Below are 57,671 nucleotides of genomic sequence, written 5' to 3' on the forward strand. Positions count from 1 at the left end.
TCTAGTCTTCCTCAATTATTTAAACCTCCTCAAACAATATAAATTAGTATTCCACTAATAATATTCGTTGAGTACATATACATATTTATAACATTTTAATGCGAAGAATTTTTAATCTTTAGAGCTGTATAAGCATAAAAACCAATTTTACTGATTATACTTTCTATACAGAGGACGGTAATTATCTTCACTTTGAATTTCAAACTACATATAAAGAAAAAGACATAAATAGATTTTTATTCTATGACGCATCACTACTTTATAAATACAATAAAAAGGTTAATACTATAGTAATATACTCAGCAGATATAAAAAACACAAAAACAAAATTAGATGGTGGAAGCTTAAAATATGAGATTCAAGCTTTTTATATGAGTAGTTTAGATGGCGATAAAAAATATACTCAATTAAAAGAAAAAATAGAAGCCGGTAAAGAATTGACAAATGAAGAAATACTGAACTTAACATTCATTCCTCTTATGAATAGTAAAGAAGACAAATCTACAAGAGCTATAAAAAGCATTGAACTTGCAAGCAAAATCAAAGAAAATGATAATAAACTTCATTGTTTAAGTTTACTATATGCTCTTTTAGAAAAATTTGGTGATGATAATAGTAAGAAAAAATTTAAGGAGGTATTTTCTATGACTGAAATAGGTAAAATGATACGTGAAGAAGGATTGCAAGAAGGAAAACTTGAAGGATTACAGGAAGGAAAAATTGAGGGTAAATATGAAATGTTGACAGCATTGTTAATAAAGAAATTTAAAAAGATTCCAAATGAATATCTTAAAAAAATTAAGACTTTACCTCCAAACATAATTGATATAATCGCTTTAGAGATTTTCGATATGCAAGATATTAAGGATTTAGAGAAATATCTGTAATGGTTAAGTTTTCTCATAGAATAATAAAACTAATATAGTGAACTTTAATTAAAGAATAGTGAATAAGGAATAGAGAATAGTAAAGGTTGAAATTGCTGCGCAATTTCTTTAATAAAGAGTGCTAGTTGGACAGTTTGCTAGTGATTAGTTATAAGTGTATAGTAATCAAATTACAAATTTGTATTGGAGCTGGAGACTAAACAAAAGTTACTAATCACCAATCGCCAATCACCAAAGCAGACTGTGACTTTGATGAAAACTAATATAAGAGTGCTAGTTTTCCAGGTGGCTAGTTACCAGTTAATGTTGAAATCGTTACACGATTTCCTAAATGTATATAAAAACATTTGGTGATTATAAGTATATAGTAATCAAGTTACGAATCTGTACTAGTCCTCTAGCCCTCTAGTACCCTAGCAAACTTGCTTTAAGTCCTAGCACCTAGTACCTTCTTTAACCTCCTGGTACCTAGTACCTAAATGCAGATACTGGTATGCAGATTGCAAATCTGTACTATGGAGGTTGGAGACTAGAGACTAAAACAAAGTCACTAATCACCGGTCACCGGTCACCAAAACAAATTGTGACTTTAATGGATATTAATATTTAAATTTTGTTTTTAAATAGTTACTAGCCGTCAAGTCACAAATCTGTACTAGAGATTGGCGACTAGGGACTGAAGATTAAAGACTAGCCTTCTAGCAGACTAGTAGACTTGTTTTATCTCCTAGCACCTAATAAGATGTTAGTTTTCAAGTTGCAAATCTGTATAGTTGATTAGAGACTAGAGACTGGAGACTGGGAACTGGTCCTCTAGCCGACTGGCAAACTTGCCTTATTACCTGGTCCTTTTTTCACCTTCTGGAACTTTCTTTCCCCTTCTAGCTCCTAGTATCTTGTTTTCCACCTAGCACCTGATTCCTAGCGCCTGACCCCTTCTTTCCCCTTCTAGCTCCTAGTCCCTTGTTTTTCCTCCTAGCACCTAACACCTAATTCCTAGCTCCTGACTTCTGGCCCCTTGTTTTAATTCTAGCGACTCAAGAGTTATTATGATAAAATAATAATATGATTAACCCACAATAAGCTATGGATAAATTTCAAATATACAATATATAGTATTTATGAAATTGGTTTTTATGCATATATAGTGATGAGTTTCTATTTAAAATACTTTTTGTGAGATAACCATAATATACAATGATTATGTAGTAGCATATGTGGTATTTACTAAGACTCTAAATGAATAGTAAATGCCGAGGGGGAATATTTTGAGTATGAGTATGCTTGATAAAGTAATTGATACGGTTTCTGATGGAATAATAATAACCGATTGTGAATTGAATATTGTAAAGTTTAATGAAAAAACTTTAAAAGAGTTCAATTGTACTGAAAATGCATTATTAGGATATCCACTTAGAAAAGTACTAAATGACGACAATTATTTAAAACAGATAAAAAATGCAAATAAATTATATAATGCAAATAAAACTCTATTTTTCAAGAATAGAAGAATAAGATGCAGTATTAATGCATCATCAATAGTGCAAAATGGCGAGTTTAAAGGCATAATAATAGCTTTTAATAGTTTATGCAATATAAATAAAAAATGCTGTGAAATGTACAAAGCAATGTACAATTTTAATGACATAATCACAATCGATAGCAGAATGATTAAGATAATTGATTATGCAAAAAAAGCTGCATATACTGATTGCAACATTTTACTTGAGGGAGAAAGTGGTACTGGAAAAGAAGTTTTTGCACAAGCTATACATAACTATAGTAAAAGAGCAAATGGACCATTTGTTGCGGTTAACTGTGCTGCTATACCTAATGAACTCATTGAAAGTGAATTGTTTGGGTATGAAAAAGGAGCATTTACAGGAGCATCACAGAGTGGACATAAAGGTAAATTTGAAATCGCACATGGAGGTACACTTTTTCTTGATGAAATAGGTGATATGCCATCAGAATTACAATCAAAATTATTAAGAGCGATTGATACAAAAACTATAACTCCAATTGGAGGGACAAGAGAAAAGAAAATTGATGTAAGGATTATATCTGCTACAAATCGTATTCTAAGCGAAGAAGTAAACAAAAAGAATTTTAGATTTGATTTATATTATAGATTGAATGTCATAAGTATACATTTGATTAGTTTGAGGTATAGAAGAGAAGACATTGAATTATTGACCCAATATTTTATTGAAAAACTTAATTTGTTAACAAATAATGAGAAAAGAGCTAGTTTGGGTTATATTGAATTGCTAAAAAAGCACAGTTGGCCTGGTAATATAAGAGAACTTAAAAATACAGTTGAAAGAGCATATTATTTGTGTGATAATGATGTTATTGATGACGATATTGTTCAGAATTTTAATTTAATTAAAATGGATATGAAATCAGATAAGTGTGAAAATATAATTCCTCTCGAAGAATTAGAAAAGAAAAATATAATATGTGCCGTAAACTACTGCAATGGGAATATTTCTAAAGCAGCTGATATGCTCCAGATAGGCAGAGCAACATTATATAGAAAAATAAAAAAATATTGTCTTAAAATTTGACAAATTATGCGGTGTTCAGTTATAATATAGATGTTGTAGTGTAAATTACTAGATTTTTAGGTCATGTGGCTTTATTATGAATTGCTGAAGTTTATTCAGTTTGTATAGCTTCGTTCTGAATTTGTGAATTTTATTCAGTTTATTTGGTTTTATTCTGAATTAGTGAATTTTATTCAGTTTGTATAGCTTCATTCTGAATTTGTGAATTTTATTCAGTTTATGTGGTTTTATTCTGAATTTTTGGAATATGTGTATTATGTGACTTCAATTCGTGATTTAGATTTTTATCATATATATTACAATGAAAAGATGTAGTAGGCAGAGATTTTTATGACGAATACTAATAAAAAATATATGATATTAAATATTTATATTGCGTATTATGAATTGAAGATTTTGTGAAGTATGTATGTTATATAATTTAATATAAGATAAATATGTCCCCTAAACAAAATCTCTACCACGATATAGTAGAGATTTTGCTTTTTAAGGGGGTATTAAAATTTAGCACTGCTTCTCGCGTTTTGTCTTCGTCAGAAGCAGATTTTGCTTTTTAAGGGGGTATTAAAACTTAGCACGGCTTCTTGCGTTTTGTCTTCGCCAGAAGCAGATTTTGCTTTTAACGGGGGTATTAAAACTCTATATATGAATTTCCATCTAGAGGTATTAAAACCTGAAGAGGGGGGATGCCTCCGACCAAGCCGACAGAATAAATTGTATAAAATCTTTTTGGTTTCAAATGAATATTAGGCACATATAAAATCACAGTATCAGTTCCAGTAAGGCGTATTTCTACTGTATATATTCCAGATGGAACTTCAATATAGTCCTTTATGTCTTTAAATGCTACATCTTTGAATAAAACATCTCCATTTGGAAGAACAACATCTACATTTGGTGCATTAGGAGATAGTTGAGCAAATCTTAAACCTAATTTTCCTTCCTTTGTTTCTAATAATGGTTCTTTTATTGGCAAAATTGATAGATTATCAGGAGTTTTACCTATTATAGCAATTGTGTATATTTCATTTGGAGGAATAAATAATGATGTATCAATAAACGGATTTATTTTTTTGCCAGCAGCATAAACCTTAACATTATAATTTCCCGATCTTATTGGAAGATATTCAGAAAAATCTTTGTACTTAATATTTGTAACCCAAGGTTTATCATTAATATAGATATCAATTGCTGGACATTTGGGTGCAGAATGTAATAAACGCATGAAAGACTTCATAGCATCATTTCTATAATACTCATAATAATAGTCAAATGGATAAGAAAACATTATTAAATCCTTTCTAAGAGTACTTCAAATATAGTATATGTAACATGGAAAAAAGATGTGATAGAAAGTTGACAAATTAAACTTAAAAAGGATATTATGAAAGCGGAGATTAAGCATCTAAAAAATAAATAGTGCAGACTTTCCTAAGTAAATAACTAGTTAAAGTTGCTTATTTCAAATATATTTTTTTATTGCTTCAATTCGTAATTTAGATTTTTATCATACATATTACAACGAAAAAATGCAGTATGCAGAGATTTTTATAGTGAATATTAATAAAAAATATATGATATTAAATATTTATATTGCATATTACGAATTGAAGTTTTATTGAATTATGCAATTAAGAAAATCTGCACTAGTAAGAATGCTAGTATATTTGACTTGTTATTTTTTTTAAAATGACTTATAGTATTTTATAATTAAAACTAGGGAGAATGATGTAATGTGAAATTTAGAGAATTAAAGAAGAACTTGAAAAAAGATTTTTCAGAGTTAAAGACATGTAAAATAGCAATACTAGGAGATAGTGCAACACAGTTTTTAAATACTGCCATAAAAGGTTATGGATATAATGAAAAAATAAACTTTGATATATTTGAGGCAGATTATGACCAAATAGAGAGGCAGATTTATGATCCAGAATCTGAACTTTATGAATTCAATCCTGAATTCATTATAATATTTGCTTCTTCAGAAAAACTGATAGAAAAGTTTTATTCAACAAACAGCAATGAAAAAATGCATTTTGCAGATAATCAAATCAATAAAATAAAAGAACTTTGGGAGCGTATAAATAGTAAAATCAACTGCAATATTATTAATTTTAACTATGTTGAAATAAATGATAATATTTTTGGAAACTATGGTAACAAAACTAAAAATTCATTTATTTATCAACTCAGAAAGCTCAACTTTAATTTAATGGATATTGCACAGCAGTACAAAAATGTATTTATAAGTGATGTTTGCTCTTTGCAGAATGTATTTGGAAGAGAAAACACATTTGATTCAAAAATGTATGCTTCATCAAAAATGGTATTTAGCATTGACTTTTTGCCTCATGTTGCTAAAAATATTATAGATATTATTAAAGCATCTATGGGAAAAATTAAAAAATGTCTTATAATGGACTTGGACAACACTCTTTGGGGTGGAGTAATTGGTGATGATGGAATAAACAATATTCAAATAGGGGAACTTGGAGCAGGAAGGGCATATACAGAGCTTCAAATGTGGGCTAAACAGCTTAAAGAGAGAGGTATAATACTTGCTGTATCCAGTAAAAATACAGAAGAAATAGCAAAAGAACCATTTATAAAACACCCTGATATGGTTTTAAGACTTGATGATATAGCTGTTTTTGCTGCAAATTGGGAAACAAAGGTTGATAACATAAAGTATATTCAATCAATATTGAATATAGGATTTGATTCTATGGTGTTTATAGATGATAACCCATTTGAAAGAAATATGGTAAGGGAAATGATTGATGGAATCACAGTGCCAGAACTTCCAAATGATCCATCAGAATATGTGTCCTACCTTAGAAATTTAAATCTGTTTGAAACAATATCGTATTCTAAGGAAGATTCAAAAAGAACAAAACAGTATCAAAATGAAGCAAAAAGGGTAGAATTAAAGAAAAGCTTTGATTCTGTTGATGAGTATTTAAAAAGCCTTAAAATGGTATCGGAATATGGAAGTTTTAAAGATTATTATATTCCAAGAATTGCTCAACTTACACAAAGATCAAATCAATTTAACATGAGAACGGTAAGATATACTGAAAAAGATATAGAAAGAATAAAAAATTCTAATGATTATATAACATTATACTTCACATTGGAAGATAAATTTGGAGATAATGGTTTGATAAGCGTTCTCATATTGAAGAAGAATGATGATAAATCACTTTTCATAGATACTTGGATAATGAGTTGTAGGGTTTTGAAGAGAGGTATGGAATATTTTGTGATAAATAAGCTTGTTGATTTAGCTAAAGAACAAGGATATACTAAAATAATCGGAGAATATATACCTACACCCAAAAATGTGCTTGTCAAAGATTTATATAAAGAATGTGGATTTTCAAAAACTGTACTGCATGAAAATGATAATGAAAAATATAATAAAAATAGGAATAAAAATGATACTTGGGTATTATATGTTGATAACTACATAACAAAAAAGGTTTATATTGATAATAAATAGGGAACTTGTTTTGCTAAAGTAAGATATTTGTACTTCAGGTGGAGAATTCACTCGATATGAAGCAAAAAATTTTTGTAACATTAATCTTCAGGCAAAACAACAGCAAGGAATCTACTCGACATAAAGCAAAAAGCTTCAAACTCTCACTTGCAGAACTGGAAGTTTTGTAAAATTGATAAATAGGAAAGTAAGTTAGGCGAAACGATAATATCTAAAGTAAACAGAAACTAAATAAGCAAATAATAAAAATTTATTTGAATAGATTTGAATAGAATACCAAATTGTATTTCTATAAGTAAAAACTGGAGGAATAGACTATGAATTTTGAACAAGTAATTAAGGAAGTAAATGAAATTTTTATAGATGTTTTGGATAATGATGAAATAGAATTAAAATATGAAACAACAGCAGATGATGTGGAGGATTGGGATTCACTAACTCATATTGAATTAATAGTTGAAATAGAAAAACACTTTAACATTAAATTTACACTTGTAGAAGTGCAAAACTTCAAAAACGTAGGAGAAATGTGCGAAGCAATCGTGAAGAAAACCAATTAAATAGTGAATAGAGAATAAGGAATAGTAAAGGCTGAAATTGCTACGCAATTTTTTCAAGTTGTAAATCTGTACTGGAGACTGGGGACTAGGGATTTGGGATTAGATAAGCTGGAGATTGGAGACTAAAGAGAGTGGGGTGATTTCTGTGAAATTAAAAAAGGGTGATGAATTTACAGAAAGATTTGTTATAGATGATGAAATTTATGATGGTTTTATTTCTATATTTAAGGACAGAAATCCCATGCATACAGATAAAAAATATGCAGTTGACAAAGGATTTGAGGATGTTATAATGCATGGAAACATTTTAAATGGATTTATATCGTATTTCATTGGGGAAAAACTCCCCATAAAGAATGTAATTATCCACAAGCAGAGTATAAAATATAAAAAGCCTGTGTATAAAAATGAAGAATTAACATTCAAGGCATATGTGAGTGATGTATTTGATTCTGTAAATGCTGTAGAATTTAAATTTACATTTATGAAGCAAGATGGCACAAAAGCTGCTACAGGTAAAATCCAAATTGGGGTGGTTTAATGAAAATATTAATAACTGGTGGAGCATCAGGATTAGGAGAGGCAATAACTCGAAGACTTGCAAGCAGTAAAAATAACTTTGTTAATTTTACATATAACACTTCAAAAAACAAAGCTGAAAATCTTCAAAAAGAATTTGAGAATGTCAGAGGATTTGTGTGTGACTTTAAGAGTGAGCAAAGCATAAAAGAATTGTTAGAGCAAATTGAAAAAATGGATATTGACGTTCTCATAAATAATGCTATATGTAATATTACAAAAAAGCATTTCAACAGAATAAAACCGGAAACTTTTATGGAAAGCTATATGTATAATGTAATGCCTGTAATAATGATTACACAAAAGAGTATTTCCATATTTAGAAAGAAAAAATTTGGTAAGATAATAAATATTTTGACAGATTATTTGTTAAACAAGCCTCCCATTGGTATGTCAGAATATACGGCAAATAAGGCATACATTCAATCATTGAGTAAGTCATGGGCAGAAGAAAATATAAAATATGGAATAACATCAAATAATGTATTGCCTTCAACAATGATGACGAATTTAACAGATGATGTTGATGAAAGAATACTTGAGAAAATGATAAATGAAGAACCATTAAAAAGGTTGGTAACACCAGAGGAAACTTCAGAAGCAGTCGAGTTTTTGGTTAACTGTACACAACAGATTAATGGTATGAATCTAGTTATAAATGGAGGGAAAAATGTTATTTAATTCTCTTAGCTTTTTAATATTTTTAGCAATAATATTTTTAGTATACTATATAACTCCACAAAAACTCAGATGGATAATATTGCTTATTTCGAGTTTTTATTTTTATATGTGTTGGAGAGTAGAATCAGTACTGATATTGATATTTTATATATTTATAAATTATGTAGTTGCAGTTAAAATTAATGAATCAACAGAAGTTAAAGAAAATAAATTAAAAAATAAACTCTATATAGGTATAAGCGTTATATCTAGCATTGGAATGCTTTTATTCTTTAAGTATTTCAATTTTTTTAATAGTGCATTAAGGGAACTATTTGAACATTTTAATTTGTTTTATGGAGTGAAAAATATAAACATCATAGCTCCCTTAGGTATATCGTTTTACACATTCAAGACATTAAGCTATGTAATAGATGTTTACAGAGGAATTCAAAAACCTGAAAAAAATATTGCTTATTTTGCATTGTATGTATCATTTTTTCCACAGATATTAGCAGGACCTATTGATAGAGCATCAAATCTGCTTCCACAACTGCATGAAAAACACTCATTTGACTATGATTTGGTGACAGAAGGATTTAGGAGAATTCTGTGGGGAGCATTTAAAAAAATAGTTATAGCTGATAGATTAGCATTAATTGTTAATCAAGTTTACAATCATTCTCATAATTATAGCGGACTGCCTTTGATAATTGCCACATACAGTTATGCATTGCAGTTATACTGTGATTTTTCAGGTTATTCTGATATGGCAATAGGAACTGCAAGGGTTTTTGGAATAAAGTCCATAGAAAATTTTAATTATCCATACATAAGTCAAACTATATCTGAGTTTTGGAGAAGATGGCATATGTCTTTATCAAATTGGTTCAATGACTATGTTTATATGCCAATAGTTTTTTCAAAAAAAGAATTGGGAAAGATTGCAGTCGTTATAGCAGCAATAGTAACATTTTCTTTAAGTGGTTTATGGCATGGAGCAGCATGGACATATGTTATATGGGGAACCATGCACGGAATAGGAGTATCATTTGATGCACTTACAAAAAAACAGCACAAGAAACTTAAAAAGAAATGCAACAAACACATATTCAAATACGTTAGCATATTTATTACATTCAATTTTGTTTGCTTTTCATTCATATTCTTTAGAGCAAACTCTATTCAAGATGCAGTATACATAGTTAAGAATTTATTTAACTTTGGCAATAAAAGCAGCATTTTAGCATACAGTACGAATTTGATAAAATCAGGTTTTACCCGTATAGATATGATAAATGCTGTTATATCAATAATAGTTTTGCAAATAGTTGAACTGTTAGAAAGAAGAGAAAAAAAGGTTGACATACTAAAACGTAAACCACTAGTTCTTCGCTGGGCATCATACTATATACTTATTCTATGGATAATATTCTTCGGTGTATTTGGTGCTAGAGAATTTATTTATTTTCAATTTTGATAGATACTGGTGTACAAGTGTCAAATCTGTGTTGGAGACTAAAACAAAGTCACCAATCACCAGTAACCAGTCACCAAAGCATATTGTGATTTTGATAGATATTAGCACCTAGAATCTTATTCTTAAATTCAATATAAAAAACATCTGCTGGTTGTAAGTATATAGCAATCAAGTTGAGAATCTGCACTATGGAGACTAGCAACTAGAGATTGGAGACTAAAACAAAGTCACTAATCGCCAATCACTAGTCGCCAAACCAGATTGTGACTTTGATGTATATTAATACTTAGAACTTTGTTCTTAAATAGATGGTACTTCTCAAGTCACAAAACTGTGTTGGAGACTGGAGATTAGAAATTAGCGACTAGAACCTAGCGAAAACGGTTTGGAGTGATATTGAGTGAAAAAGTTTATAATAAAGTTGGCAATACTTTTGCTTCCTATTTATTTTGTAGTAAATATATATTTAGATTACAGTCAAAAATATATGATAAAAGCATTTGGGCCATCAACTCAAATGCAAATAGAATATAGCTTCAAAAATGCTTTAAAAAGTAAATATGATTGCTTGATACTTGGGAATTCTAGGCTATATAGAGGAATAAATCCCGATAAAATGAGCATGCCGACATATAATTTTTCTCATGATAATGATTCATTTAATCAATGCTACTATAAAATGCTTTATCTTGAGAAACATCATAAAAAATACAAGTATTTAATACTTGGTGTTGACTATACTGAATTTTCATATTTAGCTGATAGCAGAAATTACATATATAGCAAATATTTTGATAAGGAATATAGAAATGATTTTAAAAAAGATAAACAAAATGATATAATACCAATATTTCATATTGTAGATGATAAAAATTTTAATCAATACATGAATGATAAATTTTCAAGAACAGTACCTATACTTATATCAAATGTTTTTCCAAAGCTTCACATACAAGGAAATATAGAAAAGAATCCAGGTTTTATTAAAGAAAATGGTCAGTTTATATTAGAAGGTAAAGCTCATAAAAATGATACAATCGATAGAGTTTACAAAAGGCTCCCTATTCAAGTTAGTTATTTTAGAAAAATACTTAATTTTGCAGATGAGCACGATATAACTGTATTTTTAGTGATGCCACCTATGCGTCAAGGTGAACTTAAAAATTTTGATAAAAAAACAAAGAGAGAGCATAAAGAATTTATTGAAAATGAAATTAAAAATCACAAAGTATACTATATTGACTACTCAGAAAGCAAATATTTCAAAATGGAGGACTACACAGATATTGCACATCTCAATTCAAAAGCAGCAGATAGATTTACAGTTATGCTTGATGAATATATCAATAAAGTATTGAATAATATATACAAATAATTGGTATTGTTTTCCATAATTTATGAATTGAATACAAAATTAAAAGATGATAAAATGAGTATATGGCAAGGGTGGTGAGAAAAGTGGATATGGAAATAAAACAGATGCTTGAAGTTATAATTAATAAAGTGGATTCTATCGATAAAAGAATGGAATCTATTGAAGGTAAAATGGATTCTCTCGAAAAAAGGATGGATTCTTTTGAAAAAAGAATGGACTCGCTTGAAAAAAGAATGGATTCACTGGAAGGTAAAGTCGATTTACTTGAAAAAAGGATGGATTCACTAGAAAGTAAAGTCGATTCACTTGAGAGAAAGATGAACTCATTAGAAAGTAAAGTTGATTCAATTGATAAAAGAATGGATTCACTTGAGAGCAAGGTTGATTCACTTGAGGTTAAAGTTGTTTCTCTTGAAAGAAGACAAGATGAGATTTATCAAGTTGTTAGAGGGTTAGAGGAAAATGTTAAAGTTACAAGAGGAGAGCAGGAAAAAATGACATTTAATTTGATTGATTTGAATGGTAAGTTCACTAGAATAGTGGGAGAAGTTGAAGAGCATGATACAGTTATAAGGCAGATACGGGCCATAAAATAAATTCATTTTGCTAAAGCAAACATGGAAATTTATATAATATCAAAAAAATCACAGAAGAAATTTTCTGTGATTTTTTTGATTTTTTTTAAAAAGAATGCAACTAAAATTTATACTCATGCGTTATTATATGTGTAAATGTTGATGAGAAGAACTGATAATAGAATTTAAATATCATTTTTTTAATTTATTTTATAAAAAAATTAAAAAAATATGCAACTATTTTTTATAATGAACGTTATTTATTATGTATGCATTTTTGGGAAAAGAATTTAGTGCAAAGGAATTTAATGTTATGCAGTATGATGTAGAAGAATAGTATGGATGAAAGAAATGAAAAAATATTAGGCTTAAGTTATGAAATATGATGTATTAAAAGAATAGTAATAAATGATTGAAATTATTAATAGTAATACTTTAGTGAATAAAATTATGCATATGTTTTTGTACTAAGTGTTGATATGTTTTTGTACTAAGGTTGACACGTTTTTCCTAAGTAGATATATGATGAATTAGTGTGTAAGATTTATTCCCATAATGAAGTGGAAATTGTATCATATAGATAAAGTATTATCATTACTTGAAATGAGTTAACATTCTATAAAAATATATGAATTTTACTATTGATAAGTTAATAAATGTAATATATAATAGTAAGGGTAATATTTAAATTTATAGGATTAAGAAGGGATTTAATGCCGCGTGTAAAAGTACTACGAAGGTCGCGGATTTAAATTTGGTCAAAATGTGTACATACACTGCTTGGCTCAGTTCGTTAGTTTAATATTTAAAAATATTAATATATTAAAAAACAAACAGGAGGGGACAAACATGAACAATCTAAAAAAAGGTTTAAGTCTTTTTTTAGCAGCTTTATTTGTAATGGCTAGTACACTTATTGCAATGCCAGTTAAAGCTGCAGAGGCTGCGAAAGTTGATTTACCTAAAATCGATATAGCAGTTGTTGAACACAATCCAGTTTACATTGGAGAAACTCAAGATTTTTATGTAATATCAAATTACGAAGGAGAAGTTCAGTACAGAGCTTGGTTAAAACAGGATGATGGTACTTGGGCTGCATTAACTGATGGATATTCAAAACCAGTTGATGCTAGAACACCGTTTAAAATCACTTCTGCTGTTAAATACAAAGAAGGTAATAATATAGTAGTTCTTTGGGTTAAGAGGGCAGGAGTTCCAGCTGCACATTCAAAAAATCATCAGACATTTGGTAAAGTTGAATGGGATAGCTATAAGGTTGTAAATATGGCAAAATGTACAGAATTTGATGCTGACAAAGACATCAAAGGTGCAGACATTAACATAGCTGTTGATGGAACAAAGATTACGGTTTCTGGTAAATATGCATACAGAATCAATGCTAAGAACTTAGAAACTAATGAGTATGAAAAAATCATTACTGATTATACACAAGGTTCAGTAGAAAGAACATTACCAGAAGGAAGATACATTATATATGCTCATGCTATAAAGGCATTAGATGCTAATAAAGAATATACTACAGCTGATTACGATGCTTGGAAACTTGCAGTTGTAGATTTAAAAGAAGAAGCTAAAACTGTAAGCGTATTCAATACTGAATTAATTCCAGGTGCTACAGTTGGTTCAAAAGTAAAAGTTGCTATGACTGATGAAGGAAAAGCAGAATATGCAAATGCTGCTAAGTTCCAAGTATTTATTGATGGTCAAGCACATTCAGCAGTTGCAACACTAGGAGAAGCTACAATAGTTTATCCAGCTGTTAATGAAGGTACAGAAGTAACAGTTAAATTATTAGATAAAGATGGTAAGGTATTAGTAACTGCTCCAGTTAAAATTGGAGAAAGCTATTCAGTTCAAAAGAAAGCAGAAGAAAAACCATCTGAAGGAACTGAGTATAAAGTAACTGCAACACTTGTTCCTGGAGCTACAGTAGGATCAAAAGTTAAGGTTGAGACTGAAAAAGCGTACGCAGGAGTAGCTAAATTCCAAGTGTACATGAATGGTCAAGCACATTCAGCAGTTGCAACATTAGGAGAAGCTACAATAGTTTATCCAGCTGTTAAAGCAGGAGCTAAAGTAACAGTTAAATTAATAGGTGAAGATGGAAAGACAGTTGTTAAAACTGTAGGAGATGTGGTTATTTCTGAATAAATAAGTTTTTGGCGAATATATGTATTGAGTATGCAACTAAATTAGTATTTATGTCGTATATATTGCATACGTGTTAAAATGTGATGTTTAATAATAAATAATGTGGAAACAAAATATGGGAGGTTAGATAGTATGAACAAGAGAGTTACAAGCTCAGCTTTAGCTGCGTTGATGATAGCTGGAACAACTTCATTTACAGCGTTTGCTCAAATCAATCCGGGTACAGCTGTTATAGGCAATAAAGCATATGATTTAAATTACCTAGCAACAAAAGCAACTAAGGCAGAACAAAAAGAAGTTTTGGATGCAATCGTTGCGGGTGAACCAATTTACGTAAAAGATTTTGCAGGAAATTGGATAGACAATTTAACAGGTGAAAAGGTTGATGCTAGTGTTATTCCAGCAGTTACTTACAAGGATGCTGACGGTAATGTAAGTGAACATTCAGCTGGAGATGATGCAGAAGGTATTAATGCTTCAGTAAAATCTGTAAAGGCGCTTAGCTTAAAGCAGTTTAAGATTACATTTACTAATCCAGTAAATGATGGTGATTTAGAAGACGATATAAAGGATGTAGGAAACTACACTTTAGAGAATGAAGATGGCGATGAAATAGATGATGCATTTGAAAAGATCGAAATTGATGATAGTAAGAAGTTTGCTATAATGACTTTGAATGATGATGCTATCGATGATGATGATGATGACAAAGTACAAAATCAGAAGAGTTATAAATTAACTATTGACGATAACGTTTTTGGAAAAGAAATAGTTGAAAAGTTCGACATAGAAGACTTAGAACTTCCAGAAGCTGTATCTGCTGAAATAGTAGGAAAAGATACAATAAAAGTAAGATTTTCTGAGCCAGTTAGACCATCTAAGAATTTAAAAGCACAGTTAAGCGATGAGTGTTTTGAAATCAATGATGATGATATAGCTATCGATCAAGTTAACTTAATAGATAATGGTAATGAAGCAAATATTATTTTATGTTCTGATTTAAAAAATGGCCAAGATGTAAAAGTAAAAGTGTTATCTAAATTTGAGGACTATGCAGGATATTCTATAAAGAAGAGAACTTTTGATTTAAAAGTTGAAAAGAACACAGATGATTTGAAGATAGTTGGATATAAGGATACTTCTGATACTGAAATAACATTGATATTCAACAAAGATATCAAATTTGGAGATGACAATCCTAACTCAGATAGTGATTATGTTGTAGATGGTGATGCTGATTACATCGACATAGATGATGAAGATAACTTCTTAAGTAATTTCTATCACACAAATACAAAGACAACTGCTAAGAAAGCAGTTATTGATGGAAATGAATTAACATTAACATTTGATTCAGATGATGCTCTTCCAGACGGAACAGCATATGTATATGTTGATGCAGATGCTTTACAGGATCTTTGGGATAAGAGCAATGATGAGTTGATGGTTAAAGCTACTATAAATGCCGATAAAGTAAAACCTGAGGTTAAGAAAGTAGAACAAGGTGATACTGATGATACTGTAACTGTTAAATTTACTGAAAAGGTTAAAGATAGTGGTAAGGGTAGTGCAGAAAAGAAAGAAAATTATACTCTTTATAACAAAGATGGCGATAAGGTTAAGATAACTAAGGTAGAGTTGAATAGTGATAAGAATGAAGCAACTCTTACATTGAAAGATGATTTAGATAGTGGTAAAGAGTACAAATTAGTAATCGAAGATGTAGAAGATACAGCTGGAAATAAAATGGCAAAAGCTACAGTTAAGTTCAAGGCAGAAGAAAAATCAGCTGTTGAAGGTGACGATATAACAGTAGATGTATATTCTAAGGGTACAAGAGATCAGAAATTAGTTGTAGATTTCGATGGAACAGAGATGGAAACAGGCAAGGGCAAGTATGCTATCGATAACATTGGAAACTATACAGTACAGGTATATGATAAGAAAGATAAAGAGGTTGTAAAACAATTTAATCTTGAGGATTACTATAAAGCTAAGTTGAAATTACTAGATGATAATAATGGAGTAGAATTAGATTTACCTGGCGATAAAGCGGATAAAGAGGATCAAATAGATTTCAGCAAGCTTAATAGTGATGAAGAAATCAGATTGGTAATAGCTAGAGTTAAAACTGCAAGTGGAAACATGATTGATAATGTAGCATATGAGCCAATTGTTGTTGAAGAAGGTTCTAAGATTGATGTTGATGATGCACCAGTTGCTACAGCACCAACAACAATAAAGGTGTCATTTGAGAAAGAGTTTGATCTTAAAGCTAATGATCTTAAACTTGTATTGATTGATGAAGATGGAAATCCACTAAAAGATGCTAAGGGTGACTATGTAACATTACGTACTTCTTCAATAGTTAAACATAAAGAAGATGGTGTTACAAAAGTAACTTATACATTGGATAAGAAGTATAATAAGAATACAGATAGAAACTATGAATTGAATTTTGATGGAACTTACACTTACAGAGGTAAGGACTACAAAGTTGCTATACTTGTTGTTGATAACAAGACAGAAAATGAATATGATTCTACATTTGAAAAAGGCGATATGTGGATAGTTAGTGATCACATAAAACCTGCATTTGCTAAGTTTGCCGATGATGACGGTGATACAATGGCAGATAATAGGGACTCATATGAAGATAGAGACGACTATGATGATTATGTAAATGTAGTTGCATTCACAAACGACAAGGCTAATAAGATATACAGAGCTACAATAGAGTTGAGATTTGAAGAAGCACTTAACGAAGATATGTTGGATAAATACACATTCAAGTTAAGCGATAGTGATATTAAAGTTACTGATGTACGCGTTGATGAGGATAATCCAAAGATTATATACCTTGATGTTGATTTCTCTGATTGGGATCCAGATGGTACTGAAAGTGCAGCAGATGTATTTGATGAGGTTTCAGTTGAAACTAGGAATTACATTGAAGACTGTGCTATGGATTATTCCGATGGACTTGATAAAGCAGAATACGATAGAAATGAAACAAATAGCTTAAGTGCAGAATTGAATGAAGATCGTTTCGCACATCCAATGCCAGAATTTAAAGTTCCAGTTAAGAATCATGCTCCACAGGTTAAGAATGAGATTGCGGATCAAACAGAAAAGGTTGGAGCAGAGGTTAAGACTATTGAGGTTAAGGATTACTTTGCTGATGCAGATGGTGATGTTTTAACTTTCACAGCTACTTCAGATAAAACGGATGTAGCAAAAGTAGAATTGAATAATGGAGTGTTAACTATTACTCCAGTAGCAGAAGGTACTGCTGAAATAACTGTTACTGCTAAAGATGGTAGTGGTGCTGAAGCTTCTGATACATTTAAGGTTACTGTTGAGAAGGAAAGTGTAGTTATAACTGAGTTAGTTAATCCAGCAGATATCAAAGGTAAAAAGGCAGATATTAAGTTGCCAGCTACAGTAAAAGCTAAGTATTCAGATGGTACAGAGAAGGATTTAGCTGTAGCTTGGAATAAAAAGGTTGATGATTTAGATGAAGGGGAAAACACTTTAATAGGTACTGTGGATGGAACAGATAAAACGGCTACTTTAAAAGTTATTGTTGAAAAGGAAAGTACTCCAGCAGAGGGTCCTGATTTTATTGATGAATCTGAATCAAAAGTTAAAGTTTTGTTTGCTGGAATTGCTGTAGCTAATATTCATGCGGATGAGGGTTGTAAGGTTACTGTAAATGGTGCAGCATTAAAGTATGATAAAGATAAAAAAGTATATACTGGAAGTATTACTAATGTGAAGGCTGGCGATAAGGTTACTGTAACTGCTGAAAAAGATGGTAAGTCTAGTTCGGAAACTCTTGTAGTAGAAGAATTATAAAAGTTGTGTATGAGTTTGTACTAAGATGTGTCAATGTGTAATTTGACACATCTTAGATGTAAAGAAATATATGTTACATGTTAATGTTGGGAGGGAGTATAAACATGAATAAAAAGAAAATTATGGCGTTGTTGATGGCACTAGGGATTATGACACCAAGTACTGTTTTGGCAGCTCCATTTACGATTGTAGATAGGGATGGAGAAGTCCATAAATTTGAGTTTTCAGATTTTAGCAATGACGACAAAGTAGAAGAATTCACGAGTGCATTAAGTAATAGTGATTTTGCCAAGGTATTTATTGATCTAAATGATGATGGTAAGGCTGTAACATTGGAAAAAGCTATTACTAGACCTAGTGGTGAGGATTTCTCTGATTTTGAAAGGGATAATCAAGATGTAGATTTAGATAAAGTTGTTAAAGCTGAAGTTAAGAAGATTACACCTGTAAATTTAGATAGAATTAAGATTGAATTTACTTCAAAGGTAGCGGATGTAAAGCCAGAAGATTTTATTGCTGATGGTTTGACTTTTAGTGATGTAAGGTTAGCTGAAGATGGCTTATCTGCTGAAGTTACTGTTAAGGGTGCGAAATTTAAAGAAAGTAAGAATATAACAGTTAAAGGTATTAAGGATGCTGAGGGTAACGTTGTAGAGGAGTATACTTCTACTGTGAAATTTGGAGATGTTAATGAGTATTATCAAATAAAAATTGAGTTTGATTGTAAAGATACTAATGGGGATAAAATTCCTGATATAAAGGCGGATGGTGCTACTAATACTCAAGTGACAGCTATTATCTGTGATAAAGAGGGCAATGTAGTAAAGGATGCAGAGGGTATTATAAGATTTGATACTACTGAAGGTGGTATGGCACAGGATGAAAGAACTATAGAAAATGGTAAGGCATCGATTCAATTAACATCAAAATCATCATTGACTAAAGATGTTATAGCAAATGTTTCGGCTGTTGTTCTTAATGAGTATGAATTTGGAGGACTTAGAGGACATGGACAGGTTCAATTTTTACAACCAGGTGGTGAGGCAGGACCTGATAATGCTGTACCAATGGTAAATGCTGAATCTAACGATGCTGATAGGCTATACATTACGTTGGGTCAGGAGAAACCAAATTTAAGTGATGCCCAATTAAAAGAAATTAAAGCTCAGTTAGAAGTTAGGGATGGTATAAGAGAAAGAGAACTAGAAGTTAAAGAGGTTAAACAGTTCTCATCTAAGGTTTTAGAAGTTATTTTAAATACTGAGGCTAGTGAAGAAAATTATTTAACTGATAATGCTAAGCATTCAGTTGAAATTAAGGATGATGTTGAGGGAGTAGTTAAAAAGGGATCAGAGGAGTTTACTTTGACTGATACAAGCAAGTTACATGTTTTAAAGGCTGAGTCTAAAGATCAAAGCACTTTGGTTATAACTTTTTCTGAACCGGTAGCATGGAGTACTGATGATGTTCTAAGAAGTTATGATGCGAATAATCCTGCTAATTACCTTATAGATGGTGATGCTTTACAATCTACTGGAAGAGATAATTTTGAATTAGATGGAACTAGAACAAAGGTTACGATTCATCTTAAAGGTAAGGATAGATTAGGAAAAACGGATAATAATATAGAAATCAGTAATGTAGGTGACTGGGCAGGTGTTACTGATAAGAGAAATCGTATTTCAACACAAGTACTTAGGTATGATGTGAACATAGATGATACTATACCAGAAGTTTCTGTTGAGAGACAATCTCCTGAGCAGTTTTTGATTAAGTTTACTACGCCTGTTACTTTAAATACTGATGAAAAATTATCTGATGTGGTGTCGATGCGTTATGGCAAGAAGGATAAAAAGACTGGTTTAAGAGAGACAGAGTATAAGTCTGGAGCTAAGTTTACTGCATTGAAAGGTTCAAAAGTTGTTACTGATCCTAAGGGAGAATTGTTTGACTCTATATTAGTTGAACTTAAGACTGATTGGACGAAAGTTGAAGGAGTAAAAGCATATTGGGTAGATGCTTCAACTATTCAATTTAATATAGATAAAGATATCTTTAAGACCGATTTGGGAAATAAGACTAAAGAAGTTTGTTATGATGTAGATAATGGAAGAGATAGGACAAGTCCAGATATTATTAGTTTAAGCCAAGAAAAGAATAAAGATGGTGAACTATTAGATACTGTTGAAATGGTTATGAATGAGCCTATACAGGTAAATGATTTAACAGATCCTATAACTCCTAATGGGGTTCAGGAAGAGGAAAATGGTACAGAAAAAGTACAAGCAGGAGAAATTAGATTTGAAAAAGATGGCGTTGTAGTGCCTGGTGAGGTTGAGAGTATAACTGAAGATGATTATACTGCTATTATTAAGCCAGTATATGAAAATAAAGATGGTGGTAAATTTTATGGATTTGCTGCATTAAGAGAGGTAGCTAAAGAGCATAAAATTGATGCGACTGGTGAATGGATAGTAAGTATTACAGGATTCTCTGATGACTATGGTAATACTATGGATACGCAGGAGTTTAAGCATGAGTTTGTATGTCCAAAAGAAGATGTTATTGCACCTACAGAAAAGATTGAAGTTGATCCAGAAGTAATGTATGCTGAATATGTGAATGATGATGATTATGATTACGAAAATGGTTATGATGTCATCAGAGTTAAATTTACAGAAGCTATGAGTAACGAAGGTGCAGTAGCTGTTGGAAATACTGCGAATTATGTATACAATGGTACTACACTAGCGGAGCTTGGTTCTCAGGTTAGAAAAGGAATTTATGGTGTAACTACTGATTGGGATGGTATAACTATATTGTTACCAAAAGATAGAATAGGTAAAGATGCTAATTTTGTATTGAATGTGTCTAGTAATTTAAGGAGTGCTGATGGACAGAAATTGGTAGGGGAGCATGAATTGAATTTAGTAGATACTGATAAAAATAAAGATGGTACAGAGACTTCAACATATAACGCTGGTATTCTTTTCAAAGCTAGTAAGTTGAATAATAACGGATATGAGGCTGCTATTACAAGTGGTTCTGCGATTACACTTAAAGATGTAGATGAGGTTAAAGTAGTGGATGAGGTTGTAGTTAAGTTAGATACGAAGGAGTCTTTGCTAGATGATACAAGTAAGTATGTTGTAAGAATTAATGGTGAGCAGATTAGTGATTTTGTTATAGACAAGGATGAAAAGACTATAACTATAACTCCTGATACTACTTTAGATGAACAGAAATTTGAAGCAGAACAGGGAGATAAAGTTGAGGTTACTGTTAATGGTCAAACTGTATTGGTTAAAGAGTATTAATGGTATAAGGTTAGTATTGTAATTAGTAAATTTTAAAAGAGTTGTATTGTAAGTAAAATAGAAATTAAAAACTAAAAGGAAGGATGCTTGTGTGTCCTTTCTTTTAGTTTTTATACAAAATTTTAATGAAATATTTTTATTAATTTTACCTATATTCTAGAAATGAGGTGTATTATGAGTAAACAGCTTAATAAAAAAGGAAATAATTATAATATTGCGGGCATAAATAGAAATGAATATGTAGATTTGAAATTATCGCTTAAATCAGATACATTATCTACAATATCAGAGTTACATAAGGAGTATATCATTGAAGAAATAAGTAAATTGCCACCACTTAAAGTAGGACAGATAAATATAAATGCAGTGTATGCATTTGATACTGTAAATAAATTAGAGGTATATGCATATGTTCGAAATTCTAATGATTTTGCAATAAATTTTGGTACTGTTAAATTTAGGATTATAGATGATAAACAGAAAACGCTTGCACAACAAGTTTTCCAATTAGATAGTTTAGGGAATATTCCTGCTTTTTCTGTTAGACCTTTTAAATTATATTTTGATAAGAAAAATGTATATGATAATAATTTTGTAAATGGGACATGGAAATTAGTGCTTGATTCAGATTTAGCAATAAAGAATGTTGTGGATATTGAACTTGAAAATATACCAGTATTTCATTTAGAGGAATGTAAGGCTTTTCTTAAGAAATTACCTATTATGGAACCAGGGAATATTTCAATATCTTTATATAAAATAAGTAAAAGAGAAAATGGAGATATAGCTATTTCTATTTTAATAAGAAATGCTACTAATAAGGGACTAGAGATAAGTAAGTTACCAATTACGGTTACTAATGTTGAAAATAATCAAACAATAATTAAGGGGAGTTTTAATATTGCAAAAATAATAATAAGTCCATGTAAAGCTCAAGTAGTAAATTTAATTTTTAAAAAAGATGAATTACCGAATAGTATTGACGTAAGTAAATTAAAGATCATTTTTCCAAGATTGTAGATTAAATATATTGTATTATGGAAATGATTAAATTTAGGCATTGACTTTACTTCCCCTAAGGATACTGATGTATCCTTTTTTTTTTCTATGTTAATAACGTTAATAAAAAAATAACAATTTATTTAAAGGGAATTTGTTGACTATTATTTATTATGTTGTATAATTAATCATGTGATAAATGACTAGTGGTCATTATTGAACAATAAATATAAAAATAGTAAAATAGTGCTATATTCATAATATTTTCATTTTTATGAATGGAATATTATGATTTTATATTTAGTACCAATTTGAAAGAGTTTACTAATATTATTGGGGGGAGCAATGAAATGAAAAGATTCGGTAGATTTATTGCTAAGAATAGGATCTTAGTGCTTATTGTAGCTGTTTTTCTTCTCATACCATCATTTTATGGCTATGTTACTACGGGCATTAACTATGATTTATTGAGTTATTTGCCAAAGGAATTGGATTCTACGAAGGCACAGGATGTTTTGACAGATGAGTTTGATGCAGGAGCAGTTGGATTTTTGGTTATAGATGGCATGGATGATAAGCATTTAAACAAAGCTGTTGAGGAAATATCCGATATAAAGGGAGTTGAAAAAGTTGATTGGATAGGTAAATATGTTGAAGATACAATTCCGAGAGAAATGATACCAGAAAAAATAAGGGATCAGGTATATAATGGTGATTCAACGTTGTTATTGGTTAAGTTTTCTGGTGAACAAGCATCTAAATCGACTCAATATGCAATTGGTAAGATAAATAGGACATTTCGTAAACAAGCATTTTTGAGTGGAACAGCATCTGTATTAAATGATACTAAAGATTTATCTGAACAGGAAACACCAACTTATGTTATTATTGCGGTTGTACTATCGATTATTGTATTGAGTTTAACAATGAGATCCACAATAATTCCTATAATATTTCTTTTATCGATAGGTTTTTCGATAGCATATAATTTAGGAAGTAATGTTTTTTTAGGAGAAATATCGTACGTTACAAAATCGTTGGCAGCTGTATTACAATTGGCAGTTACTATGGATTATTCTATATTTTTACTTCATAGATATGAAGAAGAATTGGGAGTAACTGATGATAAAATAGAAGCCATGTCGGAAGCTATAAAAAAGACAGTAGGTTCTATATTTGGAAGTTCGCTTACAACGATAGCAGGATTTTTGGCTTTATGTAGCATGAAGATAACACTGGGAAGAGATATAGGATTAGTTATGGCAAAAGGAGTATTTTTAGGTATTATAGTTACTGTAACTTTACTACCAGCACTTATTTTAATATTTGATAAGATAATTCACAGATTCAGCCATAAGACTGTTTTACCAGAGTTTGATAAAGTAGCGAACTTGGTAACAAATAAATATAAACTATTTATAGCGATATTTTTAATTGCATTTATACCGGCGATTTATGGACAAAGGAATGTAAAGCTGTATTATGACTTAACATTATCGATACCTCAGGATTTGCCATCAATAGTATCTCTTAATAAACTAAAGGATACATTTGATATGAGAACTACACACATGATTGTTTTAAAGGATAATATACCTTATTATAAATCAAAAGAAATGATAGATAGGATAGAAAAAGTAAAAGGAATAAATTCGGTTATGGCATATGATAAATTTGTTGGGCCAGCAGTTCCTGATAATTTTATATCTGATGATATAAAAGATGTTTTTAAAAAGGGTGGACATCAGATGATTGTAGCGAATTCAAAATATAAATCGGGAAGTGACGAGGAAAATGCACAGATAGATAGTATTAATAAAATAATAAAAGAATACGATAAAAATGCAATGATTGGTGGAGAAGGAGCTCTAACTAAAGATTTAATTGAAATATCAGATGTTGATTTTAAAAATGTAAATTTTGTTTCTATTTTAGCGGTTTTTGCAATTATATTGATCGTTTTTAAATCAATTTCTCTTCCGGCTATATTGGTAATGGCTATAGAACTTGCAATTTTCATTAATATGGGAGTGCCTTATTATACGGGTACAGTTATACCATTTGTAGCTTCGATTGTAATAGGCTGTATACAACTAGGAGCAACAGTTGATTATGCAATACTTATGACCACTAGATTTAGAGAAGAAATTAGGAATGGATATGATAAGTTTGAAGCTATGAGGATTACAGTTAAAGGCTCAGCAAAGTCCATAGTAACGAGTGCACTTACATTTTTTGCAGCTACAGTTGGTGTAGGTATTATTGCTAGTATGGAACTTATAAAAAGCCTATGTATTATGATGGCGAGAGGTGCTTTAATAAGTATGGGTGTTATATTGTTTATATTGCCATCGTTATTGCTTGTTTTAGAAAAGGTAATATCATTTACTACATTGCATTGGAGAGAAAAACCTGATTATTTAAAGAAGTATAAGGATAAGTTTAAGAAAAGTGATATACCAGCGTAATTTATATCAATTGATTTAGACAGGGGGAGTGGAAGTAATGAAGAATAAGTGTATGTCAAAACGACTTGCGAGTTTGGTTATAGTTGCGACAATGCTGGGTCCTAATATGGTGTATGCTAGTGAAATTGTGCAAAAAGATGAAACAGTATATGTTACATTAACTGAAAATGGTAAACCTGAAAAGACTATAGTGGTTGATTGGTTGTCTTCAGGCGAACCTAATGTTGATATAATAGATAAAACTAACTTAAAAGATATAGAGAATGTTAAAGGAAATGAGAAATATGTAAAAAATGAAGAAAATATAATTTGGGATCATAAAAGTCAAGATATATTTTATAGAGGAACTACTAATAAAGAATTGCCTATTAGTGTTTCTATAAAGTATTTTTTAAATGAAAAAGAAATAAGTCCAGAAGATTTAGCGGGTAAATCAGGAAAAGTTAAATTGAAGATAAAATTTGATAACAAAATGAAGAATATAGTGCAAGTTGGTGGCAAGGATACAGAAATATATACTCCTATGACTGTTGCTACAGTACTTAACATGCCTATGGATACATTTAGCAACGTTGTAGTTAGTGATGGTAAGATTGCATGTGATGGTAAGAATCAGATTATAAGTTTTATAGGATTTCCAGGATTACAAGAAAGTTTACAATTGGACAGTTATGATATTGAAGGATTTGATGATATAGACTTTCCAGATGAATTTGAAATTACAGCCGATGTTAAAAACTTTGAATTAGGACCAATAATGATGACTGTAACGCCTGAAATACCAGATATGGATGAATTGAAGCGTTCTGATGATATGGATGAATTGAGAGATGCATTGAATGATCTTAAAGATGCTGATAGTAAATTAGTTGATGGTGCGAATGAATTGGCAGATGGATTAGATGCAGCAGTAGAAAAACTGGAAGAGTCGGATGATGATTTAAATGAAATGGATCCTAAAGAGGAGATACGTTCTTTGTTAACTGATGAAGCTAATGTAGAGATAGAACGTAAACTTATTGGAGATTGTTTTGATTTCTATGATATGGATAAGAGATTGCTTGATATATTGCCAGATTATGTTACAGATGAAAACATAGAGTTGTATGATAGACTTAAAGCAGATTTAGATGACATTGACATTGACTATATTCTTGATGATCCATATTTTAGGACATTACCTGATAAATTTTCCGATAAAAATATTGATAAGGCAAGGATATTATTAGATGATGCCGATGAAATAAAAACTTTGGATTTAGGACGAATACTTCCTTATACTAGATTATTTGGATATGGTGATGTTTTAAGGGATTTGGCTCAAGATGCAACAGATTTAATGGGTAAAATAAAGAGAAATAGTGATAAGATAGACACTTTAAAGGCAGCTATGTATTCTTTAGACGGAATAAAAGATTTTTTTGCAAATAGTGGTATTACAATGAACTTTAGTAAGCTTACTCCAAGGCAGCAGGGAATCATGGCAAAAGAGGTAAATGATATAGTTAAGGCTATGATAGGTTTTAAAGAAGATGAATTGAAAAGTGCAATTGATGATGATAAGTATACAAATGAAAGTTATGAAGAGGACTTAACAAAAATAGTTGCAGGAGCAGTGGATTATCAGAAGAAGGTAATAGAAAGCAATGTGACTACTGCCTCAGCAATAACTGTAATAGATGAAGCTATATTGAATACAAAAGCTTTAGGTGGAAATGTGGATAAGCTTATGGCATTGAGAAAAGGAACTAATATGCTTATTAACTATCCTCAATTTGTTCCAGAGCCACAGAAAAAACAGATTAAAGGTGGTATTATAAAGATATTAGAAAGAGGAGAAGATACATTAAAGTCTGCTATAAAGCATGGAAAGTTGAATAGTCCAGTTATCGTACTTACAGGATATGATGACCACGGTATGCCAAAAGGTAAGGTTAAAAATTTAAAATATAAATTAAAAGAACAAATTATAACTCCAGTATTTGATAAGATGACTTCAGATGAAAATACTATGAAAATAACAAAGGAGTTATTACATGAAGTTGCAAAAACTGATATGACTTTGAGGAAAAAGCTTGGTTCTGATTATATGAATGAAATAAATGAGAGTGCCGAATATTTCAAGGATTTGATTCCTGAAATAGAAAGATTACAAAATCATATAGAAGATAATAGTAAAATGATAGAAGATGTACAAAATTTAATGGATAATGATGATGATTTGGATTATTTAGAAGACTGGACATTCAAATTAATTGACATGAAAAAAGATATAGATAAAAATGAAGAAAATATCGAAACTATGCGTGAAATGCTCAAGAAATATGATGATCCAAAGATAAATTATGCTATTAAGAGATTCCATGATATAGAAGCAGATATGGATGCAATTAGACCTATAGTGGAAAAATTAAATGAGCAGTTAAGTGAGCCTGCAATGAATAAAAGCCTACATGATTCTCCTAATATGGTAGCGCAATTGATGGATATGAAGCATGATTTGGAAGATAATAGAAAGATAATGGAAATAATAAAAGATGCACTTGAAGAACATAATGTGGAATTAGCTAATAAGCTTTTAGATGCTCTTCCAGACTTGAAAGAAGGAATTTATGAATTGCAAGAAGGTTCTAAAGAACTAGCTGATAATATGAAAAAATTTGATGATAGAGGAATTAAAAAGTTAAAAGAAAAATTGACAGAGAAATTAGATGATGCTGATGAATTAATGGATAGAAAAGATGCTCTTGTTGAACTTTCAGATAATTATAATATATTTACAGAACTTGGCGAAAACATGAGTGGAAAAGTTAAATTTGTAATGAAAACAGATGAAATTAAAATACCTGAGCCAAAGGTTGTAGAAAAAAAGATAGAAAATAATAAAGATGAAAAAGGCGGATTTGTGAACTGGTTTAAAGGGCTATTTAATAAAGTTAAATCATTCTTTCATAAAAACTAGAAAATAATAAAAGTGGGGGTAATGAATATGAATAAAGTAAAAATTTCATGTATTTTAGCTACTGCGATAATGATTAATGGTAGTTTGGTTTTTGCTGATACTAATGTGAAAGGTGATGTTAAGAGTAATAAAACAGTTATAGTTACAGCAAAAGCGGAAAATGACAATAAAGTTTCTAAAAATATTTCAAAGGAAGTTTCAAAAGTAGTTACTTTTAAGGACAAGAATCTTGAGAAGTGTATAAGAGATGAAATAGATAAAGCTCAAGGAGATATTTACTTTAATGAACTTCAAGAAATAACAGAGTTGAATTTGAGAAATAAAAATATAACTAACATTGAAGGTATTGAAAATCTTCACAAATTGAAGGTGTTAAATCTTGGTAAGAACAGAATGGCTGATTTTAGTCCTATAAAAGATTTGACAAATTTAACAAATTTATATTTGTATGATGATGGAATAAAAAATATTGATTTTGTTAAGAATCTGAAAAGGTTGAAGAGTTTATTAATAGCAAAGAATAAAGTTAGTGATTTGAGTCCTTTACAGAACTTATATAGTTTAAAATACCTTACTTTAAGCGATAACAATATAAAAAGCATAGCACCAATTTCAAAGTTGCCAAAATTAGAAGTACTCATGATAAATAAAAATAATATAAGCAATATAGATGAATTAAAGAGCTTAGTAACATTAACTGATGTGAATTTAGATGAAAACAATTTGACAAGTATAAATGCAGTACAGTATTTAGTTAATTTAAAAAGGTTGTCTGCGAATAAAAATAGTATAAGAAATATACCTAATTTGAATAAATTGAATAAATTAGAGTACTTGTCATTAAAAGAGAATAACATACATTCTATTGGGGGATTGAGTGCGTTATATAATTTGAAAAAACTATATTTAGATCAAAATGAAATCAGTAATATACAAGCATTAAAAGGATTAACAAGTCTAACGCATTTAGGATTATGGCAAAATAGAGTGACAAATATATCTTATATATCAAATTTAACAAATTTAACAAATTTATATTTATACGAGAATCAAATAAGCAATATTGATTCATTAAGACACTTAAGCAATTTATCGGTTCTTTACTTAGATAAGAATAATATAACTAGTATTAATGCTTTAGGTAAATTATATAATTTAGAAACTCTGTCATTGAGTGATAATAATATAAGCAATATAAATTCGCTAAGAAATTTAAATAAACTTGATAAATTAGATTTAAGTGATAATAACGTTAGTGAAGATACTATATCACATGTTGTATCTCCAGATGTTGATGTTACTGATTAGCATAATTGTATAAGGCATTTTCAAAAAAATAACTAGTCAGTATGCTAGTCTATTTTGCGAACTACTTCATCGTCGGAACCCGTTGATAGGACCTACTATCAGCGGAACCCAACTCTTTGTATTTCACAAAATATACGTCGCATCTTTGCCTTGTTATTTTATTTCAAATGCCTAAATACAGAAATGTAATTGTGAGATTGAAATTTTTGATTGATAGTGTAGAGTAGAATTTCAACTTAAAGTATCAATGTTTTGTTTTAGAAGAATTAGTTCACTAAAATAGGCTTCCATATTACAATAGGGGAGTCTATTTTTAGTGTAATATTTTATTACAAAAGCTGAAAAATGTGTTATAATAATAAAAGGTTTGAAATGGAAGTATAGAACAACTCAGTTATGGGGGGAGTAAGATGAATATTAAGAATAAAATATTGGCAACTGTTATTGCGTGCAGTACTATTGTCACGAGTTCTTTATTAGGTGGACAAGTTGCTTATGCTAAAAATACATATGAAAAATGGCACATGAGAGATATAAAAGAGCTTCAACCACCTGATAAGGTATGGAGTATAGTATTTAATAATGAAATTGATACAAAAACTTTATTGAAAAATGTATATGTTTTGGATTCTGATGATAATAAAGTTAAAGATATTAGGATAGATATCGTTAATGATAATGAAGTTAGGGTAGTTCCAAGAAAAGATTATAATCAAGGCGAGGACTATTATTTGTGTATTGATGATGGATTAAAATCGGCAGATGGAACTAAATTAATAAAGTCATACAAACAAAAGTTCAGAGTTAAAAAGGTTGATTCGGATTTCTTTAAAATAAGAACAATAGAGCCGGTTAATGAAAAATGTATAAATGTATATTTTACACAACCTGTTAATGATGTTTTACAGTCTGAAGCATATTATGAAATACTTAGAGATGGAGATGTCTATATAGAACGTGGATTTAAAAATCTAAAGATAAAACCATTACAGGGGAAAGATAATGGAGTAAGCATATATTTTAGGAAGAGTCGATTGAGAGGAAACAGAAGATATACATTGAGAATATTAGGAGATATGACAAGTAACTATGGTGTAAGATTGGGCAATGGAGATGGAGATGAACAAAATTTCACAGCTGTAGATAAGAAAGATGAAGATATAAAAGTTATGTCTGTACAATCTTTAAGTGAAAATATGATTGAGGTTGATTTCAATAAAGAAATAGATATGGATTCTGGGAAAGATACAGATAATTATGTGCTTAGGGATTCATATGGAGATATAATAAAAATATCTAAAGCAATAGTTGATGAAGATAATAAGAGTGTAATATTTAAAACAAAAGAAGATTTAGAAAGAGGAGAACACTATAAGTTAACTATCAGGAATATAAAGGATGCTCTTGATACAAGTGAAATAGATAGTAAAAGTTTTAACATTGATAGTATAAATAAGAGAAAAAATAGATTACATATAAAGTCTGTAGATGCATTGTATAGAAATGTTATAGTTGTTCATTTTTATGAAAAGCTTGATCCTGAAACTGCTAAAGATATATATAATTATACTGTTACAAGAGAAGATACAAGAGATGATTATTCTCCAGATGATGTCTATTTTGATGAAAATGGAGATGGACGTACTGTAAAATTGTACTTTGATGATGATGTTAAATTTAGCAAATCAAGAACGTACGTATTAGAGGTTTCGAGTGATATGGAAGATATATTTGGAAATGATTCTTACAAGGATATAACATATAAATTTACTGGCACAAGCAATAAATTTGATGGTTCTTTAATAAAAGATGCTGTTATAATAGGTGACAATGCTATAAGACTTACATTCAATCAAGAAATAAAAGATAGTTCTCCAAATACGAAAGCTTCAAATTACGTTCTTGAATCTAAGCAGGGAAAAGGTAGAAGAGTAACAATAGATTGTGAAGACGTTAAGTATGTTAATCCAAATACATTAGTATTGAAATTTGATGGTTTGGATTTTGATGAAAAGTATGTGTTAAAGATTGGTTCAATAGAAAAATATTTTGGACATTCAGATGATTCATATGAAGAAGGTATACCTGTGCTTATGGGAGAGTAACTTTATAAAAGCTTTAAAATGGTATTTGCGTGTGATATAATAAGGTGATGATTTCATTATAATATTTAGAGTAGGGGAGGAAAAAATAATGAAGAGATTTATGGGAGTGAGTTTATCATTATTGATTGTTATTGGAGCTTTGTTTGTAAATACTAATGTTAATGCAGAGATGCCTCCAGGAACAGTAGTAGTTGGCGAAAAAGCTTTTGATTTAAATTATCTAATGAATCCAACTTCTGCTGATAAAAGTTATATATTAAGTTATATAATTCAAGCTAAAGAGATATATGTAAAAGATTATGCAGGAAAGTGGGTTAGAAATTCGGATAATTCATTGGTAGATGATATAGAAAAAGTAATTCCTAAAGTAACTTACAAGAATGTTGATGGTGATGAGGTTACATATGACAAAGGTGACGGAAATGTTATAGAGGAAGATGAGTTTTACGTGGTTAATATATATTAAGGTATTTTCAAAAAATTAACTAGTCAGTATGCTAGTCTATTTTGCGAACTACTTCATCGTTGGGTTCCGTTGATAGAACCTACTATCAGCGGAACCCAACTCTTTGTATTTCACAAAATATACGTCGCATCTTTGACTTGTTATTTTCTTTCAAATACCTAATTTTATATTTAAAAGGGTAACTGTTGTATAAAACGGTTACTTTTTTTGAAATTTCAAATAATAAAGTTTTGTATAAATGAATCATTATTAGAATTTTTGTTTATTAATAGTAATAACTTTAAATGAACAAAAATCATTACAATAATTCACAAATGACTTGACAACTCAATTTATAATATTAAAATTTAATATTTTCCTGTACTAGATAATGCTAGAGAATCGCACTAAAATGTTATTTTACATTTAATGGATTGGAATTTGCTCATCTATAGGTAACAAGAAAAAAATATTGTAAATTTAGTCTGGAAAAATACTAAAATGTTTGTTATTATAGTTAGAGTAGCCAAAATAATCTTAGAATAGCTAAATATTGTTAATGATAATTAAATATTCACATAAATTTGTTATTATATAACTGAATTTGATCGATTCTATAAGACACCCACTTTTATAATGGGGAAATTGAAGTGTTTTGATTTAGCAAAACGAGTTCACTTTGGTTTGAACGGTGTGTTATGTGAGTTTAAAGATATCGATATTTCAAATGCCTTAGGTATTATCAATATTAAATAAGTTTTGAGGGGAGGGATAAAAATGGAAGACATTATATGTGTGAAAAATCTTAGGAAAGTATATAGGATGGGTGATGAGAAGGTTGTTGCCTTAAATAATATAAATCTAAATATTAAAAAAGGGGAAGTATGTTGTATACTTGGAACATCAGGTTCAGGTAAATCTACTCTTTTGAATATGATGGCTGGACTTGAAAGACCTACAAAGGGTGAAATAAATATAAAAAAATATAGAATAGATAAGATGAATGAGAAGAATGTAACTAAATTTAGGCAGCAAAATGTAGGATTTGTATTTCAATCATACAATCTTTTACCTAATTTAACAGCACTAGAAAATGTAGCCATGCCATTTATATTTGCTGGAGTGCCTAAGTCTAAAAGAAACAAGAGAGCAATTGAAATGCTTACCGCAGTAGGGTTAGGCGATAGATTAAATCATAGGCCTAACCAAATGAGTGGAGGACAACAGCAGAGAGTGAGTATAGCAAGAGCATTTGTTACGAAACCAGATATAGTATTTGCGGACGAGCCTACTGGAAATCTTGATACTAATACAACTATTGAGATTATGGAACTTATAACAAAAATGGCTAAAGAAAATAATGAAACGCTTGTAATAGTAACACATGATGAAGAAACGGCTGTATATGCTGATAGAATAATTTATGTAAGAGATGGTAATATAGAGAGGGTTGTAGAAAATATTTCAAAGGACAAAATTAAGGGGGAGTAAATATGAAAAAGATTATTAGTTGTATTGTTTCGTTGGTTATGTTACTTACTTTGAATATTGGAACAGCATTTGCAGATATAGATTATTCTGCTAGGAAGCCTGTTTTAAATATTGTAAATGAAGATATGCCAGTTGTAAAAGCAGGAGAAAAGTTAATTTTAAACTTGAAGTTTGAGAGTGTGAACAAATATGCAGCAAAAAATGTTGATGTTACAATTAAGAATGAGGGACCATTTGAAGTTGAGAACATGACTAGCACAAAAAGAATTGATAGAATAGGACCTTATGTTAAAGAAGCTGTGCAATTTAAGGTTCATATTAAAGGTGATGCTGAAGGAAAGATTTATCCTATGTTAGTGTCATATAGATATCAAAATGAATATGGTGTTGTATATGATGATGAAAAAACTATATACATTAAGGTTTTATCAGGATTATCACCTGCAAGCTTGGGAATAGATAATGTTAAGACTGATATTAAGGAGATTAGCGCGGGCGATAAGTTTAAATTGACATTTGATGTAGAAAATAAAGGCACATTGCTTGCAAAAAATATAAAGGTTTCATTGGAAGATTTGGATTCTGATAATGGTTTTACAATAGTTAATGGTATAAATAGTAAAGATATAGAATATATAATGCCAAATTCAAGCAAAAAAGGCATAGAATTTAACCTTTATGCGGCTTCAGATATGAAATCAGGTAATCACAAAATTAAGGTTAGGTTTAAATATAAGGATTCTGAGAATAATGATAGAACTGATGAATATGAATTTTACTTAATGGTAAATGGTACTGATTCTGATAAAAAAGCAAATATAAGCATAGATAATGTAAAAGTGCCTACTGGCGACATAATTCCAGGGAATGATTTTGTTATATCATTTGATTTGAAGAATAAAGGTGTTGTATCAGCAGATAATGTTATAATTTCAGTGAGTGATGAAAATAAAAATATACCAACTGTTCAGAAGGTTATTAGCAGTGTTGGAGTAGATAATACAAACAAGGTATTGATGAATGTACATGTTCCTAAGAATGTACCAGCACAGTATTATATATTGAGTATAACTGCAAAATGTGATAATAATAAAGTGGATTTAGTAAAGCAATATGCAAATATAAAAGTTGGTAAACTGTCAGATATATCAATTAGCAATGTTTCAGTATCAAAGAAACTGATTTCTGAAAATGATACTTTTGAAGTTAAGTTTGATGTTAAAAATAGTGGCTTAGGTACTGCAGAAAATTTAGTAACAACAGTAGATGGAACAGAAGGTTTAATACCATTAAATGAAAATGTTATAAATATTTCAGCATTAAAAAGTGGTGAAACAAAGCATTTTTCTATTAGTATGCAAGCTACTGATAGTATTAAAATAAAGAACATACCTATTATGATTACAGTTAATAATCCGAATGGAAGTATAGCTGCAAAGAGATTTACAACAGTTTATTTTGAAGGAAAAGCAACTGGCAAGACAGTACCTAAAATTATAATAAAGAAATTTGAATGTACTCCTAACATAGTTAAAGCTGGGGAAAATTTCGGTTTGTATTTATCATTTTTAAATACAAATAAAGTTAAGACAGTAAGAAATATTAAAATATTTTTAACTGTTGACATGGAAAGCAGTAAAGTTGATTCAGTTGGTTCAGGAAGTGTATTTACGCCTGTTAATGGAAGTAATACATTTTACATTGATGAAATAAGACCAAAAAAGACTCAAAGTATATCATTAAAAATGTATACTATTCCAGATGCACAGCCTAAGAATTATACTATAACGGCTAATATGGAATATGAAGATGAAGAAGGTAATCAGTTTACTTCAAAAGAATTAATAGGTATTCAAGTAACACAGCCATCAAAACTCAAAATAGGTGATATAAGTTTACCATCTGATGCATTTAAAGATCGTCCAAATCCTGTTGATATTCAAGTTTACAATGTTGGTAAAGTAACTATGAGTAACTTTATGATTGAAATAAAAGGTGATTTTACAGCTAGATCAGATGATTCTTTTATTGGAAATATTGAGCCGGGGTCAGCAGGATATTATTCTGGTGATTTGATACCAAAAAAACTTGGAGAGTGTAAAGGTGAGATTATATTCTCATATGATGAGCCAAGTGGTGAGCATAAAGTTGTGAAAAAGAGCATATCAATGAATGCTCAGAAATATGTTCCAAGAGAGAGACATATGAATGGTATGGATAAACCTGAACAACCTGTTGAACAGCCAAAGTCAAGTAAAAAATCAAAAGTCGTTCTTATTCTAGGGGGAATATTAGCTGTTGTTGTTATAGGTGTTGTTATAAAGAAAAAAAGAAATAAGAGGAAAGGTTTGGATTTAGATGAATAGTTTAGACCTTATTAAAATGGGTTCGAGTAATCTTTTCAGAAGAAAATTAAGAACTTTTCTTACTACATTGGGTATAGTGATTGGAACTATATCCATTGTGGTAATGATTTCTCTTGGAATAGGTATGAAGGAAAATTATAAAAAGTCATTAGAAAGAATGGGAAGTCTTGATGTAATAGATGTTAGGCCTTCTTATGATAGACATTCTAGGAGAGATGATGATAATAAGCTTAAAGATGAGGATATAGAAAAGATTGCTGCTATTGAAGGTGTTAAAGCGGTTACCCCCTATATGGAAATGCAGATTCATATGAAAAGTGGAAAGTATGGTACTTGGGTAAGAATGATAGGATTAAGACCAGAATATATGGAGGAATTTGGATTCAAAGTATCCGAGGGACGTTTGCTTAATAAAGATGATGTTGTTGATAGTGGTATGGTGGCGGTTTTTGGAAGTAAGCTTCCAGAAATGTTTAGAAATGAAAGATCGAAGAATAGAAATATGTATGATGATTTTTATGATGATGCTGAAGGAGAGAAAAAAGAACCTAATGTAAATATATTTGAAGATAGGATTACATTTGAATTCCAACAAGATTATGATAGAAATCAAAGAAGGGTAAAACGCAAATCAAAACCAATACGTCCATTTAAAATACAAGCTGTTGGTATTTTTGCAGAAAATGGAGATTGGGAAACAAGAAGAAGCATTTTTGTTCCAATAGATACTCTTAAAGCATTTAAAAAGAAATACGACAGAATGGCAGGAAACCATAGAAGTAAGGATGCCGGATATGATGAAGTTAAGGTTAAGGTAGTGGATATTAAGAGAGTAGTTGCAATTACAAAAGAGTTAAAAAAGATGGGCTATGAAGCTAATAGTATGATGGAATATGTCGAAGAATCTAATAAGATGACGAATATAATACAATTGATATTTGGTGGAATAGGTGCAATATCTCTACTTGTTGCTGCTATAGGTATAACAAATACTATGATAATGGCAATATATGAGAGAAGAAAAGAAATTGGAGTAATGAAGGTAATAGGTGCATCATTGAGAGATATAAAGAAACTTTTCCTATTTGAAGCATCTATGATAGGTTTTATGGGTGGAATATTAGGTTTGGTTTTAAGCATTTTTGCGTCAAAAGCACTTAATATGCTAGTTGCAAGCAAAATGGCAGGTCAGATGGAACCGGATACAGTTATTTCAATTGTGCCGATATGGCTTGCAGTGGCAGCAGTAGGATTTACAACGGTTATCGGGCTTGTATCTGGATATCTTCCAGCAAGGAAGGCGATGAAATTAAGTGCGTTAGAAGCCATTAAAACGGAATAGTAAAGTGAACTCGTTTTGCTAAAGCAAAACATCGGAACTTCAGGTGGAGACTCTACTCCACCTGAAGCAAAAAGCTTCAATCTCCCACTTATAGAAGTGGGAGTCTTATGGAATTTATAAATATTTCCAGCAAAATATACGGAAAAGTATCCGTTGCTTTGCTGGAAATATTTTTAGTGGTTATACTTTAAATGAGCAAAAATAATTATAATGATTAAACCACAATAAGCTATGGATAAATTTCAAATATACAACATATAGTATTTATGAAATTGATTCTTATGCATATATAGTGATGAGTTTCTTTTTAAAATACTTTCTGTGGGATAACCATTATAATAAGTTACAAATGACTTGACACCTCAATTTATAATACTGAATTTCATTATTTTCCTGTACTAAAGAAAAACGGTTGTTTGTCTTTCTGCCGAACGGCGAGATGTGTCTTAATTATTGTATAGATTGAGTGACATTATATGTTGGAACTTTTACTTTCGCATTTTTGGTGTGCCTTAATCATTGTATAGATTGAGTGACATTATATGCTGGAGCTTTTATTTCCGCATTTTTGATGTGCCTTAATTATTGTATAGATTGAGTGCAGGGTGCGAGGTGTGAAGTTATTATATAGATTGCAGCAGTGCAGGGTGTGTAGAAAATTAATATAAAATTAACGCATTATATGTGAAGGATAAAAAAAAGTTTTGTCGAATAGTAAAAAAGATTAGTTTTAAAATTTAAAATACGGTCTAGTGGATAGTGTAGTAATTGGAGTTTATATAAATTACTTTATATAAAGTAATTTATTAAAGTGATTTATCAATTCAGAGTAGGTATTGATTTACTGATTTGTATTGATTTACTGATTTGCGAGGGGGTTGTAAATAATATGAATGATAACAAATGTATGAAATTGTGGTACGAGTTGCCTTTGATAGTAGTAGTAGCGATTATTCCATTGGTTGTCAGAATGAAAGTTATTCCATTGAAGGGAGTTTTATTTGAATTTTGGAAGGGCCAAAAAGTGAATTATGATTTCTTTTCATATTATAAAATGATAGGAATATTAATTTTATCCATATTGGCTGTGATTGCATTATTAATATTGGTATTAAAAAAAGAAATTGCATTAAAAAAGACGTATTTTTACATTCCTATATGTGTATATTCATTTTTTGTTATAATGTCTACAATATTTAGTGAATATAAATCTGCATCATTATGGGGATATCCTGATAGATATGAAGGTATGTTTGCACTTTTGGCATATATATTAATTTTGATTGTTACCATTAATATCATGAATAGCGAAAGAAGTATTAAAATTCTCATTTATTCATTGTTTGCATCGGCAAGTATAATAGGTATAATAGGTATACTTCAATATTTTGGCCACGATATTTTTGGAACTAGTTTCGGTAAAAATTTAATATTGCCAGGGAAATATAAAAAACTTGCTTCGGGTTTGAAGTTTACATTAGGAGAACATAAAATATATGCAACTTTATTTCATTATAATTATGTTGGAAGTTATATGGCTATGCTATTTCCTTTGACGTTAACGTTTGCGGTTTTGATAAAAAATAAGAAAGCAAAGATAATGGTTTCTATTTTGTCAATTTTAATGTTTGCAAATTGGGTTGGTTCAGGCTCTAGAGCAGGTTTAGTAGGTGGAATTATTGCACTTGTTGTGATTATAATTATGTTAAGACGATATTTTATAAGACATTGGAAATACATGTTTCCTGTTATAGGTGTTTTGCTTTTACTCATTATTGGAATAAATGCTGTTTCATCTGGTGCAATATCAAAGAGAATAGGCCAGCTTATAAATGATACAAGGATGTTATCTAACAATTCAAATACAGATATTAATAATATTCAAGATGTTGTAACAAAAGGATTTAATGTAGAAATCATAGAAAAAAACAAAATATTGAGGTTTGGTGTAGAAAATGGGAAAATAGTGTTTAGGGATACTGACAATAAATTGATAAAAGTGAATATGGAAAAAGGTAATAAGATATTGCTTAAAAATGATACATATAATGATTATAATATTTATTTAAAAATTGCTGATACTGAAGAAGGAAAAAGTAATGTAATTGAAGTGAACAAAGGCAAAATGAATATGTACTTTATTCTTTTGAAAGATGGCTTTAGATTTATTAACAATAAAAGAGAAGCTGTGACTTTATCGAAAGTTGAGCGTTGGGGATTTGAAGGTAAGGAAAAAATAGGTTCAGCAAGAGGTTATATATGGTCAAGATCTATTCCTCTTTTAAAACACACAGTATTGCTCGGACATGGACCAGATACATTTGCAATATATTTTCCTCAAAAAGATTACATAGGAAAATACAATGCTTATGGAACTATGGGTATGCTAGTGGATAAACCTCACGATTTATGGTTGCAAGTAGGTATAAATACAGGAATTATGTCGTTAATTGCTATGGTTGCTTTATTTATTATGTATATAGTTAGTAGCATTAAAGTTTATTTTAGAAATTCATTTGATGACTTTTATTCAGTAATAGGTGTGAGTGTATTTGTTGCGATAGTTGGATATATAGGAGCAGCTTTCTTTAATGATAGTGTTGTTTCAGTAGCACCTATATTTTGGATACTTTTAGGAATAGGCATAAGTGTGAATTTAACACTTGCGAATTCTAAAGTGGAGCAATAATTGATGACTTTTTCCTTCAATTCGTAATTTAGATTTTTAGCATATATATTAAAACGAAAAAATGCAGTATGCAAAGAGTTTTATAAGTGAATATTAATGCAAAATATATGATAGTAAATAGTTATAGTGCATATTACGAATCGAAGGACTTTTTCCTTCAGATGCTTAAATATTAGAAATACGAGAGGATGATTGATTTGAAAAGTGTAACAAAGTTATGTGGAATGCGATTGTCTAAAAGTATATTGTCTAGAGTAGTGTTGTTTGCTTTTGCACTTTTTATGAGTACTTTTTTCTTTTCAAGTGCCTGCTTTGCGACAACTACTAGAGATTATAGAATAGATTTCAGTTACTGGAATAGTGGTTTAGAGTATGCTGTAAGGAATGCTCTTTCACAAATTGATGGTAAGGATAGAAGAATAGGGTATGTATATCTTAGTGATTTAGAGAAAATCAAAGAATTGAGTATAGATTATAGCGAAGTATCAAATATTAGAGGTATAGAGAAGTTAAAGAATTTGCAGACTTTAAAGATATATACTAATTCAAATAGGGACGTTAAGCTTTTTTATGATAGAATATGCAAATATGCCTTGCAGAAATTATACAGACGAGGCACATATTTAGGTAATTTGAAGCATCTTACAAAGATAGATGTAAGCGGAAATGGCATTGATAATGTTTCATATGTTGCAGCAGCATTGCTTAGTTTAAATCAGATTAAGAGTATAGATTTGAGTAACAATAATATTAAAGATATTTCAGCGTTGGGTTATTATCATAGTTTAAAAGAATTAAATTTAAGTAATAATAAGATAAATAATATTTCGACGCTAAGATATTTGAGAGGGCTAGAGAAATTAGATATAAGCAACAATTTAGTGCAAAATATCTATTCATTAAGATATTTAAGAAATCTAAAATCACTGAATATTAGTGGAAATAATATAGAGAATTTATATCCGTTATCTAATCTAATCAATCTTGAAGAATTATATATGAGTGGAAATATTCAAGCTAAGGATATTACTTCAGATAGATACATTGAAATATCACTTGACAATGTTATTGATGACAAAAAGTTAAAGCTTAATGGCAGATATATAAGTATACATTCAAAAGATTGGAATGATAATTACACATTATATAACAACAAATATATAATTTACCATAACGACTATGTAATATATAATAAAAAGCCAGTTGATATTACCCCGCTTGAAAAGATTACCAGTTTGAAAAAACTTGATGTAAGCAATAACTACTTGACTAGTATTTACCCTTTGCATACTTTAACGAATTTAGAGTATCTTGATATTAGTCACAATGATATTAATGATATATCATACATTGCCGATATGGCTAAATTGAAAGAATTGCATGCAGGATTTAATGGCCAAATTGAAGATATTGGTGTATTAAGAGGCTTGATTAGCTTAGAAAAATTAGATATTAGCAATAATAACGTAAGCGATATATCTTCATTGGGAAATTTGGTTAGGTTGAAGTACTTAGATATAAGTTGTAATAATGTATCCAATATTGATTCGCTTGAATGGGTAAGTCCACATGAGGATATTGATACAGGAGAATATTTGAAAGGATTGGTTGAATTAAGGCTTAATGGTAATACTATAAGAGATGTTTATGCACTTGCATGTATGAGTAATCTTGAAAAGTTATATATTGATAGTACAGGTATTGATTTATCACCGATTAAAAATCTTAAAAAACTTAAAAAAATCAGAGAGTAGGATTTGGGGACGAGGAGGAAGTGACTAGGAGAGAAAAAAAGGGGCTAGGGAATAAAACACGTGCGTTAGTTTGCCAGAGTACTAGGCTACTAGTGCAGATCTGGTATTTGTACATCAGCATCTACTCAAAAACAAAGTACTGATTTTTAATTTCTGACTAAGCTACAATATGCTTTGGTGACTGGTTACTGGTGATTGGTGACTTTGTCTTAGTCTCCAGTTTCTAATCTCCAGTCTTCAACACAGTTTTGTGACTTGAGAAGTACCATCTATTTAAGAACAAAATTCTAAGTATTAATATACATCAGAGTCACAAGCTGGTTTGGCGACTAGTGATTGGCGATTAGTAACTTTTGTTTAGTCTCCAGTCTCTAATCTCTAGTACAGATTTGTGACTTGATAACCAGTATTTTATTAGGTGCTAGGACTAGGTACTAGGAGAGAAAAGAAGGGGCTAGGGAATAAAAGTAAGTGTGCTAGTTTGCTAGAGGGCTAGTCTGCTAGTGCAGATCTGGTATTTGTACATCAGCATCTACTCAAAAACAAAGTACTGATTTTTAATTTCTGACTAAGCCACAATATGCTTTGGTGACTGGTTACTGGTGATTGGTGACTTTGTCTTAGTCTCCAGTCTCTAATCTCCAGTTTCCAACACAGTTTTGTGACTTGAGAAGTACCATCTATTTAAGAACAAAATTCTAAGTATTAATATACATCAGAGTCACAAGCTGGTTTGGCGACTAGTGATTGGCGATTAGTAACTTTTGTTTAGTCTCCAGTCTCTAATCTCTAGTACAGATTTGTGACTTGATAACCAGTATTTTATTAGGTGCTAGGACTAGGTACTAGGAGAGAAAAGAAGGGGCTAGGGAATAAAAGTAAGTGTGCTAGTTTGCTAGATGGCTAGACTGCTAGTGCAGATTCACAATTTGATTGCTATATACCTGCAATCAGCAAATGTTTTTATATTGTATTTAAGAAATCGTGTAGCGATTTCATCATTAGCTGGCTACTAGCAAACTTGCCAACTGGCACTTTAGTTTTGAAGAAATTGCGAAGCAATTTCAACCTTTACTATGCTCTATTCTCTGTTTTAATATAAGATTGATCGAAGGGAGGTATTCAGCTTGTACATAAGCTGAAAATACTATGAAAAATAAAAGAAAAGGAATCGTAATAATTTCTTTAATTTCTATAATTGCAATAATAGGGATAATATTTGCTATGAAAAATAACACAAACAATTCAAAAAATGCTATAATAGAGGCGTATGTTAGAAAAGCACCTGTTGGATGTGCTGTAACGGTAAATTTAACTGAAAAGGGTAAAAAAGATTATCCTAAAGCATATAAATACCAAGTATATTATAAAGGTCAACTTGCTTCGGCGGTTGAAAAATTAGGCAGACCAACGACAGTTTTTCCAGCAAGAAAATCTGGAGATGAGGTTGAAATTCATTTATTGGATTCAAAAAAGAAGGAAATTGCTACTGTAAAGACGAAATTAATTAAGGAAAGATATAGAGATTAAGGACTAGGAATAAAGCAAGTTTGCTAGTTTACCAGAGTACTAGATTGCTGGTATAAATTTACAACTTGATTTTCATATACTTTAAATCAACAAATGCTTTATATATATTTATTTAAGAAATCGTGTAACGATTTCATTATTAACTGGGTAACTAGCAAACTTGTCAACTGGCAATTTTATTTAAAGAAATTGCTTAGCAATTTCAACCTTTACTATTCCCTATTCTCTATTCATTGTTCACTAATTAAAGTTTCTTATTCATTGATTAAGGTTTTGTGCTATAGCCAAAAGTTATCTAAAAAATAATTTTTAATTACTATTAAAAATATGAAGGGAGAAACCATATGAAAGGTATAATTTTAGCAGGGGGAGCAGGGACAAGACTTCATCCTATAACAAAATCAGTTTCAAAACAAATACTACCTATTTATGATAAACCAATGATATATTATCCAATGTCGGTATTAATGTTGGCTGGAATAAGAGAAATCCTTATAATATCAACACCAAGAGATATACATTCTTTTAAAGAATTATTTGGCGATGGAAGTGATTTAGGGTTAAGAATTGAGTATGCAGTTCAAGAAGAACCTAGAGGACTTGCAGATGCGTTTATAGTTGGAGAAAAATTTATAGGAAAAGATAGAGTAGCATTAGTGTTGGGTGATAATATATTTTATGGATATGGTTTTACGGAAAGGCTAAAAAATGCAGCATCAAGAGAAGAAGGGGCAACTATTTTTGGCTATCATGTAAGCAATCCTAAATCTTTTGGTGTTGTCGAATTTGATGAAAATAATAATGTGATATCGATAGAAGAAAAACCAGAGAATCCAAAGTCTAGCTATGCTGTTCCAGGATTGTATTTTTACGATAATGATGTAGTTGAGATCGCAAAGAATATTAAGCCTTCGGCAAGAGGAGAAATAGAAATAACTGCTGTTAATAATGAATACTTAAAAAGAGGAAAATTAAAGGTTGAGTTATTAGGAAGAGGTATGGCATGGCTTGATACAGGAACCCATAGAGGATTACTTGATGCAGCCAATTATGTTGAAGCTATTCAAACAAGGCAGGGATTATATATTGCTTGTTTAGAGGAAATAGCGTATAGAAATGGATACATAGACAGGGAAAAACTATTAGAATTAGCAAAACCATTATCGAAAACTGATTATGGTAAGTACCTTATGAATTTAGCTAATAAAGATGAAAAAACATTAAAGAATGAGGCAGCAGAAGAAGTTGCAGCAGCAAAAGAGATATAGTTGTCATAGTATATAAAGCTATAGTATTGAGATTAAGGAAGGTAATTTTCATGAAGGTATTGATAACAGGTGCAAGAGGTCAACTTGGCAGTCAAATAATTGATATAATAAAAAAAGGTGAATCTGAGATAGGAAATATAGATTTTTCGTATAAAAATGCAGAAATAAAGGGAATAGATGTAGAAGAATTGGATATTACGGATGAGAATGCTGTAATAGAATATTTTGGTGCATTTAATCCGGATATAGTCATAAATCCAGCAGCGTATACTGATGTAGATGGATGTGAGACTAATGAAGAATTAGCATATAAAGTTAATTCGCTTGGAGCTAGAAATATTGCTATTGCTTGCGAAAAGTGTAAATCTAAGTTGATTCATATATCAACGGATTATGTTTTTTCAGGAGATGGACAAGTACCATATAGAGAGTATGATTTAACTAATCCTATGAGTGTATATGGTAAAACAAAGTTATTAGGAGAAGAATATGTAAGACAATTCTGTAGTAGAGGTTTTATAGTTAGAACAGCGTGGTTATATGGGTATAATGGTCAAAACTTTGTAAAAACCATAATGAAATTAGCAAAAAAGAGAGAAAAAATTGATGTTGTGAACGATCAAAGAGGAAATCCAACAAATGCAGAGGATTTAGCGCATCATATTTTAAAAATTGCATTAACAGAAGAATATGGAATATACCACTGTACTGGTAAAGGAGAATGCAGTTGGTATGATTTTGCATGTAAAATTGTTGAATATGCAGGAATTGCTTGTACAGTTAGTCCTGTGACATCAGAGAAATTTAAGAGACCTGCAAAAAGACCATCATTTTCTTCATTAGATAATATGATGTTAAGATGTACTGTTGGAGATGATATGAGAGAATGGGAAGATGCACTTAATGAATTTATTACCCGAATTACAAAATAAAAGATTATAGAATAAAATGAGCAATAAATTAAGTATTGTCTGTAGATTAAGGCACATTCAAATAAATAACAAGCCAGTATACTAATATATTTAATTTATTATTTGCTTTCATATGTCTAATTTATGGATTTGGATTAAAAAATCGTCATTATTTGTTTAAATGGTAGTTTGAAAATATTTATATTAAAAACAAATCATATACAAAATGAATATATATTTGAATTTAAAATAGGTTAAAATAGTTGCTTGTTTAGGAGAAAGTGAAATATGGGAAAATTTAATTTTATAGAAACGAAAATAAAGGATCTTTATGTTATAGAACCAAAAGTTTTTGGAGACCATAGGGGCTATTTTATGGAAAGCTATAATAAAAAAGATTTCTATGAGGCTGGACTTACTATGGAATTTGTTCAGGATAATGAGTCAAAGTCAAAAAAAGGTGTCTTGAGAGGACTCCATTTTCAAACTAAGCATACTCAAGGAAAATTAGTTAGAGTGACTAAAGGTAAAGTTTTTGATGTAGCTGTTGATTTAAGGAAAGGATCACCTACTTATGGACAATGGGAAGGGGTAATTCTTACAGAGGAAAATAAAAGACAATTTTATGTGCCTGAAGGTTTTGCACATGGTTTTTTAGTTCTTTCAGATGAAGCAGTATTTAATTATAAGTGCACTGATTACTACGACCCAGAGCATGATGGTGGAGTAAAATGGGATGATCAAGATATAGGAATAGATTGGCCGATTGAAGGAATAGAAGAAATTCTTCTATCAGAAAAGGATATAAGTCAAAAACTTTTAAGAGAACAAGATTTACCATTTATCTATGAGGGGGAATAACGATGAAAACTTTATTAGTAACTGGTGGAGCTGGATTTATTGGTTCAAATTTTATAAGATATATGTTAGATAAATATACTGACTATAGAATATTAAATTTAGATGTTCTTACTTATGCAGGAAATTTAGAAAATTTAAAAGGAATAGAAGAAGGAAAAAATTATAGATTTATAAAAGCAAATATTTCTGATAGAAATGCAGTAGAAAAAATATTTGAAGAAGAAAATATTGATTATGTTGTAAATTTTGCAGCAGAATCTCATGTGGATAGAAGTATAGAGGATCCAGAAATTTTTATAAAGACAAATGTTATGGGTACTCAAGTGCTTTTAGATGTAGTAAAGAAGAATTGGATGCTTGGAAAAGATGAGACAGGATATCCAATATATAGAGAAGGAGTTAAGTATATCCAAGTTTCAACAGATGAGGTATATGGTGCATTAGGAAAAGAGGGTATGTTCAAAGAAACGACACCATTAGCACCAAATAGTCCGTATTCTGCATCAAAAGCAAGTGCTGATATGTTAGTTAGAGCATATAATGAAACATTTAAATTACCTATGAACGTTACTAGATGTTCTAACAATTATGGTCCATATCAATTTCCAGAAAAACTCATACCATTGATGATAGCGAATTGTTTAAATGATAAACAACTACCTGTATATGGCGATGGCATGCAGATAAGAGACTGGCTTCATGTAAAAGATCACTGTGCAGCAATTGATACAGTTTTGCATAAAGGTATAAGTGGACAAGTTTATAATGTTGGTGGAAATAATGAAAAGGCAAATATAGAAATAGTTAAACTTATTATAAGTACTTTAGGTAAAAGTGAAGATTTGATAAAGTATGTAAAAGATAGATTAGGGCACGATAGAAGATATGCGATAGATAATACTAAAATAACAACAGAGTTAGGATGGAAACCGTCTTACACGTTTGAACAGGGAATGAAAGAAACAATAGAGTGGTACTTGAATAATAAAGATTGGTGGGAAAATATAATTTCTGGCGAATATAAAAAATATTATAAAAAAATGTATGAAGAAAAATAGGATTCAGAACAAAAGTTTTGATGTATTTTAATGCGGTAGAAGGGGTACATAACATGACAAATTATGTGAAGAGTTTTGCTACTTTTATAAAGGATATTATCAAAAGCAGAGAAATGATTTTTAGATTATCTAGAAATGATTTTAAGGTGAGATATGCTGGCTCATATTTGGGAATAGTATGGGCATTTGTCCAGCCTATTGTTAATATTCTTGTGTTTTGGTTTGTTTTCCAAGTTGGTTTTAAATCGGCACCAGTTGATAATTTTCCTTTTATATTGTGGTTAATATGTGGAATGATTCCGTGGTTTTATTTTTCAGAAGGGTTAAATAATGGAACAAATAGTCTATTACAATATAATTATTTGGTAAAGAAAGTGGTATTTAGAGTTAGTATACTTCCAGTAGTTAAAATAATTTCAGCACTATTTATTCATTTATTTTTTATAGTATTTATATTTATCATGTTTGGGATTTATGGATATAAACCTAATATATATAATATTCAAGTTGTTTATTATAGCTTTGGAATCATTGTATTGCTATTAGGATTATCATGGATAACGTCTTCATTAATGGTTTTTCTTAAGGATACTAATGAGATAATCCAAATTGTGTTGCAATTTGGATTCTGGCTTACGCCTATATTTTGGTCATATACAGTTTTGCCAAAAAGATATGAGTTTTTACTAAAGTTAAATCCAATGTTTTATATTACACAAGGTTATAGGGACGCATTTATTTACAAAGTTTGGTTTTGGCAAAAGCCTAATTTAACAATTTATTTTTGGACAATAACTTTACTGATTTTTATTTTAGGTGGAGTGTTATTCAAAAAATTAAAACCGCATTTTTCAGATGTACTTTAAATGGAGGTTGAATATGAAAACTACCAATATAGTTGTTGAAGCTAGAGATATAAGTAAAGTGTATAAATTATATGATAAACCTATTGATAGATTGAAAGAATCTTTACATCCTTTTAGTAAAAAATATCACAGGGAATTTTATGCATTGAAGAATATATCTTTCAAAGTTAAAAGAGGAGAAACTGTTGGAATCATAGGAAAAAATGGTTCAGGTAAGTCCACATTGCTCAAGATTGTTACAGGAGTGTTAACTCCTAGCTATGGAGAGGTTGAAGTGGAGGGACGAATTTCAGCACTTTTGGAATTAGGTGCAGGATTTAATCCTGAATATACTGGAATAGAAAATATATATTTAAACGGTACAATAATGGGATATTCTAGGGAACAGATGGATGAAAAGTTGAATGATATATTAGAATTTGCAGACATTGGTGATTACGTTTATCAACCAGTTAAGTATTATTCTAGTGGCATGTTTGTCAGACTTGCTTTTGCTGTGGCAATAAACGTAGATCCTGACATATTAATTGTTGATGAGGCATTAAGTGTAGGAGATATAAGATTCCAACAAAAATGTTACAGAAAAATTGATGAATTTAAACAGAATAAAACAGTGCTATTTGTTTCACATGATATGGGAGCTATAAATAAATATTGTGATAGGGTAATTTGGATTGATGAAGGAAAAATACTTGATGAGGGGAAACCAAAAGAGATATCAAAAAAATATAGAGCATTTATGATGAACTCAAAATTGAAGAAGAATGAAGAAGCTATTGACTATTGTAAATGTAATTATAAGGAGGATAAAAGCAATAATATTCAATTAAACAGGTTAGATAAAGATGTAGAGATTTGTGGTGATGGTAAGGCACATATACTTGGAATTGGTTTATTTGATAGTAAAACTTATGAAAAGTTACAACAAGTTTATCCAGGACAAAAGATAAAAATGATAATAAGATATAAGCTGAATTATGATATTGATAATATAATTGTTGGATTTACTATAAAGGATAGGTTGGGTAATATAGTGACACAATCAAACAATTATATTTTGAATAAAAAACTATCTTATACTGATGCAGATAACTTTATAATAAGTGCATGTTTTGAGTTTACATTGCCTAATATTAGAGCAGGAAATTATACTATTTCACCTGCAATAGCATCAGGTACGCAAATGGAGCATACACAACATTGTTGGGCACATGATGCTATAGTTTTTCAGGTGCCTAGTATTCAAAAATATGATTTAGAAGGATTTATGTTTTTAGAACCGATAGAATTTTCATTAGTAAAGTGATGAGGTGTTGTTATGGAATTTACTGGAGAACGTTTCATTCCAGATGATAAAAACAATTCAGAGATTGCGATTGAACATATACAAAGATATAGAGCAATATTGGATGTGGTTAAAGATAAGGTGGTTTTAGATGCTGCATCGGGAGAGGGATATGGTTCATATATTTTGTCTCAGAAAGCTAAATTTATTTATGGAATTGATATTAGCGAAGAAGCGATTATAAATGCTAATTTAAAATATAAGAAAGAAAATGTAAAGTTTATTAGAAATTCTATTGAAAAAATTGAATTACAGGATAAATCTATAGATGTAGTAGTTTCTTTTGAAACTATTGAACATGTAAATGAAAAAACTCAAGAAAAATTTTTGCAAGAAATTAAGAGAATATTAAAGGATGATGGTGTTCTAATAATTTCTACTCCAAATAAAAAAATATATTCTGATAATGCTAACTATAAAAATGAGTATCATATAAAGGAGTTTTATTACGAGGAGTTTTATAGGTTTTTAAGGGAGTTTTTCGAATATGTTGAATTTTATGTTCAGGGTAAGCAAATAGTTAATGTTTTAAGAAATACAGCTAGTTCTAAAAATGAAGTTTATAATTTGATTAAAATGAATGATTTTTTATATGTAGAGGACAAGTATATAGTAGCTATTTGTAGTAATAAAGAAATTAAACAATTGAATTTAAATTCAATTGTTATAGATAATGAAAATAATTACGAAAAAATAATGAGAAGAATTGTTGAACTTCAAGATGAAATTCAGGAAAAGAATAGATGGGCTTTTTCGCTTGATAAGGAAATTGAAAATAAAAATACTTTGATAAATACTCAAAATAAGAGGATAGAAGAATTATCAAATTGGGGAAATAAATTAGATAATATACTTCAAATAAAGGAAGAAGTAATTAATAAGCAAAATATTAATATAAAGCAGTTGAATGAACTAATAGAAAAGTTAAAGAGAGAAACTGAACAAAAAGAAAAATTATTAAGTGACCAAAATGATATAATAAAGCAACAGAATGAAATGTTTAAAGAGTTAGAGAACGAGTTAAAGGAAAGGGAAAAAATCTCAACAATTCAAAAAAAGAGAATTGAGGAATTACTAAATGGGAAAGATACGTTAGAGAATAATCTTAGAATTAAAGAAGAAATAATTGAAAAACAAAATAGTAATATTAATCAAATAAGTGATATATTGAAAGAATTAGATTGTAAGTTAAAAGAGCGAGATAAAATTATAAATATTCAAAATAAGAAAATTGATGAATTAACTAGTACGATAAAAAAAATAGACGATAAATTGAATGAAAAGAAAAAATTAATTAATGATAAAGATAATAAAATCGAGGATTTAAACAATGAATTAAATAAATTAAAATTAGAATTAGATGAAAAAGATCAAAGTCTAAAACAAAATAAAATTTGTGCTAGAGAATTAAATGATAGTATTAATTTATTAAAATTAACAATTAATCATAAGGACAAGGAAATATATGATATGAATGATAGAATAATAGACTTATCTAAAAAATCTGATAAATTTGAAGAAATATTTAATGAATTAGAAGATATTAAAAGGGATTTGAATCATACAATTGAGTTAAAAGATAAATTAGAAGACCAAAAGAATGATTTATTAAATGAATTGAACAGATATAAAAATGAGATAAAAGAAAAGGAACAGCAAATATTGAATCATAAGGGTCATATTGAACAATTACTACAACAAGAAAGAGTATTAATGGGTATTTATGAATCTGAAGGGTGGAAAATTCTTTTGCGATTATATAAATTGAGGGATTTTTTATTGCCACCTCACAGTAAAAGAAGATTAATAGCAAAACTATTAAGGAGACCTAAAAAAGTAATTAAACATATTAATTTAAAGTCTATAGGTAAATTTCTTAAACATATAAATGAAGATGGTCAAGAGTTAGAAACAAGAATTAATAAATATATTTCTGAAAGGGAACCAGTAGATTGTCAAACTTTGGAAATATTTGAAGATGTACAAGGAGAATACAATAAATTGTTTTTTGAAAACTCTAAAAAACCATTAGTTTCAATAATAATACCGGTATATAATCAGTTTGAATATACTTATTCGTGTTTAAAATCAATACTAGAAAATACAAAAGGTATTCAATATGAAATTATTATTGCTGATGATGTTTCAACAGATGAAACTAAATGTTTGAAGAATTATGTTGAAAATATTATTATCATAAGAAATAAAAAGAATTTAGGATTTTTATTAAATTGCAATAATGCTGCTGAAAAAGTAAGAGGCAAATATATAATGTTTTTGAATAATGATACTAATGTTCAAAAAGATTGGTTAAAATATTTAGTTGAATTAATTGAGTCTGATGAAGATATAGGAATGGTTGGTTCAAAACTAGTTTATCCTGATGGGAAGCTTCAAGAGGCTGGAGGAATCATATGGAATGATGCTAGTGGATGGAATTATGGGAGAATGGATGATGCTGAAAAATCAGAATATAATTATGTAAGGGAAGTAGACTATATATCTGGTGCAGCGATAATGATAAAAAAAGATTTATGGAAAAGGATTGGTGGCTTTGATACACGATATGCTCCCGCTTATTGTGAAGATTCAGATTTAGCATTTGAAGTAAGAGCACAAGGATATAAAGTAATGTATCAACCAAAATCGATTGTAGTTCATTTTGAAGGTGTTTCTAATGGGACAGATGTAAGTACAGGTATAAAAAAATATCAAGTTGAAAATAACAAAAAGTTTTATCTAAAATGGGAAAAGGAATTGAAAAAAGAACATTTTAATAATGGAGAAAATGTATTTATTGCAAGAGATAGAAGCCGAAATAAAAAGACAATATTAGTAATAGACCATTATGTTCCTAATTTTGATAAGGATGCAGGATCTAGAACAACTTATCATTATCTTAAAATGTTTTTGTCTATGGGCTTCAATGTGAAATTTATAGGAGATAATTTTTATAGACAAGAACCATATACAACTATACTTCAGCAAATGGGTATTGAGGTTTTATATGGATATTGGTACAGTACCAATTATAAAAAATGGATAAAGGAAAATTGTAGTTTTATTGATTATGTTTATTTGAACAGACCCCATATTTCGATCAAATATATTGATTTTCTGAGAGAAAATACTAGTGCTAAAATAATATATTATGGTCATGATTTGCATTTTTTAAGAGAAAAAAGAGAATATGAACTGACGGGTAACAAAGAGTTACTTGCAAGCTCCGAACACTGGAAAAAAGTTGAACTTCAGCTTATGAGAAAATCAGATATAACTTACTATCCTTCACAATGTGAAATAGATGAGATTCACAGCATAGATCCAAATATTAATGCAAAAGCAATACCTGCATATATTTTTGAAAACACTAAATTTAAAAATATTATACCGTTTAGTAATAGAAGAGATTTATTATTTGTTGGTGGATTTGGACATAAGCCTAATATTGATGGAGTATTATGGTTTATAAGGAAAATATTTCCATTAGTCAAGGAAGAGATAGAAGATGTTAAGTTCTATATAGTTGGTTCGAATCCACCACAAGAAGTACTTGATTTAAGAAGTGATGAAATAATAGTGACAGGATTTGTTACAGATGAACAATTAAATGAGTACTATGATAAATGTAAATTGGTAGTAGTTCCATTAAGATATGGTGCAGGCGTTAAAGGAAAAGTTGTTGAAGCGTTATATAAGCAGATTCCAATAATCACCACTTCGGTTGGGGCCGAAGGACTAGAAAAAATAGACGAATATCTTGAAATAAGTGATGATCCTCTAGAATTTTCTAAAAAAATAATAGAATATTATAATAACATTGAAAAACTAAATTATCTAGCCCAAAAATCTATTAATTACATTGAAAAATATTTTTCAGAATCTAGTGTAATGGCTATAATATCTGAGGATATAAGGTAGGAGGAAGTAATATGATAATCCGAAGTAAAGCACCTTTAAGATTAGGTTTTGCGGGAGGAGGAACCGATGTATCGCCTTATAGTGATCAATTTGGAGGATATGTACTAAATGCAACTATTGACATGTATGCTTATTGTATCATAGAACCTAATAATAGTAACAGAATCATATTTAATGCTGTTGATAGGAAAGAGTATTTCGAAAATGAATCTGTTGAAAGATTAGATATTAATGGCATACTTGCCCTTCATAAAGGAGTCTATAACAGAATAGTAAAGGACTATAATAATGGACAACCTTTATCGTTGAAGATTACCACATATTCAGATGCACCAGCGGGATCAGGATTGGGATCATCCTCAACTATGGTAGTGGCTATCATTAAAGCATTTGTTGAATATTTGAATTTGCCACTTGGAGAGTATGATATTGCAAGATTAGCATATGAGATAGAAAGAAAAGATATAGGATTAAATGGTGGTAAACAAGATCAATATGCTGCAACATTTGGCGGATTTAATTTTATGGAATTTTATGGTGATGACAAAGTAATAGTGAATCCTCTAAGAATAAAAAATTGGATACTTGATGAATTAGAAAGTTCATTGGTATTGTATTATACAGGTGTTTCAAGAGAATCTTCAAAAATAATTGATGAGCAGTCGAAAAATGTTAAGGCTAAAAACTTAAAATCTGTTGAAGCATTACATCAATTAAAAGAAGATGCTTTAAGAATGAAAGAATCAATTTTAAGAGGGGATATTTTAAAATTTGCTGAAGTTCTAGGAAAGTCCTGGGAAGCTAAAAAAAAGGTTGCAAAGTCTATATCAAATGAAAGTATTGATCGAATATATAATTCTGCAATAGAAGCAGGGGCATATTCAGGCAAAGTTTCAGGTGCTGGTGGTGGTGGTTTTATGATGTTTGTTGTTGATCCAATCAGAAAATTGGAAGTTATTGAACAACTAAATAAGTTTGATGGAAAAGTAATGAATTGTCATTTTGTAAAAGATGGAATAAAAGGTTGGCGAATTTAGGAGGAAAAAAATGAAAGAATACATAAAAAATCAAGTTAGAAATTCTTACATGATAAAACAAGGAATATATAATGATGATAGAATAATATCGTTGATTGAAAACATTGCATTAAAAGCTATTGATGTTTATAAAAATGGAAATAAAATTTTAATAGCGGGCAATGGTGGAAGTGCTGCAGATGCACAACATTTAGCAGGAGAAATAGTAAGTAAGTTTTATTTTGATAGACCAGCATTACCTGCTATTGCAGTGACGACGGATACGTCGATAATTACATCAATAGGAAATGATTATGGTTATGATAGACTATTTGAAAGGCAAATTCAAGCTAATGGTGTTAAAGGAGATATGTTTATTGGAATAAGTACATCTGGTAATTCAGAAAACATTTTGAGAGCATTCATGGAATGCAAAAGGATGGGGATTATAACAGTTGGGTTTACTGGAGAAACAGGAGGGAAAATGGAATCTTTATGTGATTATTGTATTAAGGTTCCATCTAATGAGACACCAAGAATACAAGAAGCACATATTATGATAGGACATATATTGTGCGGAATAATTGAAAAAGAAATATTCAAAGGAGAAAATTAGTATGGAGGCTATAATACTTGCTGGGGGATTGGGAACAAGATTGCAATCGATAGTAAATGAAGTTCCAAAGCCGATGGCTCCGATAAAAGGTGAGCCTTTTTTGAAGTATATATTTGAACATTTAAAAAGAAATGGAGTTAGTAAGGTTATTCTTTCAGTTGGTTACAAACATGAAAAAATAATAAAGTATTTTAACGATAATTATGAAGGAATAAATGTGGTTTATTCTATTGAAAAAGAACTATTAGGTACGGGTGGTGCTATAAGAAAAGCATTGAGTTTTACGAAAGAGAAAAATGTTATAGTCTTAAATGGAGACACATTTTTTGATGTTAATCTAAGATTATTAATGGATAAACATGAAGAAAATAATTCTGATTTAACTATTGCATTAAAATCAATGAGAAATTTTGATAGATATGGGACTGTGTTATTACAACAAAATAGAATAATGAAATTTCAAGAAAAAAGATATGAGAAATATGGGAATATTAATGGTGGAATTTATGTAATAAAAAAAAGAATTTTTAAAGACAAGGAATATAATTTGTCAGAGAAATTTTCCTTTGAAAAAGATTTTATAGAAAAGAATATGAATAAATTGAAGATGTTTGGATTTGTTTTTAATGGATATTTTGTTGATATAGGAATACCTGAAGATTACCAAAAAGCAAATATAAAATTGCCAAATTACTTTAATATTTAGTATGTTAGAAGGGAAGGAATATGAGAAAACTTAGAGTTGGATATAAAATATTAATAATATTAATAATTCTTGGAGGATGTTTTGTAATATTTCACAAAATTTCGCAAGTAAACTTAAAAGATAATAATTACAATTTGAATAATAGCAAAAGTAATATTAAAATTAAACAAAATGATGTAAAAGGTAATTATAATAGCGTGTTAAATGAATTTGATGTAAATTATCCGTGGAAAGAAAAAGGGATAGATAGCAAAAAAGTATTAGTTGGTTCTTATGATATTACAAAAGAAAATGGTAAAAATCAAATGTGGATTGGTAAAGAAGCTTCCATAACATTAAGTTCGGAAAAATCATTCAAGTATTTAAATATAAAAGGCTGGATACCAGTTTCAATGCATAAGAAAATCAACAATATTCAAGATGTTTCTATTAAATTTTACATAAACGATAAAGAAATAAAACAATTAAAATTTAAAGAAGATAAATTAGTTAATGAGAAGATTGAATATGAAAAGATTAAAGATATAATTGGTGATAATAAACAATTTTGTTTTAAAATACAAGTTAGTTCAAGTTATAATCCTAAAAAGGAAGGTATTAATGATGATGAGAGGGATTTATCTATGATTATTGATTATATTGGAGAAAAAAATTAATTTGGTGGGGAACAGAGAATGAATAAAGCACTTTTCCTAGACAGAGATGGTGTTATTAATAAAGAAAAAAATTATTTATATAAAATAGAAGATTTCGAGTTTATTGAAGGCGTATTTGAAACATTAAAATATTTTCAGGATAAAGGGTACTTACTGATAATTATAACTAACCAAGCTGGTATAGGTAGAGGATATTACACAGAGGTAGATTTTCAAAAACTTAATAATTGGATGATAAAACAATTTAGATTAAGAGATATTGTTATTAACAAGGTGTATTATTGCCCATATCATCCTGTTTATGGTATAGGTAAGTATAAGAGACAATCATATGACAGAAAACCTAATCCTGGTATGATATTAAGAGCACAAAAAGACTTTGAAATTGATTTGTCAAAATCGATATTAATTGGAGATAAGGAATCGGATATTCAGGCAGGGATTGTTGCTGGTGTGGGAATCAATGTTATCGTAAAAACTGGGTATAAAATTGATGAAGCTAATACAAATGCGGATTATGTTGTAGAGAATTTAAGTAATATTAAACGGCAAATGTTATTTTAATGGATTGAATATAAGCATAGATTAATGTTAAGGTTGATAAATAGATATTATGAGTCAGTAAATGTATGTAGTACGGGATATCAATATATATATTTATAGATATATTAAAGTATAAAATAGAAATGTTTCTGAATAAATAAAGGTATATATGAAATTTATGCCTAAAGTTGCTAAACACAATAATGCTTGAATATTTGTAAATAAGAGGATAGGATTAATAATATTACAAATAGATTTTTAAAATTGTGTTTTTAGAATAATTATTACTTATCAGCAGATTAGAATTAAGTGAAATTATAAAACTTTAAGTGAATATTATAAAAATATTGGAGGGAAATTATGACTAAAAGGATAGAATGGATAGATATATTTAAGGCTTTTGCAATTATTCTAATGGTAGTTGGACATAGTACGGGGATATTTAATAGATATATTTATCAATTCCATATGGCTGCATTCTTTTTTATATCTGGATATGTTGAGAATTTTAACAACAAGACTTTCTTTGAAATTTTCGTAAAGAAATTATATAGAATTATTTTGCCTTTTATTATTATTTTTATCTCAATATTGATATTAGTAACATGCTTAAATTATACAGGCTATTATAATATTTTATTTAAAGGTGAATTTATAGGATTTTATAGAAGTATAAGAGAGTTTTTTAGAGGATTCGTATATATAAATTGGTTAGGAGCAACTTGGTTTTTAGGAGTTTTGTTTGGAATAATCATATTGCAAAAAATTACTTATGATATTAATAAACAAAAAATTGATTTTACTTATATAATAATTTCAATAGTGATGTTTTTTGTAGGCTATTATATGGTTTACAGGAAGATGCAGTTTTGCATATTTGTATTTCCTTTAGATTTAATTTTGATTGGTC

The 57,671-nt window shown here is 29.6% G+C and carries 38 protein-coding genes (1 of these 38 running past the window's edge); 37 read left to right on the forward strand and 1 reads right to left on the reverse strand.

Annotation, left to right across the window (positions count from 1 at the left end):
• Positions 1-371 precede the first annotated feature (371 nt).
• A complete protein-coding gene (locus CLTEP_RS07765) occupies positions 372-887 on the forward strand; it encodes a DUF4351 domain-containing protein (protein WP_242863891.1) in 516 nt (171 codons plus the stop codon).
• Between the two features lie 1,274 nt (positions 888-2,161).
• Positions 2,162-3,457, forward strand: a complete 1,296-nt coding sequence (locus CLTEP_RS07770) for a sigma-54 interaction domain-containing protein (protein ID WP_161938360.1) — start codon at positions 2,162-2,164, stop codon at positions 3,455-3,457.
• Positions 3,458-4,088: 631 nt separating this feature from the next.
• On the opposite strand, the gene CLTEP_RS07775 is transcribed toward CLTEP_RS07770, so the two are convergent.
• Entirely contained in the window at positions 4,089-4,745 is a 657-nt protein-coding gene (locus CLTEP_RS07775) for a DUF4397 domain-containing protein (protein WP_066825065.1), read from the reverse strand.
• 447 nt (positions 4,746-5,192) lie between these two features.
• On the opposite strand from CLTEP_RS07775, the gene CLTEP_RS07780 reads away from it, so the two are divergent.
• The 35 genes from CLTEP_RS07780 to CLTEP_RS07950 form a co-directional block, all read left to right on the forward strand.
• Positions 5,193-6,959: an HAD-IIIC family phosphatase gene (locus tag CLTEP_RS07780; protein WP_066825067.1), complete on the forward strand. Its 1,767-nt coding sequence runs from the start codon at positions 5,193-5,195 to the stop codon at positions 6,957-6,959.
• A gap of 317 nt (positions 6,960-7,276) precedes the next feature.
• The gene (locus tag CLTEP_RS07785) at positions 7,277-7,519 is read left to right on the forward strand and encodes an acyl carrier protein (protein ID WP_066825069.1); all 243 of its coding nucleotides are present in this window, start codon (positions 7,277-7,279) and stop codon (positions 7,517-7,519) included.
• 145 nt (positions 7,520-7,664) lie between these two features.
• Positions 7,665-8,060: a MaoC/PaaZ C-terminal domain-containing protein gene (locus CLTEP_RS07790; protein WP_066825071.1), complete on the forward strand. Its 396-nt coding sequence runs from the start codon at positions 7,665-7,667 to the stop codon at positions 8,058-8,060.
• Entirely contained in the window at positions 8,060-8,779 is a 720-nt protein-coding gene (locus CLTEP_RS07795; protein ID WP_066825073.1) for an SDR family NAD(P)-dependent oxidoreductase, read from the forward strand. Before CLTEP_RS07790 ends, CLTEP_RS07795 begins: the two co-directional genes overlap by 1 nt.
• Positions 8,769-10,238, forward strand: a complete 1,470-nt coding sequence (locus CLTEP_RS07800) for an MBOAT family O-acyltransferase (RefSeq protein WP_066825076.1) — start codon at positions 8,769-8,771, stop codon at positions 10,236-10,238. The genes CLTEP_RS07795 and CLTEP_RS07800 overlap by 11 nt, the downstream gene beginning before the upstream one ends.
• A gap of 400 nt (positions 10,239-10,638) precedes the next feature.
• The gene (locus CLTEP_RS07805; protein WP_066825078.1) at positions 10,639-11,613 is read left to right on the forward strand and encodes a hypothetical protein; all 975 of its coding nucleotides are present in this window, start codon (positions 10,639-10,641) and stop codon (positions 11,611-11,613) included.
• Positions 11,614-11,702: 89 nt separating this feature from the next.
• Complete coding sequence (locus tag CLTEP_RS15285) at positions 11,703-12,209, forward strand: coiled-coil domain-containing protein (protein ID WP_423230732.1); 507 nt, start codon at positions 11,703-11,705, stop codon at positions 12,207-12,209.
• An 828-nt stretch (positions 12,210-13,037) separates the two neighbouring features.
• Positions 13,038-14,360: a hypothetical protein gene (locus CLTEP_RS07815; RefSeq protein WP_066825080.1), complete on the forward strand. Its 1,323-nt coding sequence runs from the start codon at positions 13,038-13,040 to the stop codon at positions 14,358-14,360.
• A 132-nt stretch (positions 14,361-14,492) separates the two neighbouring features.
• Positions 14,493-18,218, forward strand: coding sequence for an Ig-like domain-containing protein (locus tag CLTEP_RS07820; RefSeq protein WP_066825083.1), 3,726 nt, complete (start codon positions 14,493-14,495; stop codon positions 18,216-18,218).
• A gap of 104 nt (positions 18,219-18,322) precedes the next feature.
• The gene (locus CLTEP_RS07825; protein ID WP_066825085.1) at positions 18,323-21,535 is read left to right on the forward strand and encodes an Ig-like domain-containing protein; all 3,213 of its coding nucleotides are present in this window, start codon (positions 18,323-18,325) and stop codon (positions 21,533-21,535) included.
• A gap of 174 nt (positions 21,536-21,709) precedes the next feature.
• A complete protein-coding gene (locus CLTEP_RS07830; protein WP_066825088.1) occupies positions 21,710-22,555 on the forward strand; it encodes an SLAP domain-containing protein in 846 nt (281 codons plus the stop codon).
• A 329-nt stretch (positions 22,556-22,884) separates the two neighbouring features.
• Positions 22,885-25,002, forward strand: a complete 2,118-nt coding sequence (locus CLTEP_RS07835; protein WP_066825090.1) for an efflux RND transporter permease subunit — start codon at positions 22,885-22,887, stop codon at positions 25,000-25,002.
• A 37-nt stretch (positions 25,003-25,039) separates the two neighbouring features.
• Positions 25,040-27,964: a hypothetical protein gene (locus tag CLTEP_RS07840; RefSeq protein ID WP_066825092.1), complete on the forward strand. Its 2,925-nt coding sequence runs from the start codon at positions 25,040-25,042 to the stop codon at positions 27,962-27,964.
• Positions 27,965-27,991: 27 nt separating this feature from the next.
• On the forward strand, positions 27,992-29,272 hold the full coding sequence (locus CLTEP_RS07845; protein ID WP_066825094.1) for a leucine-rich repeat domain-containing protein: 1,281 nt from the start codon (positions 27,992-27,994) through the stop codon (positions 29,270-29,272).
• A gap of 410 nt (positions 29,273-29,682) precedes the next feature.
• A complete protein-coding gene (locus CLTEP_RS07850) occupies positions 29,683-31,377 on the forward strand; it encodes an Ig-like domain-containing domain (RefSeq protein WP_066825096.1) in 1,695 nt (564 codons plus the stop codon).
• A gap of 88 nt (positions 31,378-31,465) precedes the next feature.
• Positions 31,466-31,843, forward strand: coding sequence for a hypothetical protein (locus tag CLTEP_RS07855; RefSeq protein ID WP_066825099.1), 378 nt, complete (start codon positions 31,466-31,468; stop codon positions 31,841-31,843).
• Positions 31,844-32,599: 756 nt separating this feature from the next.
• The gene (locus CLTEP_RS07860; RefSeq protein WP_066825101.1) at positions 32,600-33,313 is read left to right on the forward strand and encodes an ABC transporter ATP-binding protein; all 714 of its coding nucleotides are present in this window, start codon (positions 32,600-32,602) and stop codon (positions 33,311-33,313) included.
• A gap of 2 nt (positions 33,314-33,315) precedes the next feature.
• Positions 33,316-35,679, forward strand: a complete 2,364-nt coding sequence (locus tag CLTEP_RS07865; protein ID WP_066825103.1) for a COG1361 S-layer family protein — start codon at positions 33,316-33,318, stop codon at positions 35,677-35,679.
• A complete protein-coding gene (locus CLTEP_RS07870; RefSeq protein WP_066825106.1) occupies positions 35,672-37,021 on the forward strand; it encodes an ABC transporter permease in 1,350 nt (449 codons plus the stop codon). The genes CLTEP_RS07865 and CLTEP_RS07870 overlap by 8 nt, the downstream gene beginning before the upstream one ends.
• Positions 37,022-37,910: 889 nt before the next feature.
• On the forward strand, positions 37,911-39,710 hold the full coding sequence (locus CLTEP_RS07875; RefSeq protein WP_066825111.1) for an O-antigen ligase family protein: 1,800 nt from the start codon (positions 37,911-37,913) through the stop codon (positions 39,708-39,710).
• Between the two features lie 197 nt (positions 39,711-39,907).
• Positions 39,908-41,464, forward strand: a complete 1,557-nt coding sequence (locus tag CLTEP_RS07880) for a leucine-rich repeat domain-containing protein (RefSeq protein ID WP_066825113.1) — start codon at positions 39,908-39,910, stop codon at positions 41,462-41,464.
• A gap of 1,149 nt (positions 41,465-42,613) precedes the next feature.
• Positions 42,614-42,994 carry a hypothetical protein gene (locus CLTEP_RS07885; RefSeq protein WP_066825115.1) on the forward strand — a complete coding sequence of 127 codons (381 nt, stop codon included), beginning with the start codon at positions 42,614-42,616 and terminating at the stop codon, positions 42,992-42,994.
• Between the two features lie 344 nt (positions 42,995-43,338).
• Positions 43,339-44,262: a glucose-1-phosphate thymidylyltransferase RfbA gene (rfbA, locus tag CLTEP_RS07890; RefSeq protein WP_066825121.1), complete on the forward strand. Its 924-nt coding sequence runs from the start codon at positions 43,339-43,341 to the stop codon at positions 44,260-44,262.
• Between the two features lie 50 nt (positions 44,263-44,312).
• Positions 44,313-45,194 (forward strand): dTDP-4-dehydrorhamnose reductase, encoded by an 882-nt coding sequence (gene rfbD, locus CLTEP_RS07895; protein ID WP_066825122.1) that lies wholly within the window; start codon positions 44,313-44,315, stop codon positions 45,192-45,194.
• Between the two features lie 267 nt (positions 45,195-45,461).
• Positions 45,462-46,034 (forward strand): dTDP-4-dehydrorhamnose 3,5-epimerase, encoded by a 573-nt coding sequence (rfbC, locus tag CLTEP_RS07900; RefSeq protein WP_066825124.1) that lies wholly within the window; start codon positions 45,462-45,464, stop codon positions 46,032-46,034.
• A 2-nt stretch (positions 46,035-46,036) separates the two neighbouring features.
• A complete protein-coding gene (gene rfbB, locus CLTEP_RS07905; RefSeq protein WP_066825126.1) occupies positions 46,037-47,092 on the forward strand; it encodes a dTDP-glucose 4,6-dehydratase in 1,056 nt (351 codons plus the stop codon).
• 53 nt (positions 47,093-47,145) lie between these two features.
• Positions 47,146-47,958 (forward strand): ABC transporter permease, encoded by an 813-nt coding sequence (locus CLTEP_RS07910; RefSeq protein WP_066825129.1) that lies wholly within the window; start codon positions 47,146-47,148, stop codon positions 47,956-47,958.
• Positions 47,959-47,971: 13 nt separating this feature from the next.
• A complete protein-coding gene (locus CLTEP_RS07915) occupies positions 47,972-49,264 on the forward strand; it encodes an ABC transporter ATP-binding protein (protein ID WP_066825131.1) in 1,293 nt (430 codons plus the stop codon).
• Between the two features lie 12 nt (positions 49,265-49,276).
• Complete coding sequence (locus CLTEP_RS07920) at positions 49,277-53,224, forward strand: glycosyltransferase (RefSeq protein WP_066825134.1); 3,948 nt, start codon at positions 49,277-49,279, stop codon at positions 53,222-53,224.
• 11 nt (positions 53,225-53,235) lie between these two features.
• On the forward strand, positions 53,236-54,261 hold the full coding sequence (locus CLTEP_RS07925; RefSeq protein ID WP_066825137.1) for a GHMP family kinase ATP-binding protein: 1,026 nt from the start codon (positions 53,236-53,238) through the stop codon (positions 54,259-54,261).
• A gap of 10 nt (positions 54,262-54,271) precedes the next feature.
• A complete protein-coding gene (locus CLTEP_RS07930; protein WP_066825139.1) occupies positions 54,272-54,856 on the forward strand; it encodes a D-sedoheptulose 7-phosphate isomerase in 585 nt (194 codons plus the stop codon).
• A 1-nt stretch (position 54,857) separates the two neighbouring features.
• Complete coding sequence (locus CLTEP_RS07935; RefSeq protein WP_066825141.1) at positions 54,858-55,562, forward strand: nucleotidyltransferase family protein; 705 nt, start codon at positions 54,858-54,860, stop codon at positions 55,560-55,562.
• A gap of 20 nt (positions 55,563-55,582) precedes the next feature.
• Positions 55,583-56,218, forward strand: coding sequence for a hypothetical protein (locus CLTEP_RS07940; RefSeq protein ID WP_066825143.1), 636 nt, complete (start codon positions 55,583-55,585; stop codon positions 56,216-56,218).
• Positions 56,219-56,236: 18 nt separating this feature from the next.
• Positions 56,237-56,782, forward strand: a complete 546-nt coding sequence (locus tag CLTEP_RS07945; RefSeq protein ID WP_066825145.1) for a D-glycero-alpha-D-manno-heptose-1,7-bisphosphate 7-phosphatase — start codon at positions 56,237-56,239, stop codon at positions 56,780-56,782.
• A 339-nt stretch (positions 56,783-57,121) separates the two neighbouring features.
• On the forward strand, positions 57,122-57,671 hold part of the coding region annotated (locus CLTEP_RS07950) for an acyltransferase family protein (RefSeq protein WP_066825148.1) (this coding region is incomplete at its 3' end). Its footprint extends 2,587 nt past the window's final position; 550 of 3,137 annotated nt are visible.

Source organism: Clostridium tepidiprofundi DSM 19306 (assembly GCF_001594005.1).
Classification (GTDB): domain Bacteria; phylum Bacillota; class Clostridia; order Clostridiales; family Clostridiaceae; genus Clostridium_AC; species Clostridium_AC tepidiprofundi.

Excerpts from the sequence above, each read along its gene's own strand:
- CLTEP_RS07840 (WP_066825092.1), top strand. The coding sequence starts at position 25,040 with ATGAAGAATAAGTGTATGTCAAAACGACTTGCGAGTTTGGTTATAGTT.
- CLTEP_RS07785 (WP_066825069.1), top strand. The coding sequence starts at position 7,277 with ATGAATTTTGAACAAGTAATTAAGGAAGTAAATGAAATTTTTATAGAT.
- CLTEP_RS07940 (WP_066825143.1), top strand. The coding sequence starts at position 55,583 with ATGAGAAAACTTAGAGTTGGATATAAAATATTAATAATATTAATAATT.
- CLTEP_RS07935 (WP_066825141.1), top strand. The coding sequence starts at position 54,858 with ATGGAGGCTATAATACTTGCTGGGGGATTGGGAACAAGATTGCAATCG.
- CLTEP_RS07770 (WP_161938360.1), top strand. The coding sequence starts at position 2,162 with ATGAGTATGCTTGATAAAGTAATTGATACGGTTTCTGATGGAATAATA.
- CLTEP_RS07860 (WP_066825101.1), top strand. The coding sequence starts at position 32,600 with ATGGAAGACATTATATGTGTGAAAAATCTTAGGAAAGTATATAGGATG.
- rfbA (WP_066825121.1), top strand. The coding sequence starts at position 43,339 with ATGAAAGGTATAATTTTAGCAGGGGGAGCAGGGACAAGACTTCATCCT.
- CLTEP_RS15285 (WP_423230732.1), top strand. The coding sequence starts at position 11,703 with ATGGAAATAAAACAGATGCTTGAAGTTATAATTAATAAAGTGGATTCT.
- CLTEP_RS07835 (WP_066825090.1), top strand. The coding sequence starts at position 22,885 with ATGAAAAGATTCGGTAGATTTATTGCTAAGAATAGGATCTTAGTGCTT.
- CLTEP_RS07775 (WP_066825065.1), bottom strand. The coding sequence starts at position 4,745 with ATGTTTTCTTATCCATTTGACTATTATTATGAGTATTATAGAAATGAT.
- CLTEP_RS07910 (WP_066825129.1), top strand. The coding sequence starts at position 47,146 with ATGACAAATTATGTGAAGAGTTTTGCTACTTTTATAAAGGATATTATC.
- CLTEP_RS07820 (WP_066825083.1), top strand. The coding sequence starts at position 14,493 with ATGAACAAGAGAGTTACAAGCTCAGCTTTAGCTGCGTTGATGATAGCT.
- CLTEP_RS07815 (WP_066825080.1), top strand. The coding sequence starts at position 13,038 with ATGAACAATCTAAAAAAAGGTTTAAGTCTTTTTTTAGCAGCTTTATTT.
- CLTEP_RS07885 (WP_066825115.1), top strand. The coding sequence starts at position 42,614 with ATGAAAAATAAAAGAAAAGGAATCGTAATAATTTCTTTAATTTCTATA.
- rfbB (WP_066825126.1), top strand. The coding sequence starts at position 46,037 with ATGAAAACTTTATTAGTAACTGGTGGAGCTGGATTTATTGGTTCAAAT.
- CLTEP_RS07875 (WP_066825111.1), top strand. The coding sequence starts at position 37,911 with ATGAATGATAACAAATGTATGAAATTGTGGTACGAGTTGCCTTTGATA.
- CLTEP_RS07870 (WP_066825106.1), top strand. The coding sequence starts at position 35,672 with ATGAATAGTTTAGACCTTATTAAAATGGGTTCGAGTAATCTTTTCAGA.
- CLTEP_RS07800 (WP_066825076.1), top strand. The coding sequence starts at position 8,769 with ATGTTATTTAATTCTCTTAGCTTTTTAATATTTTTAGCAATAATATTT.
- CLTEP_RS07915 (WP_066825131.1), top strand. The coding sequence starts at position 47,972 with ATGAAAACTACCAATATAGTTGTTGAAGCTAGAGATATAAGTAAAGTG.
- CLTEP_RS07945 (WP_066825145.1), top strand. The coding sequence starts at position 56,237 with ATGAATAAAGCACTTTTCCTAGACAGAGATGGTGTTATTAATAAAGAA.
- CLTEP_RS07855 (WP_066825099.1), top strand. The coding sequence starts at position 31,466 with ATGAAGAGATTTATGGGAGTGAGTTTATCATTATTGATTGTTATTGGA.
- CLTEP_RS07920 (WP_066825134.1), top strand. The coding sequence starts at position 49,277 with ATGGAATTTACTGGAGAACGTTTCATTCCAGATGATAAAAACAATTCA.
- CLTEP_RS07925 (WP_066825137.1), top strand. The coding sequence starts at position 53,236 with ATGATAATCCGAAGTAAAGCACCTTTAAGATTAGGTTTTGCGGGAGGA.
- CLTEP_RS07850 (WP_066825096.1), top strand. The coding sequence starts at position 29,683 with ATGAATATTAAGAATAAAATATTGGCAACTGTTATTGCGTGCAGTACT.
- CLTEP_RS07845 (WP_066825094.1), top strand. The coding sequence starts at position 27,992 with ATGAATAAAGTAAAAATTTCATGTATTTTAGCTACTGCGATAATGATT.
- CLTEP_RS07765 (WP_242863891.1), top strand. The coding sequence starts at position 372 with ATGAGTAGTTTAGATGGCGATAAAAAATATACTCAATTAAAAGAAAAA.
- CLTEP_RS07830 (WP_066825088.1), top strand. The coding sequence starts at position 21,710 with ATGAGTAAACAGCTTAATAAAAAAGGAAATAATTATAATATTGCGGGC.
- CLTEP_RS07795 (WP_066825073.1), top strand. The coding sequence starts at position 8,060 with ATGAAAATATTAATAACTGGTGGAGCATCAGGATTAGGAGAGGCAATA.
- CLTEP_RS07865 (WP_066825103.1), top strand. The coding sequence starts at position 33,316 with ATGAAAAAGATTATTAGTTGTATTGTTTCGTTGGTTATGTTACTTACT.
- rfbC (WP_066825124.1), top strand. The coding sequence starts at position 45,462 with ATGGGAAAATTTAATTTTATAGAAACGAAAATAAAGGATCTTTATGTT.
- CLTEP_RS07930 (WP_066825139.1), top strand. The coding sequence starts at position 54,272 with ATGAAAGAATACATAAAAAATCAAGTTAGAAATTCTTACATGATAAAA.
- rfbD (WP_066825122.1), top strand. The coding sequence starts at position 44,313 with ATGAAGGTATTGATAACAGGTGCAAGAGGTCAACTTGGCAGTCAAATA.
- CLTEP_RS07825 (WP_066825085.1), top strand. The coding sequence starts at position 18,323 with ATGAATAAAAAGAAAATTATGGCGTTGTTGATGGCACTAGGGATTATG.